Below are 56805 nucleotides of genomic sequence, written 5' to 3'. Positions count from 1 at the left end.
ACCTCACGACGATGCTGCAAGAAGTACTCAAGCATTTGCTTCAGGTTCAACAGGCGCGGCTGGTTATCTACCAGAGCCACCATATTCATACCGAAGTTATCTTGAAGTTGTGTGCTCTTGTACAAATTGTTTAGAACAACTTCAGGCACTTCACCACGCTTCAATTCAATGACTACGCGCATACCTGACTTGTCAGATTCATCACGCAGATCAGAGATGCCCTCTACTTTTTTCTCATTGACTAGCTCAGCAATCCGCTCAAGCAAGTTCTTTTTATTGACTTGATATGGCAATTCATCAACGATGATGGCTTGACGGGCGCCCTTATCAAGGTCCTCGAAGTGGGTCTTGGCACGCATCACCACACGGCCACGGCCAGTGCGATAGCCCTCACGGACCCCTTGAACGCCATAGATAATGCCGGCCGTTGGGAAATCTGGCGCAGGAATGATCTCAATGAGCTCGTCAATGGTGCATTCTGGGTTGTGGAGCACATGTAAGCAGGCTGTAACCACTTCATCCAGGTTGTGCGGAGGGATGTTGGTTGCCATACCCACAGCAATGCCTGAACTGCCATTGATCAGCAAATTAGGCACTTTTGCAGGAAGAATTAAGGGTTCTTTCTCGCTACCGTCGTAATTTGGCCCGAAATCCACTGTTTCCTTGTCCAAATCAGCCAAAAGCTCATGGGCGATCTTGCGAAGGCGGATCTCGGTGTAACGCATTGCGGCAGCATTATCACCGTCTACGGAACCAAAGTTACCCTGCCCGTCAACCAGCATATAGCGCAGTGAGAAGTCCTGGGCCATGCGAACAATGGTGTCATACACCGCAGAATCGCCATGTGGATGGTATTTACCAATCACATCGCCAACTATACGGGCAGATTTTTTGTAAGCACGGTTCCAATCGTTGTTTAATTCATACATCGCAAATAAGACCCGACGATGAACCGGTTTAAGACCGTCACGCACGTCTGGCAGGGCTCTGCCAACGATGACGCTCATTGCGTAGTCCAAATAGGACCGCCGCATTTCGTCTTCTAGGGATATTGGTAGTGTTTCTTTAGCGGCTTGTTCCATTTAGAAATAATATCATTTTGATGACTGATAGCCCCTATGCTAAGATTCTGTCAGTTTGTACGAAATTGAGATGTGTCGCTTTGCGGTTTTTTGCTTCAAAGTAGGGCGAATTACATTTAAGTTTGACTTTAATTAAAAAAGAGATTTTTGAGGACTAAAAATGAACAAAACCCTAAAACTGGTACTTGCTGGCGTAATTACTGTTGCTGCAACTGCAACTTCCGCTCAAAACGTTGACAATTGGGTCAACTCAAATGGTTTAGCCTGGAAAAATGGCGACGGCACATTGTGCTGGCGTGATAGCAACTGGACTCCTGCAACTGCCGCTAAGGATTGTGACGGCTGGTTAGCCCCTAAACCTGCAGCTGCTGCTAAAAAACCTGCTGCTCCTGCTGCTGGTGTAAGCCAAAGCAAGATCACTTTGCAAGCTGACACACTCTATGACTTCGACAAAGCAACATTGAAGCCAGAAGGTAAAGCTACTCTAGACAAAATCGCTAGAGACTTAGGCAAGATCAAATTAGAAGTCATTATTGCTGTTGGTAATACTGATAGCGTTGGTAGTGATGCTTACAACATGGCTCTCGGTCAGCGTCGTGCTCAGTCCGTTAAAGCTTACTTGGTAAGCAAAGGTGTTGACGGTAGCCGTGTTTATACAGAGTCAAAAGGCAAGAGCAATCCAGTTGCAAGCAATGCAACTGCTGAAGGCCGCGCTAAAAACCGTCGTACAGACATCGAAGTTGTCGGTACAACTGCTAAGTAATTCTCTTTACTTGTAAAAAAGCCCGGTTCTGCCGGGCTTTTTTATTTCCGCTATATTCGTAGTTCATTTATCTCAACGTGCCTTTTGTGCACTTATTACCATGAACGTCGATCAATCTGAAATCGCTAAATTTAGCGCCCTAGCCCATCGCTGGTGGGATCCCCACAGCGAATTCAAGCCTTTGCATGCCATCAACCCTTTACGCCTTAATTGGATCAAGTCGTTTGTTGATCTCCAAGGCAAGAAAGTGGTGGATATAGGGTGTGGCGGCGGCATTTTGGCGGAGTCCATTGCCCAGTCTGGTGCTGATACCTGTGGCATCGATTTATCTGAAAAAGCCCTAAAAGTCGCTGAATTACACGCCCTCGAAGTGGGGGTCAAGCTCAAATACCGCTCCATATCGGCTGAAGCGCTAGCCGAAGAAGAGCCTGGTCAATACGATGTTGTAACCTGCATGGAGATGTTAGAGCATGTCCCAGACCCCTCTTCTGTAGTCCTGGCCTGTGCAAAACTCTGTAAACCAGGCGGTACACTCTTTTTCAGTACTTTGAATCGTAATCCCAAGTCCTACTTATTTGCCATTATTGGCGCTGAATATATCTTGCGACTACTTCCTAAAGGTACGCACGAATATGCAAAATTCATCAAACCATCTGAATTAGTGGCATATACACGCCAAGCCGGCCTAGAAATGCTTGGTATGAAGGGGATGAGCTACAACCCCATCACTCAGGTCTATAGCCTTGGTGATGATGTCGATGTGAATTACATGATTGCCGTACGTAAATGACTAACCGGTTAGTAAGCCCCTATAAGGGCGTCTTTTTTGATCTAGATGGCACCCTTGCTGATACAGCTCCAGACCTTGTAGCGGCCGCTAATCAACTACTGATCGCTAGAAATCTCTTGCCGAAGCATTACGAAATCTTGCGACCTCGCGCCTCTGCCGGAGCTCGTGGACTGATTGCTGGTGCATTTGGAATCAATACCGATCACCCAGACTTTATTCCTCTACGAGATGAATTCTTCGAAAACTATGAAAAAGCCTTACTAGTTGACAGCGTACTTTTTGAGGGCATCGATCACGTCCTGAATCAATTGGATGCTGCAAAGCTTCCCTGGGGCATTGTGACCAATAAAAGTGAACGCTTCACTAAACCTCTTACTGATTTAATGGGATTGCGCCAACGAGCAGTCTCCACAGTCTCAGGTGATACCACTCCTCACGCTAAACCACATCCAGAGCCCATCTTGCATGCCGCCAGACTTGCCAATATTGATCCAAGCAGTTCGGTATACGTTGGCGATGACCTTAGGGACATCGTTGCAGGTAAAGCAGCCGGCATGAAGACGATTGCGGCAGCTTATGGTTACTGTGGGTGTGAAGAGCCTCCTGAAGCCTGGGGGGCAGACTATCTAGTGCGTCACCCAAAAGAATTATTAGAAATCATCTTCCCGCAGTAGGGTATAAAAAGATAACAAGCAATTTAGGGGTAAGAGCCTTAAAATAGAACTTCCAATGCATGAACTCCGGGGTCGACATGGTTTCGACGTGGATTACAAAGCATCAAGGGCATACCGAGGACCCGTTATCTCGTAAATCAATGGGAATGTAATAACTGCAAACGACGAACGTTTCGCACTAGCCGCTTAATTGCGGTTGCCCCTGAACTGATTCTCTCTTGGGTCAGCTAGCGCAAGCTAGATCAGGGTCATTTACAAGAGATAAGATCATTTCATGTCACGGGGAATGGTTCGAAAACCTAGTGAATCGCCAGCGTGGAACATGTCAGTCTGTGACTAGCTAGCTAAATTAAATGATATGACTAAGTATGTAGAACTTGTTGTAGAGGATTTGCGGACGCGGGTTCGATTCCCGCCGACTCCACCATTTTGTAGTACGTAACAGTCTAACGCCACCCACCAGGGTGGCGTTTCGCTTTGTGGGTAAAGAGTTAATTACCGCCATTGATCAGAAGGAATCTTGAAGCTATCATGCTTTACAGACAAAGGCCGTACTGGCAGTAACAACAGATTGGAGTAAGACGATGTCCACGCAGTATGCTGATACAAATAAATCCTTTCGCGTCGAAGAGGCAACCATCGATGATCTACATAATGCGATACGCGAAGGCCGCACTACCTGCGTCGATGTAGTCAAACAATATATTGCTCGCTCGCGTGCCTACAATGGTCCCTCGAGTCTGCTCGTTACTCGGGATGGTGCGCCGGTTGCGCAAGCCAACGGTGCTGTGCGCGCACAGGCACCACTTGGCTTTCCAACTGAAACGGTGAAGGCTGCAACATTGCTGCCCGACCTCGACCAATACCAAGGCCCACCGCTTGAATTTGGCCGCATGGAAGCAACCGCTTCTGATCCATCCGTACAACAGCAATACGGCATGATTGTTGGTAAACCCAATGCAGGACAACTCAACAGCCTCTCCACACTCAATATTCGTGGAGAGCGTTCAGTAGTTTGCCGTGGCGATTATGATCGCCATCCCGATGATGGACCGCTGCCGGCAGATGCACCCACAGTCTGCGAAATTTTCCGTCGCCAGCCAGATGCGCTCGAACAGGCCGCTGCACTCGATAAGCAATATGGCAATAATCCCGATCTAGAGAAAATGCCACTCTATGGTGTGGTGTTTTCATTTAAGGATGCGTTCGACACCAAAGACATGCGCTCAACTGGCGGGGGCGATGCGCGCTACGACATCGATTTCCCTGCGCGTGATCACATCCTCGTCGATCAATTACGTAAAAAAGGTGCCATCATCTTTGCTAAAGCACTGATGACTGAATACAACGGCCGTGCCGGCGATCCGGGCGGACAAAACTATCCAGATAAAGTGCTACCCTCAGTACTCGGTTACCAGCGCTCAAGCTGGGCAGGCAATCCATCAAATGTCTACGACACAACGCGCGCCGCCTCGCTGGGCTCAAGCTCTGGCTCAGGTGTCTCGGTCAGTGCCAATCTAGTCATGGCAAGCCTAGGTGAAGAGACACGCGCCTCTACACGTGGCCCAGCAAATCACAATGCAGTGGCACTGATCCTGCCGCACAAGGCAATGCTCGGTTTTGATGGTGGCGCTATCGGTGCCGATATTTACTGCGACCGTACTGGTATTTTGTGCCGCACCATTACCGACTGCGCCAAAATACTGGATGCACTGAAAGACCCAGAGGGCGGTTATTACGATCCGCGTGATCCATACACAACTGTACCGCGCTCATCAGTACTGACTAGCGGTTATGCAGTACATACTCAATCGCTCGGTACAAAAAATAGCCTTCGCGGTATGCGTATCGGTATCGTACGCGAATCCATGCTAGCCGCTGGTAGTAAAGCGGCTGGTCCGATCACCACCGCCGCGGCAAAAGAAATCAAAAGCATGCTCAGCGACCACCTCGGTGCAACCCTGGTTGAATCATCTGATCCGCTGTGGCAAGCTGACCCTGATATTGAAGCGATGAAAATCGACTTTCGTAAAGCGCTAGCGCGGCTAGTTCCAGTGTTCATGCCCGACCTACTCTTTCGCCTCAAGGATGACGGCACACCTGTGTTCCCAGACTTCGCCGCTGCCATTGTGCCGACTGAGTTTGCACCGGGTAAAGTATTCGGTAGTGGCACGCTACAACCGATTGACTATCTAGTTGAGTTAGCTGATCTTCGCATCACACCGCCATCGAATCTGAATATTTCAACCGTACAAAATCAGATCCTCTCCAATTCCTTCCGATACCACATCCGGCAATATCTATCGCGCCGTGCCGATGACTGGCAGGCACGTGGCTTTACTGAAACCCTAGTTGATTGGCCGGCGCTCAACGCGCGCTCAAAATATTGGGGCGATGACCAGCGCTCTGCTTACAAAAACTGGGAAGAAATTAATGACCCGCGCAATCCACTGGGCGGCCGACAGGGTGTCGATGAACGCATCATGCTGCGAGAACTACTTCGCCGGGTCGACATGATGGTAATTCTCGAAAACAAACTCGATGCTCTCGTGCGTCTACATACACCGCTACCGCCAGGAAAAATCGGTGGGCCAGACGAACCTGGCCCAATTGCTGGTCTGCGCAATGAATCACAATATGGCCCAAATGCGGGCTTGACCGAGGTGCTGGTTCCAGCTGGTTACGTCACGGTTGCCTACGATGCCAAGTTTGCCTTGAGTGCCGATCGCAAAAAATATATTGCCGTTGCAAATGATCAAGCAACACAACTCGCGGCGCCTGGTCTGCCATTCTCACTGGTTTTCCGTGCCGAGCCAGGCAAGGAAGATATTGTTCTAAAAATTGCATCAGCATATGAAACAGCATCGAAACGCCGAGTACCACCGCCAGCGTTTGGACCACTACCGATAGATTGATCACACCATCTCACTGAGCAATAGATGGCGTATTTTTATCAATAGTCACTGTTTCTACTGCAATACGATCTAACATGTCCTCATCCAAGGTCACCCCAAGGCCAGGCTCCTCACCAAGATGAATATGGCCATCAACCACCTTGGGGTAGACGCCTTTGACGATATTAATCAACGGTGAATCGTCTTCCCAGTATTCGGCAACCGTTCTCTCGGGGGCAGCTGCAGCAAGATGAAGAGCGGCCATGCCATTCACCACTGAGGAAGCGCCTACATGAGCCGAGAATAAAATTCCATGGGGTAAAGCTGCATGTTGCATATAACGCACCCCTGTTGGACCACCAACGCGCCCTGCATTGGGCTGAAAAAAATCAATCAAACCCTCAGATAGCGCTGGCTGCACACCAAATGGTGTAAATTCAGACTGACCCGCCGCGAGCGCCATTGGAGTTGCTTCTCGAATACGGCGATAACCACGAAGGTTATCAGGAGCAACTGGCTCTTCAAAAAATAATAGATTAAATTCTGCTGCACTAACAGCAAAACGGACAGCTGCTGTGGTTTCGAAGCTTGAATTAGCATCTACACAAAGATCAATATCGTCACCAAAGTGTTTTCTTAGGCCTCTAAGTACAGCAAGATCATAAGACAACCCCCTTCCAGCCACCATGACTTTTATAGTTCTGTGGCCAGAATCAACAAACTCTTTACCTTTATCGATCGCTTCTTCGACCGTTTTAAATACACGAACCGCTGAGGCATAGACGGGAACCTTAGGTTTCCCAACCCCTTTTAATGCGCGCCATAATGGTTGCTTTTCCATGCAGGCATTCATATCCCACAATGCCATATCAATACCGCTCATCGCTTTTAAATAAAAGCCGCGAGTATGCCCACGTGGCCGGCCTCGCATAAACATATTCCACCAAATTCCCTCAATATCACGAGGATCAGCGCCGATAACATGCTTTGCTAAATGGTCTCGAATAATTGCAAGGCCTGCACGAGGAGCGGTTCTCAGATTAGTCTCCCCTATGCCGATCTGCCCATCATCACTTGTGATGCGAACAATCACCGTATTAATTCTGCTCCAGGTTTGCCCAGAAATTTGCCAGGCACTACTCAACTCTTCCGAGAGCGCCCAGCATTTGATTTCGGATATTTTCATAATTTAACTCACCTTAAATTTAAGTAATAAAGCATCTTTACAAGACGAGAGTCCTTATTGAGCTTTTCGATATGTTTTATAAACCTGAACGATGATCATTACAGCAGTAATGAGCAGCAATACCAAAGAGATCGGACGATCAAAAAATGCCATAAAACTGCCATCCGAAGAAATTAATGTGCGGCGAATGCCACGTTCCAGCATCGGCCCCAGAACCATTCCTAAAATCAAAGGAACCATAGGGTAATCCAACTTCATAAATAGATAACCAACCAAGCCAAAAAATAATGCGACACCAATATCAAAGGGCGATAAATTAATTGAATAGACGCCATAAATAATGATGGCAAAAATAATTGGGTACAAAATTCGCATTTTGACGAGCATCATGCTTGCTAGAGCAGGAACTGCCAAGATGGTGATGAAGACCAGCATTAAGTTGCCAATATAAAAACTACCAAAAACAGTCCAAACAAAATCTGGATTGTTAATAAATAGCATGGGTCCTGGCTGTAAGCCAATCATTAAAAGACCGCCTAACATGACTGCGGTAGTTGCAGAGCCCGGAATTCCTAAGGTGAACAAGGGGATCATAGATGAGTATGAAGCGCTATTGTTAGCCGCCTCCGGAGAAGCAACACCATCAATCGCACCTTTTCCGAACTCATCCGAATTCTTAGAAAACTTCTTTGCAGCAGCGTAAGACATGATGGTTGCGGTAGTTGCACCTACACCCGGCAAGATTCCAACAAAACATCCAATGAGGCTACCCGACAACTGAGACCATTTAGTTGCCATGAAATCACTGAATCGCGGCATGAGGGATTTCAATGAAGGGCGCATATCCGGCGACTCTAGATCAGAGTTCTTATTGAGCATCGTGTTGAAGATTTCACTAAACCCAAATAAGCCAATGGCAACCACGGCAAAATTCAAACCGTCAATCAAGTCATAAATACCAAAGTTAATTCGAGACGGGCCTGCAATCGGATCCAATCCCACCATGCCAAGAATGAGGCCAATACATAGGGTTGCAAAGCCCTTAACAATATTGCGTCCACCGAGAACGGCGACAAATGAAAGTGATAAAAGCATGAGAGAGGCCATTTCGGCGGTGCCAAAATGAAGTGCCGCTTGTGAAATGTAAGGCGCTAAAAATGTCAGAAAAAGAAGGCCAATCAAACCTCCAGTAAATGAAGCGAATACGGTAATACCCAAAGCACGCCCTGCCTCACCCCTCTTAGCCATAGCATGGCCATCAATCACAGTCATGATGGATGGCGCATCACCTGGAATACCTAACAATATTGAAGTCACGGCACCCCCATACATTGCGCCGTAATAAACCCCAGCCAAGGCTGCAATCGCTGCAGTCCCCCCAAGACTTACCGCAAAGGGGAGCAGGATCGCAACACCCGCTGATGGACCCAATCCAGGCAGAACACCAATCACCAAACCTACCAAAACACCTATCAAAGTTGCAGTTAAAACTTTAAAGGTAAGCGCCGCCTGTATCCCGCCAAGTAGAAGTTCAAATGAGTCCATTACTAACTCCAATATTTAACTAAGGCGGGATTAAAATCCAAAAATACCTATCAGCGGCTGTATCCGAAGAACCTTGATAAATAATGCGTGCAAAACCAAGGTGCTCACCACTGCAATGACAGTGATCTGAATAACAAAACGCTTATCAATAGCACCCCATGCGATCATCAGTCCAGTGAACAGAATTGAAAAAATCGTACTTAGCATGATTCCAAAAAAACTCATGAGACTAATGATTAATCCGTTACCAAGCAAAATGACTAGCGTTCGCTTAGTCACTAATAAGCTAAATTCTTCTTTAATGCTTAGATAATCAATGCGGCTACGAAGCAGATTAATAGCGCTGAAAAAAATTAATGCAAAGCCAACGATGATCGGGAAGAGACCCGATCCAGGCTGACCATCGGCTGCTGTAAAACCATAAGAAAAGCCCTCTACAACAACATAAATACCTAGAATGAATGTAAGAAGGGCAAAGCCAAAATCAATTTTTTTCAGCATGAATCACTCACTTTAAAAATCATCGCAAAGCAATTACTTGATCATTCCAAGCTCTTTCATAACCGACTCGTAGCGAGCATTGGTTGCATCAAGAACGCCTGCAAATTCTTTGGCTGGAATAAAGGCTGGCTCCTCATTAAAGCGCTCAATATACTGCTTACGCCAGTTTTCGCTTTCAGCCACTTTCCTTAGCACGCCTTCCCAATAGGCCACTGAGCTTTGTGAAACTCCTTGAGGCATAACGACCCCACGAACCTGCACATAGTCAATATCAAATCCCTGCTCTTTAAAGGTAGGCACAGTTGAAAACTTGGGCAAACGTTTAGATGTGCTCACTGCAATGGGTCGAACCGTTCCAGCCTGAATCATCCCCAGGACCTCGCCTGGATTGAATAGTGCAAAATCAATTCGACCGCCCAGCAACTCAGTCATGATCTCGCCCTCACCATCAAAAGGCACCACTCGGATATTGGTATTTAAGGATTTCTTAATAATATTTGAGAGGATGGCTGCATCAGATGCCGCGCCAGTGGCGCCAGTAGTCAGGCTCGGCGCATTCTTAAAATCACTGACTGTCTTGTATTTAGACTTTGAGCTCACAACCATAATATATGGCGAAGTGGCGATACCAGCGATTGGCGTAAAGCTCTTATAGTTATAAGAGGTACCGCCGCGTAATGGTGTAGTAAAAAAACTGACGCTGACGGTAGCCAATGTGTAATCGTCACCCTTACGAGATGCGACCATTCCATAACCTTTAGCAGATTGTGATCCAGGTTGATTTTCAACCAATATTTTGACTGGTAGTAAATTCAGTTCTGCAATCACATTACCCAGTGTGCGCGCCATGACATCACTTCCACCACCTGGCCCAAATGGAACAATCATAGTGAAGTTTTGATTTGGATAAGTCTGTGCTTTTGTAGAAACAGAAAACAAAGAAGATAAAACTACCGTATAAAAAAGCACAGATTTAATGACGCATTGATACATATTATTTTTCAACATGGACTGCTCCTATTCTGAAAATATTTGTACAGCTACTTTGCCAAAAAATTATCTTAAAAGGTAACCGTGCGCATCGCGCCCCTCAAACTGGCTATCTTTAGCCTCGGTAATACGAGCATCTTTCAAGGCATCATAGTTTGGAGTGAAACCCAACCCAGGCTCTTTAGGTAGATGGACTTTCCCATCCTTAGGATCAGGAGTGCCATTGAAGAATTGTTTGCCTGCAAGCCACATACCGTAATGGAACTCAACCGGGCCACCATTCATCAGGCCGCATAGTAAATGCATATTAAAGATAGGCCAACCGCCGCCATTAGCCATTGGCATATTAAATGCTTGCGCCATATGAGCAACCTTAAGTGACTCAGTAAATCCGCCGTTATAGCAAACGTTCGGCTGAATGACATCCACAGATTGGTTAACGATTAATTCTCGATAGCGCCAACGATTTCCTTCCATTTGACCAGCAGCAACAGGAATACCTGTAATCCTGCGTAAATCAGCTAAAGCACGCGCATCATTCTGATACAGCGGCTCCTCAAACCACACGACACCGCAATCTTGAATGTGGTCAGCCAATAAACGCGCATCATGCGGATTAAACCAGCAATTTGCATCAATCATTAAATCAATATTAGGTCCAATAGCTTCGCGAGCAGCATGAACTCGCCTAACATCATCGCGCCATGTTCGGGATGGTTCGCCACCAACAACCATCTTGAGCATACGGTGACCATCGGCTACAAACTTTTTCCCCCACTCTGCAAGTTGCGCCTCATCAAAAAATGGGTACCCAAAAGTAGCATAGGTATTTTGCCAATCCTGATAACCGCCAAGCAGTTCAGCGACGGTTCTTCCCTCAGACTTTCCACGAATATCCCAAAGCGCAATATCAATCGCAGATAAGGCATTCGATATCACACCGGTATAAGCTCGAATATTCATTTTCTTCCAAACTGCTGAATGAATTGCCTCCGTATTTCGAATATCCATTCCCTTCAACACCGGAAGAAAATGATTTTCAATTGCCGCTATAGTCGCCCATGGCAAGAACTGCCCTGTTACACCAAATCCAGTCAAACCGGACTCAGTCTCAACTTCAACAAATACGAACATACGACTTTCAACGGACTCATTAATACCAGGTAGCTTAATTTCCGTTCTGTGAAGCGTTGCCTTGATATTTGCAATTTTCATTCTGTCTCCTTTATTGCTGATTTTGATCAGCTTATTTATAAAATTGAATTACCTACTAACACTTAACTCTAGATTAGTTTCCCTTAAATGCTGGAGTTCTTTTTTCGATAAATGCTTTTCTACCCTCTTTGTAATCATTGCTTGCAAAACAATCTTTCACCATTTGGGTTGCCTGCGCAAAATCACGCTCATCCGGAGTAGCTAAGCATTGCTTGATAGCAAACTTAGTGGCTGCCATTGTCATGGGTGCATTTTCAGAAAGCATCTTGACATAAGAATCTGTCGCTTCAGCCAATTGATCATTGGGATGTACTTGTGAAACATAGCCCATATGTAAGGCATCGGCAGCATCAAAGCGCCTTGCAGAATAGAAAATATCTGCCGTATTTGCAGAACCAATGATATTAATAAAACGGTTAATGCCATCTGGCGCATATCCAAGCCCTAGACGAGCTGCCGGCATTCTAAATTGAGCGTCTTCAGAGCAGATGCGAATATCACATGCAGCAGCAAAACCAAGACCGCCACCGAAACAATATCCCTGAATACTGGCAATAACCGGCTTAGTGCACTTCCCTGGGGCTGCATAGGCCAAAGAAACTGCATGGTTGTAGAGCTCTTGAGCATCGGCAGTACTTCTCAACTTTTCGAACTGGCTAATATCTGCCCCTGAAATGAAAGCTTTTTCTCCGTCACCACGGATGACGATGACACGTACTTCGGGATCAGCATCAAAATCTTCCAATGCTTTTGGAATGCCGCTCCACATATCCATGGTCATTGCATTCATTTTCTCAATATTCGAAATTAGAATATTTCCAACGGGGCCATTCTTTGTAACAATTAACTGTGCCATCTGATTCTCTTATTAGAAAGTAAAAAATTAACTAAAACTATGGAGCTAAGCAATACATCATTTCATCTTTGCGGGCGATCAATAGATCTCTCTGGGAGATACATTTACATACTAGTAAATCCCTTTGGCCTTTAGACTGACTAACTCTTCAGAATTGATCCCAATTTCCTTCAAGATCTCTTCGCTATGCTCTCCCCGCTTTGGAGCAGCACGTGCAATAGTGCCTGGAGTACGCTCCAATTGAACGGGCTGACCAACTAAGCGTTGAGGTCCGTGATGGGCGGATACAACCTCTTTGACCATGCCGAGATGTTGGATCTGCGGTTCTTCAAATACGCCTTTGACATCATTAATCAAGCCGCAAGCTACACCACCGTCATTAAAGCACTTTACCCAGTAAGCACAATCCTGAGAAGCTAGGCGACGATTGATTTCAGCATTTAGCGTATCTCGATGAATCGAGCGTGCCATCTTGTCCTTATATCGGTCATCTGTCACCCACTCTGGTGCGCCCAAGATGTTGCAAAAACGCTCCCAAATCTTGGAACCAAAGACGGCTATATTCATATAACCATCCCGAGCCCGGTATACCCCAGTTGGAATACTGGTAGGGTGGTAGTTCCCAGCCTGAGTAGGAATTTCCCCCTCGATTAACCAACGAGAATTTTGAAAGTCCATCATATACACCATGGACTCCAATAAAGATGTATGGAGCCATTGCCCCTTGCCAGATGCTTCACGCTCCAGAAGGGCTACCAATATGCCTTGAGCGGCAAAGATTCCCGAGCATAAATCAGCAATTGGAATACCAACCCGCATCGGACCATCCCCTAGATTGCCAGTGACCGACATCAGGCCGCCCATTCCTTGGGCAATTTGATCAAATCCGGGACGCTGAGCCATTGGACCAGTTTGACCAAAACCAGAAATACTTGCGTAAACCAATTTTGGATAATCTTTACTCAGCGTTTCGTAATCAATTCCTAGTCTGAATTTCACATCAGGTCGGAAATTTTCCACTACAACATCAGCATTAGCGATCAGGCGCTTAAGGATACTAATACCCTCAGGAAGTTTGAGATTAAGCGTAATTGAACGCTTATTACGATGGGTATGCTGATAATCAGATCCGTCTTGACCACCCAAGGTATCGTCACCGCGCATATGCTCTGGCATCTGCACCTGAATGACATCAGCACCCCAATCTGCCAATTGACGGCATGCTGTAGGGCCTGCACGTACCTGAGTTAAATCAATGATTCGAAAACGAGATAGGGCGGAAGATGCGGGAATATGTGGCATAAATTATTTATTTTTCAATTAGAAGCTACGAATAAGTGTTATCTAGATCAATATAAGTGTCAACACTTTTTTAAAATCTCAGGCGCATAAAAGCCTTTTCATGCACTCACATCACGCTAGCCATGCTGCAGGTTGATTGGCAAGGGCTGTAATGCCCCATGGAGGGGATTTTTACTTTTGCACTAAGTTGATTTAATGAATAAAAAAACGCCACCTGGTTCAGGTGGCGTTTTGCTGGATAACTCCATTCACATGCCGTGCAAAGCCATCACTCTACTTTGCCAATCTTCTTCACTACATTGACCATCTGGGCAGATTCTTTATCCCAGTACACCTTAAATTCGGGAGCATCTAGATACAAAATAGGGCTACCGGCACCATTGATAACGGTCTTCACACGCTCATCATTGGCTGCTTGCTTAGCTGCTTCACGCAACTTATTCGTAATGGCGTCTGGCGTGGCGCTTGGTACAAATAACCCAGCCCATTGCGCAAACTCAATTTTGACACCTAACTCTTTAAAGCTAGGAACATCAGGCATGCTTGCCAAGCGACCGTCACCCCAGTGAGCTAATGCACGAACCTTGCCAGCCTTAATTTGCTGAACGATAGATGATGGGCCTGTAGCAATTGCATCAACTTGACCCCCAAGCAAACCAATAATTGCTGGTCCAGCCCCGGTATATGGAATATGAACCATGTAAAACTTCTCTGACGACTTTAGCATTTCCATTGGAACGTGCATCGTTCCATAGTTGCCAGATGACCCAAAATTATATTTACCTGGATTAGCTTTCATGTCTGCAATAAATGACTTGTAATCCTTCCATGGGCTATCGGCCCTAACCACCAGAACTGTTGGGTCTGCAGTAAATCGAGCAATTGGCTTTAATTGATTTAACTGGAACGATGGCTCTTTACCAACCACCTTATCTGCTTCTGGAATAATCGAAATAGAGGATAGAGCCATCAGAATGGTGTAGCCGTCAGGCTTAGATTTGGCGACTGCAGCCATACCAACTGCACCACCGGCACCCGGCTTGTTTTCAACAACAACTGGTTGACCTAAAATTCTAGTCAGCGCCTCAGCTACCGGTCTACCCACTGTATCTGCAACACCACCCGGAGGAAATGGCACCACCATCGTTACCGGCTTAGTAGGCCAGGGATCAGAAGATTGCGCATAACTTAGACTGGTCATAGCACTTAAAAATACACATGCCACATAAGATAGCAAAGTAGTAAATTTCAATTGTTGTCTCATATCGGTGATATCCATTACTGAATGATTGTTAATAATTTTCATACTACTACATGGGTCATCAAGGGGTGCGAATCTAAATAAAAAAACCTTCAACATTTCTGTTGAAGGTTTAATAGTCGCTTCTGAATGTATAGCATTACTGCACAGTGATATTGGCATCCTTAATCACCTTACCCCAGCGCTCATATTCTTTGCCCATGTAGGCTGTCATTGCTTCAGGAGTAGCATATGCACTCTCAACACCAGCATCAAAAAGTGCTTTTTTCGTATCAGGACTAGCCAAAACCTTGACAATTTCCCTGTTGAGTTTAGTAACGATATCTGATGGGGTGTTAGCAGGCGCCAGCAAAGCTAACCAAACTGAAGCCTCATACCCTGGCACGCCAGCCTCTGCCAATGTAGGAACATCTGGCAGCTGTGGGATACGCTTAGAAGTAGTTACTGCTAAAGCACGCAACTTACCCTGCTGAATATGAGGAAGGACATTAGGTACTGCAGCAAAAGTACTCTCGACAATACCTGCCAGAAGATCATTGGTGGCACCAGAACTGCCTTTGTAAGGAACGTGCTGGATCTTGGTATCAGTCATGGTGGCAAAGAGGCCGCCCATCAAGTGCTGGTTGCCACCGTTACCAGATGATGCGTAGCGAATGGAATCTGGATTAGCCTTAGCCAAGGCAATAAACTCTTTCACATTCTTGGCAGGTACCTTTGGGTTAACAGTCAGCACATATGCTGAATCCACTAGCTTACTCACTACTGTGAAGTCTTTTAACGCATCGTATGGCACTTTTTTGTATACCCAGGGTCCTAGAACGTGGGCAGTTGACACCATTACCAGGGTGTAACCGTCAGCCGGAGCTTTAGCAACAAAATCTGTACCAATGGTTGATCCTGCGCCTGGTTTATTTTCAATAACAAATTGCTGACCCATAGCGACAGATAATTTTTGCCCCAAGATACGAGCAACTACGTCGGTAAATCCACCAGGTCCAAAGGGAACAATTAACTTCACCGGACGATCAGGATAGTTAGATTGAGCCGCTACTGGAGCAGCAAACCCAATAATTGCTAGGGCACTCATTAGATATTTAGAAATTTTTCTCATCTTAACCTCTATAAGCCGGAGCAGGCATTGTGAAATAACTATAAAGAATTTGGTACACCATCATGTAGTTTTTTTGCTGGAAACTAGCATGAGAGATACCCGCCATGACGCTGAATTGCTTATCTGAATTTGGCAGCAACTTATAAAAATCAATCAAGTCATCCATGCCCGCAATGCCGTCGTATTCACCTCGCAAAATAATAGTTGGCACTGGAATTTTTACAGGGTCTACCAAGGGCAGCCTTGAACACATATCTACATAAGTTCCAGTTGGCATTGAGTCATCCAGAGTCAGAATAGCGTCAGCAAAGGCTTCGATGGTAGGCTCATCTGCAGTACCAGGATGATCGCGATCAAAAATGCTGTGTACAAAAGCACGATCAATTGGACGGCGATTCTTAGCAATGAACTCAGGTAATTTCTTCTTACGTTGCTCCAGAGTATGGCTACCCTCACCTGTCCACACAAATGCATCTAAAGCTAATTTAGCAACACGCTCAGGCTTGCGCTCTGTGAATAAAGCGGCTTTCAAAGCGCCAGAGGAAATTCCATACATCAATAGAGATTTAGAAGTAGTGTGATCTAGGATATATTCACTACCAGCAACCAAATCATCAGCGCCATTGCTAATATCAAAATTGATGTCACGATTTTTATCCGAGCGTCCGTAACCTTCGTTATCCATCGTCCAAGTTTCAAAACCTTGCTCAGCAAACCAATCCATAGCGGATGAGAATGGGCGGCCAGGCACGCTTAAATCAAAGGTTGGCTGTGAAGCCATGGATGATCCATGAACGAAGAAAATAGTTCCTAAAAATGGCTTATTCGGATTCGCCTTTTTTTGCCATAGGAATAAATTAATATCCCCACGCTTAATCCAATGCTCGGTACCACCAGTCCAAGTTACAGCAGCCATCAACTTCTCCTAAATTATTGTTGCAATACTTAAATTATTCGCCCAAAACCATTGTGTTCTCAAGGACACCAACCCCATCCACCTCAAGTCGCACCACATCGCCAGCCTTGAGATACTTCGGCGGCTTGAAGCCTAAGCCAACTCCGGCAGGAGTGCCAGTCGCAATGATGTCTCCCGGATATAGCGTAATACCCGCTGAGATTGTTTCAATTAATTTGGGGATATTGAAAATCAGATCTTTAGAGTTAGAGCTTTGTCTTAACTCGCCATTCACAAAACACTTCACTGGAATATCTTCAGGATTTAACTCATCCGCAGTAACAACCCATGGACCCATTGGGCAGAATGTGTCAAAACTCTTTCCTAAGAACCACTGCTTATGTCTTTGTTGCCAATCACGAGCGGTGACATCATTGATAATAGTATAGGCCCAGACATGCCTCATTGCATCAGCCTGAGAGATGCCTTTGCCGCCCTTGCCGATAATAATGGTGAGTTCAACTTCGTAATCAATATCTACTGAAACTTTTTGTGGAATAACAATTTTTTCATTAGTCCCAATAACTGTTTCTGGTGGCTTGGTGAAGATGATTGGATCTTTGGGGATTTCATCGCCAGGCTTTGAAGTGCTGCTGTCATAACCGCTAGTACCAAATTCTTTAGCGTGATCAAAATAATTCTTTCCAACGCAGAAAATATTTCTTCTGGGCCTAGGAATAGGCGCTACCAGCTGGATAGCTGACATAGGATGCGTAGCGGAGGCCTGACTTGGTAACTTCCCTGCAAGCTCTAGGCGCAAAATTTCTACAACCCCACTCTCGGAAAGATCCACACCAAGTTCATATTCATTTATGCTCTTGCCATCGGCAGAAATCGACCCAACGCGGGTTTTGCTGGGCTCACCGATTAATTTAAAAGCAGCATATTTCATAGAAACTCTCTCCAATTGGTTGTAATTATTCTCTAGCCTCGCCAATAAGTTGATTCAACTACTGCGATCAGATTTAAAGCGAAAAAAGAACTTTACACCAAAACAGAGCGCTCCACCGGCTTATCTTGTCCGGATAAGGGCAAGTTCAGCGAAGCGTATCGATATGGCCTGGAGATCAGGATTTTGGGGTCTTTCCGACAATTTTGACGGCCCGTAAGAAATCAAAATCAACACCCTTGTCCGCCTGAGTGACAGTATCTAAAAACAACTTTAAATAGCCTCTTTCGGCAGTGGGCTCTATCACTGGATTTTCTTGAGCACGCCGAGCTAATTCTTCACTGGAAATGAGCAAACTAATCTCTCGCCGCTTCACACTAAGACGTATACGATCACCATTTCTGACATAGGCTAATGGACCACCAATAGCAGCTTCTGGAGTGACATGGAGCACAATTGTCCCAAAAGCAGTACCACTCATGCGGCCATCTGAAATACGCACGATGTCTTTCACGCCAGCACGAGCCAGCTTCATCGGAATGGGAATGTATCCCGCCTCAGGCATGCCAGGCGCACCCTTAGGGCCAATATTTTTCAATACCAAAATATCATCCGCAGTAACATCTAGATCCGAACTATCAATGCGATTAGCTAAATCCTCGCTATTCTCAAAAACAACAGCCCTACCCTCATGCTCCATTAACTTTTCATTCGCTGCAGATTGTTTGATGATGGCGCCGCCAGGAGCTAAGTTACCGTGCAAGACTGCAATACTGCCGCGCGGATAAATTGGATTATTCAACTGACGCACGACATCCTGCTTAAAGCTTGGTGGGGCTAAATCAATCTCCTCACCCAAGGTGCGGCCGGTTACCGTCATTGCATCTAGCTTTAATAAAGGCTTTAGCTCACGCAAGAGCGTAGTCATACCCCCAGCATCATGGAAATTTTCCATGTAATGATCACCCGAAGGCTTCAGATCCAATAGCACCGGAGTCTCATCACCCATCCTATCTAGAGCATCTAAATCAATTTCTAGACCCATACGCCCAGCAATAGCGGCTAAATGAACAATGCCATTAGTGGAGCCGCCAATAGCCAATAAAACACGCATGGCATTTTCAAATGCATCGGCCGTCAATACTTTATCAATGGTCAGACCATCCTTGGCCATTTGTACAGCACGAGCACCCGTCTCCTCTGCTATCCGAATACGATCTGCCGTAACTGCTGGCGGAGTAGCGCCACCCGGCACAGTCATGCCCAATGCTTCAGATATACAAGCCATCGTGCTAGCCGTGCCCATGACCGAGCAAGTACCTACACTAGCCACCAATTGATCATTGACTTCATCTTTTTCTACTTCATCAATTTCACCAGCTCGGAATTTTCCCCAGTAACGACGACAGTCAGTACATGCGCCAACACGCTCACTCCGATGTGAACCAGTCAACATTGAGCCAGTAATTAACTGAATCGCAGGAAGACCTGCTGAGGCTGCACCCATCATTTGTGCTGGCACTGTTTTATCGCAACCACCAATCATGACTACCGCATCCATCGGCTGGGCTCGCAACATTTCTTCAGTATCCATCGACATCAAGTTGCGCAAATACATGCTGGTTGGAGCAGCAAAACTCTCATGTATGGAAATTGTCGGAAAATCCATCGGGAGACCGCCAGATAGCATGACTCCTCGCTTCACAGCTTCAATCAACTGCGGCATATTCCCATGGCAAGGGTTATATGAGCTGCCAGTGTTAATAATGCCAATAACCGGGCGATCTAAAGCACTGTTGGTATACCCAGCGCCCTTAATAAATGCCTTGCGCAGGAATAAAGAGAAACCTTTATCGCCGTAACTAGTTAACCCTTTTCTCAAGCCACTCTCGGAGGCTGTTTTTTTATTCTTTTCTGGACCACTACTCATAGCTCACCTAATCGATTTCTCAACATAACCATCTCCGCAAGATATTCATATTTTTATCACTTCAATATACTAAACTTTGTTAAGTTCCCGTAAAACATTTTGGAGTGGTATTAACAATGCCAGGTTGGCATGTATTGGCAGACAGCCTAATTAGCAGCAGCATGAAATTCATCATTGAGCCACAGATTCGATTTAAGGAACAATTAAGAGAGTGGGCCACCATGTTTTTCCTTGGCCCTGCTGCAAATGCTTGGGAGATCAAAGCTTTGGAAGATCCAAGTCAATTATTTGCAAAATGATTACCTTGGATCTTATATTGGAACATTAAAAGAACTGGTAACTCATGCCAGCCTGAAAATTCAAAGGCGCTCCAGCAAAAATGCCGTCAGGGCTTCTACTCGAGATGTAACGTTTATTAAACAGGTTATTAACCACCCCGAAGATCTTTAGACTTTTACTAATTGAGTAATTTGCACTCCAATTCACAGTGGTAATTGACGGTATTTCGCCTAATGTGCCAGTTGAGTTTGAATTGACTGTATTTGCTGAATCAGCAAATTGATGTGATAAGTAGTTCAGGCTTACTAAAGAATTAAAGCCATTTTTTTGATAGTTCACACCGAAATTCGATACCAGGTCAGGCGTATAAGGGATTCGATTACCATCATTGCCCATTGAGGAGCTTCCTACAAATTTTGCTACTGGGATATAGGTCATGTTGCCACTAAGACTCCAGCCATGAACTAATTCAAATCCCAATGCTAATTCGATACCTTGATGCAAGCTCTTGCCGCCATTAGCTTTAGTAATTCCAGCTGAAAGACTTTGATTCACAATTTGATTGCTAAAGTTCATGCTAAACAAGGCAGCATCATAGGTAAACCCTAAATTTTTTCCCCTTAGTCCAAGCTCGATATTGGTAGAGCGCTCGGGAGCTAATTGCTGATCAATCCCTTTTTCATTAATTGCAGTTGCTAGTTGCGCAGGTGCAAAACCTTTATACACACTTGAGTAAATCTGTAACTCTGGAATCACCTGCCATGTCGCACCGAATTGTGGAATAGTTTCTAAATTTTTTGCGCTACCACTTTTATCAGTGAGTATATTGTTACGAGTTTGCTGATAACTTTCTAGGCGCAAACCAGGAATAAGGGCAAAGTCCTTAGTAATCAAAAATCGGTTTTGAGCAAAGACTGCCATCGAATTGGCTTTATTTTCTTCATGACCAGAAACCCTACCTGATTTTGCATAACTAGTAGATGCCACCATTTGATTAATTTGCGACTCGGTATGTAGCCGCACTCCAAATTCAAACGCATTCTGAATACCTAAAGCCCTGTATTCATGAGAAACGCGGGAGTCAATACCGAGCATCTGAAACTCACGATTACGGCCAAACATACAATTAGTGATCCCATCACAAGCTTTAAAGACCGTCCCATCAGCATTGCGAGCACTAATACTTTGACGCCAATAGTCTCGGTCCAACTTACTCCAATAAAGCAAAGTATTGAGCTTAGTAAGTGGACTTATCTCCCAGGAATGATTGATGTCCACAGCATTTCTTTGTGTCACAAAATAATCATTAGGAGCTGGATTTGAGCTTAGCTTACTACTATATTGATTAGGCCTTAATCCCACATAAGAGGTATTAATATTATTGTCATAGTGAGTGTATTTAATACTCAACCATTGATCTGGATTAATACTGACACCCGCCTTGAATAGGATGTCATTCATTTGGTAGCCATTGTCCTGATAGCCATTCGATTCTGATTTAATAATATTTACACCAGCGATAGCTCCGTTAGAGTCTGACTTGCCACCAGCCTCAATTTGAGCCAGTTGATAGCCATAGTTACCAGCTTTAGCAGAAAGTTTAAATCCCTGCTCTGGGGTTTTGCTTAGGTAATTCACCACTCCACCAATATTTGATGGGCCATATTGCAACCCCGAGGCACCCTTCAAGACTTCAATCCCACTCATGCGATCAACTGGTGGACTGTAATAGGATGCATTAGAAATAAACAAACTAGGGTGAATAGGTGCGCCGTCTTCTAATAACAAAACCTTTTGACTACGATTCGGATTAAGGCCACGAATTCCAATATTGGGAATAGATCCTAGACCACCCTCATCACCACGAATGTTGACACCAGGAACAGTCTTTAAGGCGTCTTGAAGTGATAAAGGCTGCAGTATTTCTAACTGTTTCTGATTAATTACATCTACAGTCCCAGGAATTTTAGAGCGCGCATTATCTTCGCGACCCACAATATCAATCCTCGGCAAATCAATTTCTTGAGCATGAATGTCTATGGCAAGCGACCATCCAAACGTTAGGGCAATACTTGAGGCCAGCGCGACCCGTTGATGTTTCATATGCAATCTCCAGAGATATAAATAAAAAATCGCTGGCTATTTGCATATCAAGATACTTTTGCTGGCTAATGAGTTAATAAAAAGATTATTTGGTCAAGATTAATTTTCTCAACTTAGTGATACTTAAAATATATCTTTCCCCACCGTGCAGAATGACGATAGATTTGTCTTCCCCCAACAAGGCAGCACTTGAAACTACCCTTTCTAATCCTTTCGCTATGCAATAGGATTCCTGGTTCAGTACTTGGAAATCAAGATTCACTTTAGGCTTCCAATCTAAAATGTATGGGTAAACGATAGCAATCAGATAATGGCTCGGTCACTATTTCTAGCGCTGAAAATTTCCAGGTTTTAATAGTTTCTACAGCTGACTGATCTAACCGCCTATAGCCAGAGCTCTTCATTACTGCAACGCTTTCAACATGGCCCTGCTGATTCAGACAAAGCTGCAGATCGACAGCCCCCTGTTCCCCCATGCGCCTGCTCGCCAGAGGATATGGTGGCCTTGGATTTGAAAACTGCTCTCGCGATTTAATATCTTTACCCATTAAAGATGATGAGGGTAATGTGGAATCAGCATGATCAGCAGTCAACATTGAGAGGGCCGCTACTGTTGCGTCTTTAGAGCTAAGACTAAGACCTAGCGTTTTTTTAGGTGGTGTGTATACATGCCGTTCACTTGAATCCACCAGAAGATTTAGGGTCATGATTTCTCTCGACAATAAAACTGAATGGGTTTGTGTATAAAGACTCGCAGCAAGCAAAATCATTAAATGTATAGAGAGAACTACAAGGATTGTGAGCACATCCTTATGAAATACCATCCTTAAACTTCTCAGCAAATCTATCTCCCCCAGCCACTACATTTATGTATTACAAATGAAAATCATTCTCATTTATTTTATGGAAAATAGTTTGCGCACACAACCCTTCAACCTAAGGGCATTAGTACACTAGGGGTATTCGTATGGCTTAGAAAACTGATGCTTAGTGTTTGATTCCCAAGCGCCACAAAGAAGTAATTTCAGCTGCTCTTGCGAAATACAACATATCGGAATCATCAAATACTTTTGGATGTTTGGGTTTAGTATCCGCCCTACCTAAGACCGCTAAACCAGCTTGCTCAATCCATCTAAGTAATTCTTGACGGGTTCTCAACTCAAGATGCTCTGCTAAATCAGAGAGAATTAACCAGCCCTCACCCTGAGGCGATAAATGGTCTTTCAACCTAGCTAAAAATCCCTTGAGCATTTGGCTTTCTGGATCATAAACAGCGTGCTCTAAAGTAGAACTGGGTCTGGCAGGTATCCAAGGCGGGTTACAAACAATTAAGGAAGCCTTTCCTGCGGGAAATAAATTGGCTTTCACAATTTCGATTCGTGAGTCTAAATTTAATAATGCAATATTTTCTTTAGCACAAGCAAGCGCACGATCATCCTGATCGGTAGCGATAATTTTTTCAACCTCGCGCATTGCCAAAATAATAGATAGCACACCAGTGCCAACACCAATATCAAAGGCGATATTGTTTGTATCTAGCGCCTTAGGCAACGTAGCGTTACACACTAACTCTATGTACTCACCTCGTACTGGAGAGAAAACGCCGTAATGGGGGTACACATAAACAGGTTCGCCATCGCCATCAGCCAAAATAGGAAGGCCATTCTTGCGCCATTCATGAGCACTAATTACACCTAGCAGCTCTCGCAAAGACACTACATAAGATTGGGTCGCAGCACCATACGCCTCATGACAAGCTACTGAGATATCAGGCGCCCTGCGCAAAGAAATAGTGTGATCAGGATTACATTGAATCAGGAGCATGCCTAGTATTCGAGCCCTTTGCGACTGAATGAGGCGATGCTGATTAAAAATATCTTTTACAGATTTTTGAGAGGCGATCTCTCCTGTCTTTCCAAACCTTTTGCTTGCACGCTGAGATTTTTTTGAAGGTTTATCAACTCGTCGAACTAGGGCCTGCAATAGCTGGCGGGCATTCTGAAAATCACCCCTCCAAAGTATCGCAGTCCCTTCACAAGCTAAATGGTAAGCATCATCCGCAGTCAGAGTGTCATCAGCAGTGACTACTTTTTTGTGAGCCGCTATACCGTTTTCAGAATGCCAAACCGCCGAACAATCCTGACCATCCTCAATCCAGTCTATAGTGGAGTTCTGGATCATGAATTACTCAGGAGGATGCTCCTCTGGATTGACATCCAATGCAATTAAAAATCGCGAGACCATGTTATAGGCTGCAACCACAGTCACAAGCTCAACGGCATCGGTATTACCCAAAGCGACCTGTAAGCGTTTCATCAAAGCACCATCAACCTGAATATTGCGGGTCATCTGAAATGTGAGATCTACCGCATCATTCTCCAGAGAAGAGAAAATGGCACGCGGAAAACTTGGTTGACCAATCAAACGCAATGCCTCGACTTGCTCCTCGGTTCCACCTGCTTTAATAAATGGAGGAGCGTGATGAAAAAATTCATATTCAGCGCCATTGAGAACAGCTACCCCGCACATGCCGAGCTCGCGCAATTTTGGATCCAATGAAAGGTTGTTGCGAATCTCACCAATAAAGTGATTCCACCCCTTAGCGATCGGAGTGCTGTGCAATAACATGCGGTCCAAATTAATAAACTGGCCACCCCGACGCTGGCGTATTGCAGCCACTAGCTCGGCAGGCTCTGCCAAATCCATTGGCTGATAAGGAATTAGACGTTCAGACATAGTCGCCCCTATAGATATTCATTAGTTAGGTATACAAAGTGCTTAGATTATCACTCTAATGCAGTCTTAATCGATAATACGTCTATCACCACAGAAGATTAGTCATGAAACCGATTCTGAACATAGCCGCCTACTTATTTGTCAGCCTAGACAATCTAGTCGAGTTACGCGCCAAAATTCTGGATGAATGCAATGCTCGACATCTCAAAGGGACTATTTTATTAACTGGCGAAGGCATCAATATGTTCTTAGCTGGTAATGAGCCTGAATTACGTAGCTTTTTAGACTGGTTGCGACTGGATGCTCGCTTCAAATCACTGGAATCTAAAGATAGCTGGTCTGAAACGCAGCCATTTAAAAAAATGCTCATCAAAATAAAGAATGAAATTATCCGGATGAATCACCCCATGATTCGCCCAGAGCAAGGTCGTGCAAACTTTATTACGCCAAAGAAATTACAGGAGTGGCTTGACCGTGGTACTGATGACTTAGGTCGGCCCGTGGTCATGGTGGATACCCGAAATGCATTCGAAGTAGAGTACGGGACTTTCGAAAATGCGCTGCACTTTAATATCGATAAATTCACAGAATTTCCTGAGGCAATTTCAGCACATAAGGATGAGCTCATGGATAAAACTTTGGTCAGCTTTTGCACTGGAGGTATACGCTGCGAAAAATCTGGCCTTTACATGCGTGAGATTGGGATGCAACATAGCTACCAATTAGAAGGTGGCATTCTCAAATACTTTGAGGAGGTAGGATCTGCCCACTACACCGGCACTTGCTTTGTATTTGATGAGCGTGAGGCACTTGAGCCAAGCCTAGAGTCAATACCCTTAGAGGCGTCTATTCGGAAGAAGCAAAAGCTAAACTAGCGTTGTCAATATTGCAATATGTAAAACTTCAGAATAATGCAAAAATCTCGACCACTAATCGACATTAGGAGAATTTCAATGATTAATATCCGTAAAACCCTCGTTTTGAGCGGGCTGTGCATCACAACCCTATTCTCAGGTTCTGCATTTGCGCAAGCCTATCCCACCAAAACCGTCACCATTATTGTGCCTACAGCGCCTGGTGGCGCGAATGATGCAATGGCTCGAATTGTTGCCCAAGGCCTTAGTCAAAAATTGGGACAACCAGTCATTGTTGACAATAAGCCAGGGGCAAATGGCGCCATCGCTACTGAATTTGTCGCACGTGCGGTACCAGACGGTCACACCATCTTATGGGGCTATATTGCTACGCATGGCATCAACCCAGCACTTCAACGCTTGAAGTATGATCCTATTGCCGACTTTGAGCCGATTGGCATGGTTGCCAGCTCACCTACCCTGCTAGTTAGCACTAACAGTCTGCCGGTAACTAATGCCAAAGAATTAGTGGCGCTACTCAAGTCCAAACCTGATTCAATTAGCTACGCTTCTGCTGGTATCGGAACTGCACCGCATCTCACTGCAGAGCTGTTTCAAATTAATACCGGCACACAAATGCTGCACGTTCCCTATAAAGGATCAGCACCAGCACTGGTCGATACGATTGGCGGCACAACCCAAGTCATGTTTCCAAGCTTATTTAGCGCCTTTCCATTTGTGACTGGTGGAAAATTAAGGGCATTGGGTATTGCAGGTGAAAAACGCTCCAGCGTACTCCCTAATGTTCCCACCCTCAGAGAACAAGGCATACCAAATATGAGTGTCACTCAGTGGTATGCACTGTTTGCACCAGCAAAGACGCCTACTGCAATTATTAATCGTCTCAATAAAGAATTAAACTTGACTCTGAACGATAAGGCTAACGAGAAAAAAATTGAGGATCAAGGCGCCGAAGTCGAAACTGGCACCCCTGAGCAATTGAAAAATCTTGTACAAAAAGAAGTAGCTCGCTGGAAAAAGGTAGTGGAGAGCGCAAAGATTACTGTAGATTAAATTAATGACCAAAGATATCGGCACATCTTCATTGGGACCCCTGCAAGTCATTACTTCAGGGGCATTTGCAGCAGCCCTAAAAGATCTCGTGCCTCTTTATGAGAGTCAATATCAAGTCAAGGTTGATCTGGCCTTTGGATCATCGATTGGCGCGGCTCATGACTCTATACCTACCAGAATCAGCCAAGGGCAACAGTTTGATGTCTTTATTTTGGCGGGCTCAGCTCTAGATAACTTCATCCTGAAGGGTCAAATTAAAAAAGGTACTAGGGTTGATTTAGTCTCTTCCCAAATTGCAGCAGCTGTCCGCAAGGGCGATCCAGAGCCCGATATTAGTACGCTTGAAGCACTTAAACACACCCTGCTCACTTTTGGCAGAGTGGCCTACTCCGCTAGCGCTAGTGGCACCTATCTTTCCACCGAGTTATTTCCACAACTGGGAATTGCCGATGAAATGGCAGTGAAAGCCAAAAAAATATTGAGCGAGCGAGTGGGCACAATTTTGATGAGAAACGAGGCTGATCTTGGATTTCAGCAGATGAGTGAATTATTGCCAATTGAGGGAATCAAAATCTTGGGCGACCTTCCGCCCGAGGCGCAGCGATCCTTCTTCTTTTCTGCAGGGATCGGAAGCGGCACTCAAAAAGAGGAACAGGCACGACATTTAGTTGAATTTTTGGCCTCAGAAGAGGTGGCGGACAGAATTCAAAAAACGGGTTTGAAGCCAGTATTAGCAAAAGCGCCTTGGCTGACTTAACTAGGATTTAATAGGGCTCAAGGGGAAGGTGAAGTCTGAAGCCATTTAAAGACTTCATCACCCTGCTTTACCCTCAGACTCAAATATGGTTAGTATTACTAACGTACTACTTTTATTTGAAAAAAAATGTCCATACTCTCTAGTCTTGCCAAACAAATTCTCCTGCTGGCTTTTTGCCTATTTGCTCATGCAAGCCATGCGCAATCATTCCCTACCCAACCTATCAAAATTATCGTAGGCTTTTCTCCAGGCGGAGTTCCTGATATTGCTGCTAGGGTCATTGGGCAGCAGATGAGTGAGAATTGGAAGCAACCCGTAGTAGTAGAAAACAAATTGGGTGCTGGCAGTAATATTGCCGCGCAATTCGTTGCGAATGCACCCTCTGACGGATACACACTTCTCTCCATCTCTTCCGCATTTGCAATTTCACCAGCTATTTATTCGACACTAGCCTTTGACCCAATCAAAGACTTTTCTGGAGTAACGCTCACTGCCACAGGCCCTGCTTTGGTATTAGTTTCACCAAACATCAAAGTCAACACCATGAAAGAGTTGATTGATTACGCAGCCAAAAATCCTGGCAAGGTCACTTATAGTTCAGCAGGTATTGGTAGTGGCTCGCACTTTGCGGCTGAGCTCATACAAGCTAAAACCAACACTGAGTTGTTACATATTCCTACTAAGGGAATTCCGGATGCGATTACTGAAGTCATGTCTGGGAGGGTAGATTTCTTTATCAGCCCCTATGCAAGCGCGATCAATCTCGTGAAAGCTGGAAAAGTACGGGCAATTGCCATCACCAGCACAAAGCGATTTAAAGATCTGCCAACATTACCAACAGTAGCTGAGTCAGGAGTTCCAGGATATAAATGGGAGTTTTGGTACGGCTTAATGGCCCCCGCTAAAACTCCTAAGGCCATTCTTCAAAAAATTGCGCTGGAGGTCAAACGCATTCTTGAGCTTCCAAACATAAAAGATCGCTTTGATGAACTGGGTACGACTGCCGTTTCGAGTACTCCCGAACAATTCGACAAGTTCATAGCTGCCGAGATTATTGATTTTGCGCGCTTAGCAAAGCAATCCGGAATTAAGCCAGAATAAATACATGCCGATAGAGAAAGTTGTTACCAGGCACGGTAACGAGATCGCCTATGCAATTGAGGGTGAGGGTCCATGGCTAACCCTCTCCCACTCTTTAGCCAGCAATATGAGTGCATGGGATCCACAGCTTTCATTACTAACATCTCATTTCAAGGTATTGCGTTTTGACACTCGCGGTCACGGCTTAAGTTCAGCCCCGACTGATCCTTACAATTTAGAAGATTTAGCACTAGATGTATGTGACCTATTTACATCTTTAGGGATAGAGAAAACCCATTGGATTGGCCTATCGATGGGTGGCATGATAGGTCAAACTTTAATTCTCCAATATCCCGATTTATTTCACTCGCTAGTCTTAGCAGACACAACCAGCAAGAGACCAGAGAATGCCAAGCAAATGTGGGGTGATCGCATTGCTAAGGCGAAAGCTGAAGGCATGACTGAGATGGTAGATAGCACCTTAAGTCGCTGGTTTTCAGATGACTTTAGAAAATCCAATCCAGAAACCATTCGAAAGATTGCCGAGGGAATTGCATCCACCTCTGTCAACGGCTTCTCTGGGTGTTGCCAAGCAATATCTGAAATTAATACGTTCGAACGCTTAAAAGAAATCCAATGTCCAGTATTAATTTTGGTGGGAGAGCATGATCATGGTGCCCCACCAGAAATGTCACACGCCATGAAGCAGCAGATGCCAAAGGCTGTCTTTTCAGAAATACCCAATGCAGGTCACATTTCCAATGTGGAGCAACCTATAGTATTTAATCAAAATCTCGTTGATTTTTATAAGAGCAACGGGTTTATGTAAAAACTAATCCGCGGTATATGCTTTACTTAGATTTATCCACTAGGGTCATATGCTCGACCACAGGCGGATTCGTGAAAAATGGTCCCACGATGGCACGCCAATCGCCAAAAGCATCTGAACCTCGAAAATCAACCGTATGATTCTCCAATGTATCCCAATAGATAAGCAATAAATAGCGTGATGGGGTCTCCAAACTGTGGTTGACCTTATAACCCTGAAAACCTTTTGCTTTTGAGATCACCGTCTCAACCCCACGCACAATAGCCTCCTCAAACGCTGACTGCTTAGAGGGGTCAATCTGAATGTCACAGTGCTCCAAAATCATGGCGTTTTCCTAAAAAAAATATATAAATCTATCAATAGTAGAATTCTATATAAATTCAGCACTTATTCAAACAATTCCAAGGATTTACCACGTGAAACTGATACAAAATAAAGCTACCAAATACGCATTATGTGCATTAATTACTTCTTCATTAGGGCTACTGGCTGCGCCTATGGCTTCAGCACAAAGCTACCCCAACAAGCCAATTAAGCTTATTGCACCAGTTGCGGCTGGTGGTGGCTTGGATAATTTGGCGCGCAAGGTAGCTGATAGGCTCTCCAAGAACCTTGGTCAAACTATCGTCATTGAAAATATGGGTGGTGGTGGTGGCACTATCGCATCTCAATACGTAGCTAAGGCAGCGCCCGATGGTTACACACTTCTGGTCTCTTATGTTGCTACTCATGGAACTAACCCTGCCGTTCGTAAGCTACCTTACGATGCTATCAAAGACTTCACTGCAATTGGCATGATTGGAGCAACCCCTAACGTGCTCGTTATCAATCCGGATGTACCGGCTAAAAATTTAAAAGAGTTTGTTGCATATGCCAAGAAAAATCCCGCAAAACTGAGTTATGGCTCTGCCGGCCCTGGTTCACTAACCCATCTTGGAGTCGAGCAATTCAAACTTGGGGCCGATATTTTTATGGTACACATTCCCTACAGGGGTATTGCGCCTGCTTTCACTGATCTACTGGCTGGGCAAACTCAAGCAATGCTCCCATCTCTATTTGCAGCAGTGCCCTACCTTAAATCCAATCGAGTAAGAGCACTGGCAGTGACAGGTCTGAAACGCAGCCCAGCTGAACCTAATATTCCAACCTTTAAAGAACTTGGCTATAACGGCTTTGATGGTCAGCAGTGGTATGGAATTACAGGACCAGCCAATATGCCTGAAGCTATTGTCAGAAAGTTGAATACGGAGCTCAATAAGGTATTAGCTTCTCCTGATCTTGCTGAGCAAATGGCCAGCGAAGCAATGACACTCATGCCGATGTCGCCAGAGCAATTCACTACATACGTGAAAGAAGATATTGCTCGCTGGACAAAAGTGGCAAAAGACCGAAAAATTGAAATCGAAAATTAATACCTTAAAGACCTAATAACTCAATTTAAAAAATATCTAGGAAATCACATGTCTCAGGCTATTGCTGCAGCAGCAGATCTCAATGCTCCACCGGTCACAAAAATTTTGGCTGAATTTGTTACTTCACACCCAAGTCAGGGCTGGAGTCCTGAGGTCGATCACGAGGCTCATCGCACATTTTTAAACTGGTTAGGTTGCGCAATCGGCGCAGCAAATCATGAAAGCGTTGAATCTTCATTAGCTGCTATCCGTGAATTTCAGCCAGCACAGCAGGCGAGTATTCTGGGTCGCAAGGATAAAGTTGATATGGGTGGAGCCGCATTAATTAACGGCATTAGCTCGCACACCTTTGACTTTGATGACACTCATCTAAAGACGGTAATTCATCCGGCTGGCCCAGTGGCTTCAGCGATTTTGGCGCTTGGTGAGCACACCCATGTGAATGGACGTCAAATTATTGACGCACTTGTTTTAGGGGTTGATGTGGCCTGTCGCGTTGGCAATGCTATGTATCCGGATCACTACCATCGTGGCTGGCACATTACCGGCTCCACTGGCATGCTGGGTTCTGCAGCAGCCTGCTCACGTCTTTTAGGTCTTGATCTTCAAAAAACGACTATGGCTCTAGGTATTGCAGCCTCTCAGCCAGTTGGTATGCGCGAGCAATTTGGCACCATGACCAAACCCTTCCACCCAGGTGGTGCAGCACGAGCAGGTCAACTTTCCGCACTGCTGGCTAAGCATGGCTTCACCTCCAGCCCTAAAGCGCTAGAGGCAGGTCGCGGCTACATGCAAACTGTATCCACTAAGTGCGATTGGTCAGAAATTGATCGTGAGCTCGGCAAGTCTTTTGAAATCTCCCTAAATACCTACAAACCTTTCGCATGCGGCATTGTTATTCACCCAGCGATTGATGCCTGCGCACAATTGCGTGCCAAAGGCGTAAAAGCGGAAGATATTGAGCGTATTGAATTACGTGCCCACCCGCTTGTATTGGAATTGACCGGTAAGAAAACACCGAAAGATGGTCTAGAGGGTAAATTTAGTGTTTACCACGGCTGTGCAGTTGGATTGATCTTTGGTCAAGCTGGCGAAGGCGAATATGCTGACGATATCGTTAACCGAGCAGATGTCGTTGCATTACGCGCAAAAGTAAATGCGACTACTGACACTTCTATTAGTGAAGCTTCTGTAGATATCAAAGCCTTCCTCAAGAATGGTGAAGAAGTTCATATCTTCATTAAGAATGCCATCGGCTCAGTTGAAAACCCAATGAGCGATGCCCAACTTGAGCAAAAGTTTACTAGCCTGGCAGAACCCATCATAGGTAAAGAAAAGACGCGTCAACTGATTTCAGAGCTATGGCAATTAGGTAAAGCAACTGATCTGAAAAAGATCTTAAATCTTTGCACTCCAGACTAAACCTATCGAGGCGCCTTAAAAGATGAGCTCAAAACCAAACATTGTGATTCTTGGAGACTATGAGCGTTCTTTGCGGCGCTTCTCCAATTGGGATAGCCTGGATAAGCTAGCCAATATCAATATCCATCATCAGCCACTGCTAAATGAGGAGTTATATGAGGCAATCAAAGATGCTGATGCCATCGTCATAGTTCGAGATCGTACCCCGCTCCATGAGGCAATGATCGCGAGGCTTAGCAAGCTCAAATTTTTAATGTTCACTGGTGCGCGGAATGGCACTCTCGAGGTAGCTGCCCTTACATCCCGCAATATTCCCATCGCCTGTAGTCCAGGGGGGCCTTCCAAAGAAAGCACTGCAGAATTAACATGGGCGCTAATACTTGGAGCATCCAAGCGATTAGTTGAGGAAAACAAGCTCATCTCTTCAGGTGGTTGGCGAGATGAGTTCTCAGTACTCCCGCTGCTTGCAGGCGAACGTCTCGGAATTATGGGTTTGGGGTCGATTGGTAGTCGAGTAGCGAAGGTTGGAGCAGCTCTAGGCATGGAGATTGTTACCTGGAGTCCGCGAATGACCCCAGAACGTGCTGCAGCTGAAAACGCAAAGTCTGTCAGCCTCGAGGAATTACTAAAGACATCCAAAGTAGTAACAATGCACTTAGTTGCCGGAGCTGGCACTAAAGACTTAATTGGTAAAAATGAATTGGCCATAATGAGGCCAGACTCCATTCTGATCAATACCTCCCGGTCAACCTTAATCAATATGTCAGATCTTCTCAAGGCGCTTGAATCTGGCAGACCAAGGCAAGCAGCAATCGATGTGTTTGACGTTGAGCCACTCCCACTAGATAGCGCACTGCGTAACACCCCAAATCTACTTGCCACTCCACACCTTGGTTTTGTAGCAGAGCCAATCATGGAGAGTTTTGCAAATAAGGTGACTGAAACTCTAGAGTCATGGATTGCCGGCAAACCGATCCCTCATCCATTTATACCTTAATTGACTGTCAATAGCATCGGTTTATCCTTGAAAAAAATCACCCCTTTTCAACTCTTCATTTGCTTTAGCAAAATTGGTTTATCTGGTTTTGGAGGCGTGCTTCCTTGGGCGCGACGCGGTCTTGTTGAAAAAGACAAGCTGTTGAGCTCTGAAGAATTTAGCGCAATTCTCGGTGTATGCCAAATCATGCCCGGTCCCAATGTGATCAATGTGGCAGTCTGCGTTGGCTCTAGATTTGGTGGAGCTCGCGGCTCACTTGCGGCAGTAGGAGGCCTCACTCTCGGTCCTATATTCATAGTCATCTTACTCGCTGTTCTGTATGAACACTTTAGCTATTTAGAGTACGTAAAGGGTGCATTAAAAGGGATTGCTGCGGTAGGGGTAGGACTCATTGCCGGCACTGGATTAAAAATGCTCAAAGATGAGTTTTGCTACCCTCCCATGCTCATAGTGATTGCACTCACTATTGTTGCCGGCGCGTATTTCAATTTAGCACTCGGTTGGGTGGTCCTCATTGTTGCTCCGGCTGCATTCTATTTCGCAAGAAAAAAGGTTAGAAAACAATGACCTTACTCTTGACCTTATTTATTAAACTTTCTCTTTTATCTGCAGTTGCTTTTGGTGGAATTATTGCAGTACTACCCACCTTTTTTGACCTTGTAGTCATTCAAGAAAAATGGATTAGCGCTCAAACTTTTGCCGATTATTTCGCAATTGCGCAGGCAGCTCCAGGCCCTAATTTCATGGCCATTACACTAATTGGGTGGGATATCTATGGAGTACTAGGGGCCTTAGTGGCATCGATTGCAATTTGCTGGCCATCTTCTATTATGGTTTTTTTTCTTGAGCGTTATATCACTGGCATTCAAGACCCTGAAAAGAAACAAACGATTCAATATGCTGCTGCTGCTCTCGCAGTAGGCTTAGTGCTAGCATCATCATGGGAATTAGCTAGGAGTTTTAATAACCACTGGACGGCAACTCTTCTGACAATTATCGTCATCATTGTTACCGTATTATCTAAAAAAATTCACCCTCTCTACCTCATTGCGCTGGGAGCAATTATTGGTGGAGCAGGTTTCATCTAAGCCGAAACCTTACGGCTCCTAATGAAGCGGAGCACATTTGGAATAAGCAATAATGCAATCGCCACCACCATCAAAGTGCCAGAGATTGGGCGAACGAAAAAGGTACTCCAACTACCCTGACTGATCGTCAGCGCTTGGCGCATAGATTGCTCGGCCATCGGCCCTAAGATAAGGCCGATAATCATCGGCGCAGCAGGAAAGTCAAAGCGACGCATTCCGAACCCGAGAATGCCGAAGAAAAATAACAGGCCTACATCAAAAACGGAGTTTGACGAACCGTAGACACCAGCGACTGAGATAACCACAATTCCTGCATAAAGCCATTGCGGCGGAATCTTCAGCAGCTTGACCCACAAGCCAACCAAAGGCAAATTAAGCACCAGCAAAATCACGTTACCAATGTAGAGGCTAGCAATTAAAGTCCAGACTAAGCCACTTTGTTGAGCGAATAAGGTTGGGCCAACTTGGATGCCATAAGACTCAAAGGCAGACAAGATGATAGCTGCAGTAGCAGAAGTTGGGATACCCAATGTTAACAAGGGCATTAACACGCCAGCGGCGGAAGCATTATTTGCAGCCTCCGGTCCAGCAACGCCTTCAATAGCGCCATGACCAAATTCTTCTGGTTTTTTGGAGAGCTTCTTTTCAGCAAAATAGGAAAGCAAGGTTGGCAACTCTGCGCCACCAGCAGGCATAGCGCCAATTGGGAAGCCCAATAAACTACCCCTAATCCAGGCCTTCCAGGACCTTGAAAAATCTTCTCTAGATAGCCACAAACTTCCGGATACAGCGAGAACCTCAGTCTTTTTATTTTCTTTACCCTGCCAGGCTAAATACAAGGCCTCGCCGATTGCAAATAAGCCGACCGCGACGATTGTGACTTCAATTCCATCCAAAAACTCCGGCTGGCCAAAGGTAAAACGAGGTTGCCCTGTTTGCAAGTCAATCCCAATCAAACCAAATAACAAGCCTGCAACCAAACTAATCAGCCCACGCAGTGCTGAGCTACCCAATACAGCAGAGACTGTTACCAAGGCGAGCATCATCAAGCTAAAGTATTCGGCTGGACCAAATGCGAGAGCCGCACTCACCACCCAAGGTGCAAAAAAAGTTAATGCAATTGTGCCAATTGTGCCGGCCACAAAACTTCCAATCGCTGCTGTAGCCAGTGCTGGGCCAGCTCTTCCGCGACGCGCCATCTTGTTACCTTCAAGTGAGGTCACAATAGTTGCGGACTCACCTGGAGTATTCAGCAGAATCGATGTAGTTGATCCCCCGTACATGGCGCCATAGTAGATGCCGGCGAATAAAACAAAAATTGCAGTCGCAGGAACCTTGAATGTTAAGGGTAGCAATAAGGCGATTGTGAGTGCCGGGCCAATACCAGGAAGTACGCCTACCAGAGTCCCTACCAAGCAACCAAGAAAACCGTACATCAATGTCATAGGCTGCAAAGCAACTGCAAATCCCTGCATTAGAGAATCAAATGAACTCATAGCGATCTTTAATTAAAAACTAAAGTTAACGAGCGGGCCTAAGTCAACACCAAGAATCGCAGAGAATAAGGTCCAAAAAGCACCGGCAATAGCCAAGACCATCAAGATCGTTCTGATATTAAACTTGGCATCAAAGGCCATGGAGACCCCAAGACCACAAAGCGTTGCTGGTATTAAAAAGCCAATTAATTTGGTAAGCAAAATAAAGGCAAAACCGCCGCCCAGCAAGTACAAAACCCGTCTTGAACCACCGGGTAATGGTCGCTCTTCTTCCTGATGAACGCAATCAGGAGCCTTGCTGCCGATTGCTGAAAGCAAGTAAAAAACACCCAGCAAGGAGAGTAAGCCAACCAGTATTGAGGGGGCCAATACTGGACCCACCTCAGAGTACATAGTTGACTCAGGAATACTCAAGACCTGCCAAACTGCTACCCCGCAAAACACCAGCAAGAAACTGGCGACTAAGCGGGTATTCATGCAAGACCTAATTCTTTTAAAACGGTCTCGGTTTCAGCAATATACTTTTTGATCTGCGCTTCAAATGCAGCACCGGCAACAAATGCATCGGCCCACTTTCTCTTCTCCAAAGTTTCAGCCCAGCCCTTGGTATCGTGCATTTTGGTTACTAAATCTACTAGAGCGGCTTTCTGGGCTGCATTAATGCCAGGAGCTCCGAAAACACCGCGCCAATTTGCTGCAGTTACATTCACACCCAATTCTTTTAAAGTTGGTACGTCAACACCAGGAATACGTTTATTACCTGACACTGCAAGTGCCTTCATCTTGCCAGCTTTAATCTGCTCTGCAAACTCAGAATAGCCAGAGATACCTGCAACCACTTGGCCACCCAAAATAGCTGCATTAGCTGGACCGCCGCCAGCAAAAGCTACGTAGGCTGCATCTCTTGGATTCTTACCAAGCGCCTTAATAACTAAACCGAGTAACTGATGATCAGTTCCACCAGCGCTACCTCCAGCTACAGAAACAGCTTTAGGGTTAGCTTTAATTGCCTCCTCAAACTCTTTCCAAGTCTTAATTTTTCCATCAACCGGAACCACAATAATTCCAGCCTCTTCAGTTAAGCAAGCGATTGGAGTGACATCAGCCATTGTCACTGGACTCTTATTGGTTATTGCCGCTCCAACCATTACAGAGCCACCAACCATAAGTGCATTACCTTGACCTTTACGTTGATTTACAAAACGAGGTAAACCCACCATACCACCAGCACCGCCTACATTCTCAAACTGAAAGGAACCAACTAGTCCAGCATCTTTAGCTGCCACCTCAATCGCTCTTCCAGTGCTATCCCAACCGCCACCAGGAGCCGCTGGAATGAACATGTTGATAGATTCAAATAAGGGCTTGCTTTGAGCGAATACAAGCGAAGGCATGCTGCTTGCTAATGCAAAAGCAGAGCTGTAATTTAAAAATTCTCTACGAGATGTCTTCATTTTTTATCCTTATTTAACTTGGTGAAATACTGCAAACATTGAACAAACTATACCTAAAAATTTATCGAAAAGAGTGAAAAGTCCAGATCCCAAGGAAAGTTAGCGCCAGAGAGCCTAAGACATGCAGCAGTGCTGTAACCAGGGCCCAAGCTAACTCCCCACGCTCAATAAATGCCACAACCTCTACAGAGAAGCTGGAGAAGGTGGTCAAACCACCCAGAAAACCCGTTATTACAAATAACCTCCACTCCGGCGAGAGGTTTGGGTTGCTGCTAAAAAAAGCAAGGGCGATGCCAACGAAGTATCCCCCAACCATGTTCGAGATAAAGGTTCCCAAAGGAAATGTCGAGGCAATGCCTACGGTAAGAACATTAAAAACTGCTCTCAGCAATGCACCAAGACCAGCGCCACAGAAAATTGCAAGAGTAGATGGCCACATATACAGTGTTATTGGATTGAAAAAGTGAGCATACTAATAGAGCTCATCTCGATGCCGTCTACCAGCACCTTAGGTGTCTCACCCTGCTCTTGAAGGCCAAGCACATACAGGGCGGGCCAATAATGCTCTGGGGTTGGAATGGACAAATGGGCTGCATCTCCCAATTGCTCCCAATCAATTAATGTCTGATGGTGACTTGCCTTCATCTCTGAGATAAAAAAATCATTGAACTTTTTAGCCCAGGGATAGGGAGTTGCATCCTCATCCCAGTGAATAGTGCGTAAGTTATGCACCACATTGCCGCTGGCCAGAATCAAAATGTTCTCATCCCGCAAAGGACGTAATTTTGCAGCAAGCTCAAAGTGCTCCCGCGCAGACAGGGAGCCATCCAAACTCAACTGCACTACGGGAATATCAGCATCGGGATAAAGGTATCTCAGAACAGACCAAGCTCCATGATCAATACCCCATTCATTTTCTTCAAGCACAACAGGAATGCCCAATAATGCTTTTACGCGATCCGCTAGCGCGGGACTACCGGGCGCTGGATACTGAATATCATACAAAGCCTGCGGAAATCCGCCAAAGTCATGAATTGTTTTAGGTTTTGGCATTGCGGTAACCCACACTCCACGGGTTACCCAATGGGCCGAGATGACTAAGATGGCATCTGGACGTTTAAGCGATTTACCAAGCGTGGCCCAACTTGCTGTGTAACGGTTGGGCTCGATGGCATACATCGGACTGCCATGGCCAGCAAATACTGCAGGTTGGCGATGGCTAGTCATTAATTCAGATTAGCCGAATACGTAACCAGTATGAGCTGCAACCAACGCAAACAAAATAGCCAAGCTAGTAGCTGCCGCTAACATCACGATCAAGGTGATAATTTTCTTATTGACTTCGTCTTTCGACTCTTTATGCCATTCGTTCATGCTAAATCCTCATTAGACACATTAATTGATAGTGTGATTATCCACTATCGGCCGCGGCCAGCCTTACGCATCATGGCTTTTCCGCCACCAAAGCCTGCCTGAGGCCGGCCGCCAGGACCAGATGGACCTTTTGGGGCTGGTGGACGGGCTACGGGCTTGGCTGCTACGGGCTTAGCCGGAGTTTTTGATTCAGGTTTTTTATCGTCAGTCACTTTTTGCTCCTATGGATATCATATTGCCATGATTACCGACTATTCTATCCAAGCCATCGCAATTAATGCGATTCCCTTGATTTTTGCCATTACTATCCACGAGGCTGCCCATGGCTACGCAGCTCGTCATTTTGGTGACAATACTGCCTATATGCTTGGTAGGGTCAGCCTCAACCCTATTAAACATATAGATCCGGTGGGGACCATCCTCATTCCTCTCCTATTAATTCTGAGTGGATCCCCCTTTTTAGTGGGGTATGCCAAGCCCGTGCCAGTCAATTTTGGGCGTTTACGGAACCCGCGCATTGACTCCATTTGGGTGGCCTTGGCAGGACCAGGCTCCAATTTCATTCAAGCCCTCGTTTGGGCCATTCTCCTGATCATCCTCTTTGGTTTTGGCGTGAATGAGCGATTTCTCCTGTCAGTGGCTCAAGCGGGGATCACCTGGAACTTAGTCTTGCTGGTATTTAACCTCTTCCCACTCCCCCCATTAGATGGTGGCCGCATTCTTGCCAGCCTATTACCAGCTCGACAGTCCATCGCATTTGGAAAACTAGAGCCCTACGGTTTCTTTATTGTGCTGGCCCTCATCTTTACAGGTGTCATTGGCAGCTTATGGATGGAGCCTTTGACAGCATTTTTTAAGGGTGTTGTTTACTTTGTCACACTTCCCCTGCAAATGCTTTTCTGAAGTATTCTAAAAGTCCAAACTTATCAACAGTAACCCACTGACCTCACTGGAGCTTAACCATGAAACTCAAACATTTAATTTTGGCCGCTATCGTACCCACACTAGTCGCTGGAACTGGCATTGCTTATGCGCAGTTTAAAAAACCAGAAGACGCCATTAAATATCGTCAGAACGTATTTAATGTCATGGCCACTTCTTTTGGAAGGATTGGCGCAGTAGTTAAAGGTGAAGCGCCATTTAACAAAGATGAGGTTGCCAAAAATGCAGCTGTTGTTGCAATGCTGTCCACTTTGCCATGGCAAGCATTTGGCCCGGGTACTGAAGGTGGTAATGCGCTTCCAGCAGTATGGTCTGATAACGCCAAATTCAAATCTGCTGGAGAAAAAATGCAAGTTGCAGTAGCCAATCTCAATACTGCAGCACAGTCAGGCGATCAAGAGGCAATTAAAAAGGCTTTTGGTGCAGCTGGCGCGACCTGCAAGGGTTGCCATGACGACTTTAAGAAAAAGTGATCAGCCAGTAATGAAGTAACCCAGAACCACTGCAATCAAACTTAGCAGCAATAAAGCAAAGCCACGTTGTAGCCCTCCATCTTTGGAGGCTTGACCCAAGTCAGCAGGTAGATATTTTGCCTCCTCGCTTGGGTCAATTTCCTTATCGCCTAACAACATCGGCTTGATTAAATTTTCACTTTTAAATTTTTGGTAATACAAAATTGCGCAAAGATGAAGCGCAATTAGAGCAATTAAAACCCATTCATTTGCATGATGAATCGAGGTCATCAGTCCAACCACGCCATTCGAAACATACTTTGCAAATGGTCCCTCAAAAGCAATATCGTCATTTGCAAAAAGGCCTGTCACTGCTTGCACGCCAACTGACAATAAAAGAGCTAAGACAGATAAAGCGCCCAAGGGATTATGGCCAAGACCTGCTTTAGTTTTACCAGATAGATAGCCAAATAATCCTGTTGGGCTTGGCATGAAATTAGTGAACCGAGCATGGTAAGAACCGACAAAGCCCCAACAGATTCTAAAGACAATCAAAGTCAGGACGCAGTAGCCGACACGCCCATGAAGCTCCATCGCATTACCACCAATCTTGACAGTAATAAAGCTAAGAACAATAGCGATCAACAAAAGCCAATGAAACAGGCGAATGGGCAAGTCCCAGACACGAATGATTTTCTTCATATCTGAAGAATAAATCACAACTGGCTTTAGAATGGGCAAAATTTATGAAAACCAGCCAGGCCTTTAAAACTCTTCTGATTTATCGCATAGGCACGACTTTAAGCTATCAAATTATGATGGTTGCAGTTGGCTGGCATTTATATGAAATTACCAATAGCGTAATCTCACTCGGCCTAGTAGGCCTAGCAGAGCTGGTTCCTTATTTTGCATTGGCACTTTACGCTGGGCATGCGGTAGATCGCCACTCCCGCAAAATCATTGCTGCAATCTCCTGCCTGCTTCATGTTGCAGTTGGAATATTTTTAGCCCTGATTGCATTAGATTGGCTTACTCCACCGGTTCCGTTGGTTTACACAGCAGTAGCATTTTTAGGTGTAGCTCGCGCCCTATTGAGACCCTCCTACCAAGCCATCTTTGGGCAAATTATTCCCAGAGATCAAATGGCTAGATATACGGCCTACGCGTCATCAGCATTTCAAATTTGTGTTGTGGCTGGACCGGGCCTAGGTGGACTGATGATTGGATTTGCTGGTCTTGAGTGGACTTATGGTTTAGCTGCACTAAGCGGCGCTATTGGACTTTATGGGATCACTTTTATACGCATCACACATGAAAAACCTGAAGGCGTAAATGCAAGCTTCTTGCAAAGTTTATTTGAGGGTTTTAGTTATGTCAGAAAACATGATCTGATTGTAGGAATCATGCTCTTAGATATGTTTGCCGTTCTATTGGGCGGAGCTGTATCTATTCTTCCAGCCTTTGTTAAAGAGGTGCTTAACGCTGGCCCAGAAACACTTGGAATTCTGAGAGCAGCGCCAGCAGCCGGAGCAGTCCTCACAGGTCTTTACTTGGCACGTCGACCTCTACTCGAGGATTCTGGTAGGCACCTATTTTTATCCGTAGGTGGCTTTGGCCTTGCCATTATTGCTTTTGGTCTCTCGAGCAACCTTTGGCTCTGCGCACTTTTTTTATTCATCTCCGGTTGCTGCGACTCCATTTCGGTGGTGATTCGTAGCAGCATTATGCAATTAACCACTCCAGATCATATGCGCGGTAGGATCAGCGCAATCAATGGCATCTTTATTGGCTCATCAAATGAATTAGGTGCACTTGAATCAGGAATTGCAGCTAGCTTAATGGGACTTGTTCCATCGATCGTATTTGGTGGAGTCGCAACTATAGTTGTGGTGTTACTTACCTATCAACTTGCGCCCCAACTGAGAAAACTCAATCTCAAAGATCTGGCATAGATTCTCATTACTTGATCTCAGGCAGATCCTTTTGAATAATCTTCAAGCCCTCACGTAATGCCTCTTGGTAGCGCTCCCGCTCGGCTTTCATTGTCTCCGCTGTCCAAGAATAAAATCCTTCGCCTGTTTTCATACCCAACTTGCCACTCGCAATACGATCACTTAAGCACTTGGCAATCTCAGGAGAATTATTCAGAGAGGGGTAAATTGTTGTACCACCTGCACCATGCACATCCAAACCTGCATGGTCACGTTGCATTGCAGGTCCCGCGGCGATATAGCGAAAGCCAAAACCAAAGCGCACGGCCTTATCAATATCCTCTAAGCTAGCAATACCAGCATCAACCATGGCAAAGGCCTCTCGAGATAATGCGTGCTGCAAGCGATTCGCTAAAAAGCCCGGTAAATCTTTTTTAACTGAAACTGGCACCATGCCGCAAGCTGTCATCAAGCGCGATAGGCTATCACCAACCATAGGGGAGGTCTTTTCTCCATAAACCACCTCAACGCAAGGCACTAAATGTGCAGGCATAAAAAAGTGCAGGCCAATCATTCGCGCTGCCGTTTTCAAGCCCCTTGAAATATCGCTAATTGGGAAGCTAGTGCTATTACTAGCTAAGACTGCCTCAGGTTTTGCATATTGTTCTAGCTTTGCAAACAACTCTTGCTTAATATCCAAACGCTCTGGAACGCACTCAATGACCAAATCTATTTCCGACCAATCCACCTCCTCCAAGGAGCCAGCTGTAGAAAGCAAATGGAGGCGATGCTCATAACCTAAATCAATCATGGTGTTTGCAAAGTAATCCGGCAGAAGTGCACGACGCTCGGTGGTGGGCTCCACTACCTGAACCGCGCACCCTCCACGTGCACAAACAGCAGCGACATCGGCACCCATGGTACCGCCACCGACGATGACTACTTTAGTTTCTGCGGGCGTAAACAACATTTCAATCTCTCCTTCAGTGGCAAAATAAGGATTACAAATCCTTTTACAATACTTTCATTATTCCAATAAAAAAGTAAGCGAGACATGATCCCAGTCAATTCAGTGCTGCAGGTCGGGCAATTTCCAGAAATCATGCAACTGGAGATCGATCAGCGGCTGATTACAAGCAAAATGCTCGACCCTCAGGGCAAAATTCCAGATGGAAGTTTTACCGCAATTCTGACTCGTTCAAATACACCACTTCCAAAAGAGCTATTTGAACAAATGCCGAGCGTAAAAATGGTTGCTACCTGCGGCGTGGGTTATGACAACCTTCCTCTAGACTTTCTCAGCACCAGGGGAATCAAGGCCAGCAACACCCCGGGAGTGCTAAATGATGCAGTATGCGAACTCGCTATTGGCATGCTGTTTGGCTTACTACGCCGCATTCCCGAAGCGCAGGAATTTGTAAAGAGTACCGCTTGGTCTCAGGGCCCCTTCATTATCACTAGCACCCTGGCAGGCAAGTGCGTTGGGATTGCAGGAATGGGTCGTATTGGGCAAGATCTGGCAAAGCGCCTAGAGCCATTTAAGGTCAAACTAGCCTATACAGGACCCAGAAAAAAAGACTTGCCCTACGAGTACCACAGCAATATCCAGTCTCTGGCAAAAGCATGTGACATTCTGATTCTTGCTTGCCCGGCTAGCCCGGAAACAGAAAAAATGATTGACGAGGTAGTCTTGGAGGCCTTAGGCCCTTTGGGCTACCTCATTAATATTGCACGGGGTAGCATAGTCGATGAGGCTGCCCTTTTAGTTGCACTGCAGCAAAAAAAGATTGCTGGCGCAGCGCTTGATGTGTTTGAAAATGAACCAAATCCGAACCTAAAGTTCTTAAATCTTGATAATGTCTTACTAACGCCTCATATTGGAAGCGCAACTGCTGAGACGCGACAATTAATGACAAATTTAGCAATAGATAATTTAGAAGCTTTTTACAATCAACAGCCACTTCTCACCGAAGTAATCAATTAAACCGGAGCAAGCATGACAATTTCCCTTCACCCTTCCACGCTACCTGCAGTGCTCTCGCCTGTATTGACTCCATTCAAAGAAGATGGCAATCCAGATGCACAGAAGTTGCTCAAACAATGCCAATGGCTTGAGTCTAATGGTGTTGGTCAAGCCATCTTCGGCACGAACTCTGAAGCTAATTCAATGTCTGCTCAGCAGAAAATGAATACGCTTAACGCATTGATTGAAGGTGGTTTAAATCCTGCCCACATGATGCCTGGCACGGGTGCTTCATCTATTGATGCGACAGTCAGCATGACTCGACATGCAGTTCAGCACCAATGTGCCGGCGTTTTGATGCTGCCGCCGTTCTATTACAAAGATGTTACCGATGATGGTCTCTTTGCTTACTTCTCCGAAGTGATTCAAAAAGTTGGCAATGAAAGATTGCAAGTTTATATTTACAACATCCCACCAGTCACCAAAATTAACTTAAGCCTTTCCTTATTGGAGCGCTTAACTAAAGAGTATCCAAAAACTATTGTTGGCATGAAAGATAGCTCTGGTGATTGGGCTTATACAGAGTCCGTAATCAAGCTCTTGGCACCATCAGGTTTCCGCGTATATGCTGGTAGCGAAGTCTTTCTCATGCGAGCCCTTCGTGCCGGCGGAGTTGGATGCATCTCTGCTACAGCTAACGTAAACCCTAGGGCGATTGCTGAATTAGCTGCTCATTGGAGGGAATCTGATGCAGATCAACGTCAAGCAAACTTAGATCAAGTACGCTCAATTTTTGCTCAGTATCAAATGATTGCTGGGATGAAAACTGCAGTTGCACACTATAGTAAGGATTCTGAGTGGCTAAGAGTACGCCCACCACTGATGCAGCTGAGTGCAGAGCAGCAAGCCAAGTTGCTGAGTGAGCTACAAAAGATGAATTTCAGTATGCCGGGCCTTTAATTTAATAGATACAAAACAGGAGACAAAAATGAAGCTTATAAAAGTAATTGCCGCATCAATCACTATGTTGTTCGGTGCTGCGCAGGCACAAAACCTTTCTATCGCAACTGGTGGTACTGGTGGCGTTTACTACCCAATGGGTGGAGGCCTAGCCTCAGTATTATCTAAGCATGTACCAGGAATGTCAGCAACTGCTGAAGTGACAGGCGGCTCAGTTGATAATTTAAAGCTCGTTGGTACCGGTAAACCTTATGTTGGTTTCTCAATGGCTGATGCTGCTAAAGATGCTAAAGATGGTGAGGATAAGTTCAAGGGCAAGCCAGTAGATTTACGTAACTTACTGATACTGTATCCAAACCTCATGCACGTTGCTACCGTGGAATCTACTGGCATTAAGACTATGAAAGATCTCAAAGGTAAGCGTGTCAGTACAGGCTCACCGGGAAGCGCTACTGAAGTAATGGCTTTTCGCTTGTTAGAGGCTGCAGGGCTGGATAAAGACAAAGATGTCAAGCGTGAGCGTTTGAGCGTCGCAGAATCTGTTAATGCTGTAAAAGACCGCAAGATTGATGCCTTCTTTTGGGTGGGTGGCTTACCAACTGCCGCTGTTACCGATTTAGCAAACAGTCCTGGCATGAAAATTGTCATGGTAGACACTAATGCTGAAGTTCCTGCTATGAATAAAAAATATGGCAATCTTTATTTCCCATCCGAGATTACAAAGCAAACTTATAGCGGCATGGAAAAAGATAACAAAGTTGCAGCGGTTGCCAATCTTTTAGTTGTTAACGCTTCCATGTCTGATGCAGAGGCATACAAAATTGTTAAAGCTATTTTTGATAATCAGCTTGAACTTGTCCGCTCACATGCTGAGTATAGAAATATCAAGTTGGAGAACCAAAAAGCAAATGCCTCACCGATTGCTTATCATCCAGGCGCTTTAAAGTACTTCAAAGAAAAAGGTATCAAAGTTAACTAAGCCATATTGGGGTGAGTTAATCTCACCCCTTCTGCGTTAGCGCTGTATATAAATATAAAAATAGACTGGTTAAGACATGAACCAAAATGTGATTGACAACGAAACCCAAGAAAAATTAGATGCCTTCATTAAGCAAGAAGAGGGCGACTCTAATGACTACAAAGGTCTGCTGGCTATATTCATTACGCTGGTAGCAATAGGCATGTCTTTGTTTCATTTATATGCAGCCTACTCAATCGTTCCAACGCATCAACTCAGAGTCATCCACGTTGCCCTAGTCTTGTTTTTAGTGTTCTTAAGCTTTCCTATTGCCGCTCGCTTTAAAAATAAGTTGAAGTTTTGGGATGTTTTATTCGCCATAGGCTCAGTTGTCATCGCCTATTACATTCTGGTTGGCGGCGATGAACTCATGGACAGAAATACTGCCCCAAACTCTACTGATGTCATGGTTGGCATTGCTCTCATCCTACTCATCCTAGAGGGCGTGAGAAGAACCAATGGCATGGTACTCGTTACCGTTACAGTGCTTTTCTTGCTATATGCCTTCTTTGGCAACTACCTTCCTGCCCCATGGACCCACAAAGGTTATGACTTAGATCGACTCGTGGGTTATATGTACATGAGCCTTGAGGGCATCTATGGCACCGCAGTCGACGTCTCTGCAACCTTGATTATTCTTTTCACTATTTTTGGTGCCTTTTTGCAATTTACGGGCGCTGGAAAATTCTTCATCGACTTCTCTTTTGCGGCAATGGGTGGCAAATCATCTGGAGTGGGTAGAACGATTGTCTTGTCCTCATTCCTCATGGGTGGCCCATCAGGTTCAGGTGTTGCAACTACCGTAACAGTCGGCTCTGTTGCAGCTCCTATGCTTGAAAAGGTGGGTTACGAAAAAAATGCTGCGGGCGGACTTCTGGCTGCGGGCGGACTGGGTGCGATCATCTCACCACCAGTATTGGGGGCAGCTGCCTTTCTGATTGCTGACTTCCTTAAAATCTCCTACTTAGATGTGTTGCTGATGGCAACCATACCCACGATTCTGTTCTACCTCGGCTTGTTTGTCATGGTTGAAATCGACGTACGTAAGTACGGCATGAAAAATATTCATTTTTCATCAGCAGAAAGCGCCTGGCAGTTAACGAAAAAATATTGGTTCCATTTTTTCTCTCTAATCTCTATTGTAGTTTTTATGATGTTTGGCTTCTCGCCAGTGATGTCAGTCTTTTGGGCTACCGTTGTTTCTGCGCTGTCTAGTATGTTGCGAGAAGATACCGCAATCATTCCATGGGCCTGGTTTAAGGGCAAAGAACCTATACTCTCTGGTCTTTATAAATCCAGCTTATCGAAGGCACTCTCGTCTGGTTCTACAGGCGTATTAGCGATTGCAGCCACGTGTGCGGGTGCAGGTCTAATTGTTGGTACTGTTACTCTAACTGGCCTGGGTCTTAAATTTAGCTCCATCGTAATTCAATATGCGGGAGGCTCATTACTGCTAACGGCCATCTTTACGGCATTGATTGTTTGGATCGTTGGCCTCGCGGTACCGGTAACTGCTTCCTACATTATTTGTGCCGTGATAGCTGCGCCGGCACTCATCAACTTAGGTGTGCCTGCATTTGCAGCACACATGTTCATTTTCTATTACGCCGTGCTATCAGAGGTATCGCCTCCAACAGCCTTATCTCCATTCGCTGCAGCTGCAATTTGTAAAGGCAATCCTTATAGAACTACTCTACAAACCTGGAAATACGTTGCCCCAGCAATTTTGGTGCCATTTATGTTTGTCCTTGATAAATCAGGTGTGAGCTTACTGTTGATGGGATCAACCAGTGCTCTTGAGCAAGCAGATTGGATACAGATTGGATGGATTTCATTTACTGCAGTGGTAGGTATCATTTGTTTAGCTGGCGGCTTGCAAGGTTGGTTTATTGAGAAAACCAAAGTATTTGAGCGTGTCATCATGGTGATCTCCGGGGTGGCATTAGCCTACCCCTCCACGGAAGCTGATCTCATTGGTTTTATTGGATTTGCTTTGGTACTCATCACCCAACTTATTGCTCACTACAAACTCAATCCCAAATCCACCTGAACATATTGAAGTAGTTTAAGATCGTAAAAAATCCCGCCTCTTGTGCGGGATTTTTTATTGTCGAGAATTGCAACTCCATTAGATAATCTTTGTCCAAGCAGACTTACCAGCGTATTTTTTGATAGCAGTTTCATCAAACTCAAATCCCAAGCCTGGTGTCTTATGCAAGATCAAATCACCATTCTTGAAGGTGAGCTGCTTATTTATTAATCTACGGAAGTTTAAGACCTGATCATCTAAGAAAAACTCTACAAACCGTGCATTAGGGGTTGCAGCCACCAAAGGTGCATGCAAATCATGCATCCAGTGTGGGCAAACAATCACCCCTTTTAAATCGGCATACGCAGAGATACGGCGCCACTCAGTGATGCCGCCGCACACCGCTGCATCAGACTGCAAAATAGTGGTGCCGCCAGCATCAATTAACTCCCTAAAACGCCAGCGACCAGCTTCCATCTCACCAGTGGCTACATTAATCTTGGTTTGGCGTACCAGAGCGGCGTGCAAATCAATTGCATCAGGAGAAAACGGCTCCTCAATCCAGTAAGGGTTATATGCCTCAAATCGACGAATGTACTCTAAGGCAGTCGGCAAATCACGCCAAGCATTATTCGCATCTAGTGTCAGTAACACATCCTCACCTACAGCCTTACGAGCAGCCTTAACACGCGCTTCCTCTTCACTTGGGGAGAGGCGCCCTACTTTCATTTTGACAGCCTTAAAGCCTTGTTTAACGTAGGACTCCATCTCCTTACCCAGCTTAGCAGGCGTCTTACCATCGAGATAATAGCCCCCGCTGGCATAAGCCGGAACTCGGTCATCCACGACTGATCCTAGGTATTGGTGAAGAGGTAACTTTGCAGCACGGGCATTTAAATCCCAAAGCGCAGTATCTAGAATCGAGATCCCACGCATCACCGCACCAGCGCGCCCTTGCAAAATTGACTCGTTGTACATTTCCATCCAAAGCCCTTCGCTACGATGACTATTTTGACTAATGAGCTTTGGGGCTAATAATTGCTCCACGGCAATCTTGGCAATATCTCCGCCAGCACTACCAACGTAGCAAAAGCCAATACCCTCGTTACCATCCTTGCCCCGCACCTTGACCAAGCAATAGTGACGCTCTGACACCGTCCTGGTGGAAAAGGAGGTGACCTTGTCTAAAGGGACCGCAACTGCTGCAACAGATACTGACTCAATAATGGGCATGAGAATTCCTTTGATCAAAAAATTATTGTATCTACAACTTTTGCCACTTTCATTGACCCACTTCAATAGATAAATGCTGCACTACAGCATAAAAAACTATGTAGGGAGGAACAATATTGGATAATTGGATAGTGAAAAAAATAGTGAGCCGCTTGCCCTACTTATTGAAAGTCGCAACCCAAATTCTTGGGCTCTCTCTGATCGTATGCATTTCCTGCGCTCAAGCTCAACAAGTAAATCAAAATAATAAAACCAGTAAATCCAGTAAAACTCCTCAAGTAAAACAAAAGGTCGTAATTTCAAATAACAAACAGTCTGGCATCAGGCTTCAGGAAAATTCGCTCAATCAGTCATCCAAAGGCATGAGCTTAAATCCTGAACAGTTTAAGCGAACTGAAGATGAATATAGCAATGATGCTGGTCCGAACTTAGACTACCGTGTTCAGCGTGGCTGTATACGGCGCAGCTTAAACGAGGGAAATCTTCCGAGTAATTTAGGCCTGAGCGATAGTAATTTCAATGATTTTTTTAAATCCCAAACTAAAGGGTTTTTTGAGCGAATGCGAGGCGATTGCATACCTTACGCCCTAGCCTTAGGAAATCGCAATCGCTTTCAATCTCTCAGCATCATGAACGGACCCTTGCAAGATGCCAAAACAGAGATTTGGACTTTTACACCATCGGCAGTAGGTAGCTTTTTAATACAGCAAGATTATCTAAAGGATGAGTCCAAGCGTTTTACTGAAATTCAACTACCGCTAAGCGATGTTTTATATGACCCCAAAAAGGTGGGCGATAAATTACCCGTTGAGCTAGTTTGGGAATTGAATTCTGTAATCAAGCAAATTTATCCAGAAGAAAATAATGCCCTAGAAAATACAAATAGTCTTGTTCGATTGATTGTGGATTTTGGCGATAAAGAACGCTGGGCACAAATTTGGGCCGCAGAAATTATCGATCCAGCATCTGGCGAAATTTTTTCAAGTGCATTTTGGGTTGATAGAAGCGATATACCAGGCGGCTTCTATACAGCAGATGGTGAGTCTATTGAACGCACCTTCTGGACAAACCCCCTAAGCTATCGACGTATATCGCGAGGGGTAGGCAGCGTGAGAGCATCGAGTAAGAAACCTGTACCAGCGAAGAGCGGCGCTGCGCCTACCCCGGCTCCAAAGCAACGGTATCGCACTCACATGGGAATTGATTATTCAGCACCAACCGGCACACCTGTCTTTAGCGTGGCCACCGGCAAGGTTGTCCACTTGGGCTACAGCGGAGCATTTGGCAACCTTATCATCCTAGAACATCCAGGCAACTACCGCACTTACTATGCCCATTTAAGTAACTATAACGTCGAGCTAAAAGTTGGTAATGAGGTACGGCGTGGCCTAGAAATTGGTTATGTTGGATCAACTGGACGATCTACTGGTCCTCACCTGCATTTTGAGTTGAGAAAAGATGGCGTCTACGTTGACCCCTATGCCCAAAAAACTCAACTAGATTTATGGAATATGCGAGATAGCGATAGCGGATTGCTCACTAGAGAAATTCTATTGCTAGGCACACCCATCAAGAATTAAAGCTGAAAAAATAAAAAGGGTCCAAAGGGACCCCTTTTAATTACCGGATTAATTCAGCATCAACCAAGGACTAATACAGGCAACTTGGAATGCACAATCACCTCATGTGTCTCGCTACCTAAGAGCATGCCCTTGATACCAGTAAGCTTATGTGAAGCCATCACAATCACATCTGCCTTCGCTTTCTTGGCGCCCTCTAGAATGCCTTCAGATAAATTGCTATCGGAAATATGCAGGGAGTTTACTTTAATGCCTGCACCCAATGCGCTGGCAGATTTTTTAAAGACATCAGCAGCATAAGCAGCGCATACCTTCTGATGATCTTTTTGGGTGACGCCATAACCCATACTGCTATCAGAATAGACCATTGGAGGCATTGGATCGGAAACATATACTAAAGTTACTGCAGCTTTATCAGCCTTAGCTAGCGCAGCCACTTTCTTTAAGGACTTTTTACTTACATCTGAACCATCAACCGGTACTAATAAGTGCTTAAACATATTGACTCCTGTTAAATTAAACCGAAATACTTCTCGTTCCATCATAATCCTAATTATTCACCTATAAAAGCTTATAAAAGGAAACTAAATTGCTCAAGTACTTCGCGGTGTATTGTTCATTTCTACTGTCATTGCTTGTGATCGATTTAATTTGGCTTCTTGGCATTGCTAAGAATATGTACCGCGATGAAATGGGCTCACTCATGGCGAGTGAGCCTAAATTACTGGCAGGCTTAGCCTTTTATCTTCTGTATGCACTTGGGGCAACTATTTTTGTCATTCTTCCGGCGCTCTCCAAACAGTCCTGGATATACGCAGCGCAATATGGGGCTCTATTTGGTTTCTTTTGCTATATGACTTACGATTTAACTAATCTTGCAGTCATTCGCGACTTCCCTGTTCGTCTTGCATTTGTGGATATTGCCTGGGGCTCAGCAGTGACAGCATTTTCAGCCACCTTAGCCTACTGGGTTGGTAATCGAATAAGCTAAATATCTATATTGCAATGTATTTCTTTCACCCAAAACTACTCGATTCTTTTAAGGGTTATAACAGCGCCCTTTTTAGCAAGGATGTATTAGCAGGAATTACAGTTGGAGTTGTAGCACTGCCTTTAGCCATGGCATTTGCGATCGCTAGCGGACTAAAGCCTGAGGCCGGTATCTTTACAGCAATCATTGCTGGTGGACTGATCTCCTTATTGGGCGGCAGCCGTGTGCAAATTGGCGGCCCAGCAGGAGCCTTCATTGTGATTGTTTACGGAATTGTTGAGCATTATGGAGTTGCCAATTTACTCTTAGCAACGGCTATGTCAGGAGTATTTTTATTTTTGATGGGACTCTTTCGACTTGGTACATTAATTCGCTTTATTCCGGTAGCAGTCATTATTGGTTTTACCAATGGTATTGCCGTGCTCATTGGACTGTCTCAAGTTAAAGAATTTTTTGGCCTACAAGTTACTAAGGTACCTGCTGAATTTTTTCAAGCTGTCCAAGCTTTATATGCTGCTGCCGATACGGTTAATCCTATCGCCCTAATACTATCCCTGGGAAGCCTTGCCACCCTCATTGCCTGGCGAATATTTAATAAACATCTTGGCTATCTTAGTCACTTACCGGGAACCGTGATCGCAATGGCTCTAGCCACCATCATCACTAGTATATTTAATCTTCCCGTGGACACTATAGGCAGTCGTTTCGGGGGGATTCCCTCAGGCTTACCAAGCTTTGAATGGATTCCAATCAGCTGGGGCACAGCTCAATTTGTGATTGCGCCAGCGATTACACTCGCATTGCTTGGTGCAATTGAGTCGCTACTGTGCGCACGGATTGCTGATGGACTTATTCATGATCGGCATGAGTCGAATCAGGAGCTGATGGCACAAGGTGTTGCTAATCTAGTCACCCCATTCTTTGGTGGCATGCCAGCGACAGGCACAATCGCTAGAACAGTGACAAATGTACAGAGCGGTGGTCGAACTCCAATTGCCGGCATCGTTCACTCGGCTACATTACTAGTGATTATTTTATTTGGGGCACCACTAGCTAAAAATATTCCTCTCGCGAGTTTGGCAGCTATTCTGATGTTTGTTGCTTGGAATATGGGTGAGTGGAGAAAGTTTGCAGATCTGAAGCAATTTCGTCTGCCTTATCGCTTTACCATGCTCAGCGTCTTTTTTCTGACTATTATCTTAGACCTCACTGTCGCAATACAAGTAGGCCTATTGCTGGCGTTCCTCACCTTTATCTACCGGATCTCAAGCCTATCGCGCTATGAATTGGCAAGTCCCACTGACTTTCCAGAGCTACAACAATTCCAAGGAAAGATTGGAGCCTTTAGGATCTATGGGGCTATCTTTTTTGGCGCTGTCAAACTTCTAGAGAATATCGAAAATGAATTGCCATCAAAGGTATTAATCCTAGATCTAAAGAATGTAATCTATATCGACGTATCTGGTATTGACGCCTTACTTGAGCTTGAGGAGGTTTGCGAGGGCCGCGGTATTAAACTCATCGTATGTGGACTGGCGCATCAGCCATATGAAATGGCAGAGCGTGGAGGTCTATTGATGCGACTACCTTCTCATAGAATCTATCCAGACTTGCAACAGGGCATTGCTGCTGCGATTAGCTCGCAACACTAACTGATACAAAACCCACCTTTTAGTAAAGCTTCTGGCAAATACCAGGCACGATATAAACCAAAGATCCCTGCAGAAAATAGAAGGCTAGCAGCGATATATCTTACCCAAATATATTGGCCAAACTGAGTGAGAGCTGCTGAGAATTTAGATATCAACATTAAATTGGGTAAGGTACCCAAGCCAAATGCCAGCATTAGTGCCGCCCCCGTCAACATATTGCCTGACAAAAAAGCGAGCGGCAAAACGCTATAAACCAAGCCACAAGGAACTAATCCCCATACCATTCCGCTAAACCAGCGGGATGATCGGCCGGTGAAGCTGCCCAAGTATTTAGCCCAGTACGTTGCTACATGTACGCCTAGCCACTTTCCAAGCAGTGGACGGCTATTCGAGTTTTGACGCAATAGACGCAAGCCCATCACCAATAAAATCAAAGAGGTCAAGGCAAATAAGGGGCGCTGAATAGGCACTACATTTTGTTGCCACAGAACAGCACCAGCCCAAGCAGCCATAGCACCGAGCAAAACATAAGTAGTCAGGCGCCCTAAGTGCATGATTAACTGAAGATAAAATAGCTGTGACTTGCTTTGTAAAGGGGCATAAGTCACCCCTCGAACTCCTTTTTTCTGCTCAATCGCCGCTGCAATTCCACCGCACATGAGGGCACAGTGCCACCCGCTGACAAGAGCCCCTAAAAAGACGGCTAGCAATAGACTGGTAGTGAGCATCTAGAGGGATATCACTAGAAGGAAATATTAAAATTGCACATTATCCGAGTAGAATAAACTGATCTGATTACTAGATACAATATGAATTACACCAACTCAGATGCCCCTAGTAGCAAATGCTCGGTCTGCGTACTGGGCCAGTTTTGTTTGCCAGTGGGAATCACCTTGAGTGATATTGCCAAGATTGATACTCTCGTAAAAGAGCGGGTTCACCTACAAAAAGGGGAAACTCTATACCGCCATGGCGATCCACTTTCTGCGGTTTATAGTGTTCGTTTCGGTACTCTGAAGACGGAATATGGCCTAGAGGATGGGCGCCAACAAGTGATTGGCTTTCATCTACCCGGTGAAATCTTAGGACTTGATGGTATTGGTGATGGTAGTTATCAATCAGAAGCAATTGCACTAGAAGAAAGTGAAGTCTGCATCATTCGCTACGAAGCATTTGAGGATTTGGCACGTCAAATTCCAGCACTACAAAAACGGTTTCACCGCATCCTCAGTCGCGAAATCACGCAAGATCAACGCCACTTACTATCGCTCGGTAGTCTGCGTGCAGAAGAGCGTTTAGCCGCCTTCTTGTTGAATCTTTCACAGCGCCTGGCCGCCCGGGGTTACCTAAATAATGAATTTGATTTACGCATGAGCCGCGTAGAAATTGGTAGTTACTTAGGTATTCAGATTGAAACTGTTAGTCGCATGCTCTCACGCTTTGCAGAATCAGGGCTTATCCAAATCAAACAGCGTCATATCAAGTTGATTGATATGGATGGACTCTATGAATTAGCTGGCATACCGAACCCAGATCGCGTACTTCAAATAAGGCCAATCAGCGCCTAAGTAATACCACTTTAAATCAACCCGCGATCTGATGCTTTATCGCTATCAGTATGTATGCCAGGCAAAATATAGGCAGTCAGGGCGCTGGAGAACGAGCAAAAAATCCAGATAATAAAAAATCCGATAGTGTAAATACCTTCATCAGAAATATTGGGATGATGCCCAAAAAATAATAGGTCAGCAGGATGGATGACACTAAAAAGTAAACCTTCGGCCAAGATAGAGACCAAAAACGATGGCCACATAATCCAAATGAATAGGCGGTACTTCATTTGCGATCCTGATCTACTTTAATTTGCTCAACCTTAAGCCCGCGTTTCACTACGCCATCGCGAACCGGTTTATCTGAATAGAGATTGATAGCCAAGTAAATAGTAATGATGCAACCAATTGCAGCAACTGCTGGACCACTAATCAGCAACCATGGCCAAAGCTGCTTAAACCAAGGCTTATTTATTTCATGTTGTGACATATTCATCCTCTCCATCTTTTACCATCGAACTTAGCGGGGAATAATAAAGCTAGATTTTTCATTGCGGGCTCTGTTGATTAACTCAGTTCCAGACTGCTCTTGACCAATTACATCAAAATGAATTGGGTAATTACCTGGCTCATATGCTCCAACAGTAGTGCTTACCTTTACCGGAATTAATAGATTGCTAGCTGGACCCACTTCAACATCAGTGACCACCTGCCCCTGTGAATTCAGTATCTTCAAGTCAGACAAACCGCTAGCCTTGAGCTGTACATTCATTTTATGTTCAGAGGCATTCATAATCTGTATACGGTAGATATTTTCAATCCGGACGCCATCTACTTCGCGAGCAAGAGCACCACGGTCGCGCATCACATCAACCCGTAATGGATTTCGAGTAACTAAAGAAATCAGGAATGCGCTCGTTAGAACCGTAATAAATGCCATATAAATTAACACGCGTGGTCGCAGAATATGGCGAATCGCACTTTGATTGGTTTCCTTTTCCTCAATTGCTCGCTCGGTCGTATACCGAATCAATCCTTTTGGATAATCCATCTTCTCCATCACTTGATCGCAAGCATCAATACAGGCACCACAACCGATACACATATATTGCAGGCCATCGCGAATATCAATACCAGTTGGACAAACTTGTACACAAATACTGCAATCTACACAATCCCCTAATCCATGGGTTATATAGTCAGTGGACTTGCTACGGCTACCTCTTGGCTCGCCACGTACCTTATCGTAGGTAACTAAGAAGGTATCTTTATCTACCATGACGCTTTGAAAACGGGCGTATGGGCACATGTATTTGCATACCTGCTCACGCATAAAGCCGGCATTACCCCAGGTTGCAAAGCTATAGAAACATAACCAGAAAGTTTGCCATGGGCCAAGTGATAAATGCAGGATTGCTGTTGCGAGCGTTTCAATTGGAGTGAAATAGCCAATGAAAGTAAAGCCCGTCCAAAAGGCAATCAATAGCCACAAGACATGCTTGGTGATTTTGAGACGCCACTTACGAATACTCCATGGCCACTCTTCACCGTCGAGGCGAATGCGCGCAAATCGATCACCCTCGACCTTACGCTCGATCCACATAA

The 56805-nt window shown here is 45.2% G+C and carries 60 protein-coding genes and 1 other RNA gene (2 of these 61 cut by a window edge); 27 read left to right on the top strand and 34 right to left on the bottom strand.

Annotation, left to right across the window (positions count from 1 at the left end):
* Window positions 1-1082, bottom strand: partial view of a DNA gyrase subunit A gene (gyrA, locus tag ICN43_RS04685; RefSeq protein ID WP_216197441.1) — the 5' end (the start) only. Its footprint begins 1633 nt before the window's first position; only the first 1082 of its 2715 coding nucleotides appear in the window; the start codon lies at window positions 1080-1082; its stop codon lies beyond the left edge, outside the window.
* A gap of 160 nt (window positions 1083-1242) precedes the next feature.
* Here gyrA and ompA point away from each other — a divergent pair, with 160 nt between their 5' ends.
* The 5 genes from ompA (at window position 1243) to ICN43_RS04660 (ending at window position 6224) form a co-directional block, all read left to right on the top strand.
* A complete protein-coding gene (gene ompA, locus ICN43_RS04680; protein ID WP_216197440.1) occupies window positions 1243-1845 on the top strand; it encodes an outer membrane protein OmpA in 603 nt (200 codons plus the stop codon).
* Between the two features lie 100 nt (window positions 1846-1945).
* Entirely contained in the window at window positions 1946-2635 is a 690-nt protein-coding gene (gene ubiG, locus ICN43_RS04675) for a bifunctional 2-polyprenyl-6-hydroxyphenol methylase/3-demethylubiquinol 3-O-methyltransferase UbiG (RefSeq protein WP_216197439.1), read from the top strand.
* Window positions 2632-3309 (top strand): HAD family hydrolase, encoded by a 678-nt coding sequence (locus ICN43_RS04670; protein ID WP_216197438.1) that lies wholly within the window; start codon window positions 2632-2634, stop codon window positions 3307-3309. Before ubiG ends, ICN43_RS04670 begins: the two co-directional genes overlap by 4 nt.
* A 68-nt stretch (window positions 3310-3377) precedes the next feature.
* Window positions 3378-3736, top strand: a transfer-messenger RNA (tmRNA) gene (ssrA, locus tag ICN43_RS04665).
* Between the two features lie 157 nt (window positions 3737-3893).
* Window positions 3894-6224 carry an amidase family protein gene (locus ICN43_RS04660; RefSeq protein WP_216197437.1) on the top strand — a complete coding sequence of 777 codons (2331 nt, stop codon included), beginning with the start codon at window positions 3894-3896 and terminating at the stop codon, window positions 6222-6224.
* A gap of 10 nt (window positions 6225-6234) precedes the next feature.
* Here the strand turns inward: ICN43_RS04660 and ICN43_RS04655 are convergent, their stop codons facing one another.
* From ICN43_RS04655 to ICN43_RS04600, 12 genes are all read right to left on the bottom strand, one after another.
* On the bottom strand, window positions 6235-7389 hold the full coding sequence (locus ICN43_RS04655; RefSeq protein WP_216197436.1) for a mandelate racemase/muconate lactonizing enzyme family protein: 1155 nt from the start codon (window positions 7387-7389) through the stop codon (window positions 6235-6237).
* Window positions 7390-7443: 54 nt separating this feature from the next.
* Complete coding sequence (locus ICN43_RS04650; protein WP_216197435.1) at window positions 7444-8934, bottom strand: tripartite tricarboxylate transporter permease; 1491 nt, start codon at window positions 8932-8934, stop codon at window positions 7444-7446.
* Window positions 8935-8964: 30 nt separating this feature from the next.
* A complete protein-coding gene (locus tag ICN43_RS04645; RefSeq protein ID WP_216197434.1) occupies window positions 8965-9435 on the bottom strand; it encodes a tripartite tricarboxylate transporter TctB family protein in 471 nt (156 codons plus the stop codon).
* Between the two features lie 33 nt (window positions 9436-9468).
* The gene (locus ICN43_RS04640) at window positions 9469-10443 is read right to left on the bottom strand and encodes a tripartite tricarboxylate transporter substrate binding protein (protein WP_216197433.1); all 975 of its coding nucleotides are present in this window, start codon (window positions 10441-10443) and stop codon (window positions 9469-9471) included.
* Between the two features lie 48 nt (window positions 10444-10491).
* A complete protein-coding gene (locus ICN43_RS04635) occupies window positions 10492-11640 on the bottom strand; it encodes a mandelate racemase/muconate lactonizing enzyme family protein (RefSeq protein ID WP_216197432.1) in 1149 nt (382 codons plus the stop codon).
* Window positions 11641-11713: 73 nt separating this feature from the next.
* Window positions 11714-12496 carry an enoyl-CoA hydratase gene (locus tag ICN43_RS04630; RefSeq protein WP_216197431.1) on the bottom strand — a complete coding sequence of 261 codons (783 nt, stop codon included), beginning with the start codon at window positions 12494-12496 and terminating at the stop codon, window positions 11714-11716.
* A 111-nt stretch (window positions 12497-12607) separates the two neighbouring features.
* Window positions 12608-13798 (bottom strand): CaiB/BaiF CoA-transferase family protein, encoded by a 1191-nt coding sequence (locus tag ICN43_RS04625; protein WP_216197430.1) that lies wholly within the window; start codon window positions 13796-13798, stop codon window positions 12608-12610.
* 268 nt (window positions 13799-14066) lie between these two features.
* Entirely contained in the window at window positions 14067-15062 is a 996-nt protein-coding gene (locus tag ICN43_RS04620) for a tripartite tricarboxylate transporter substrate binding protein (protein ID WP_216197429.1), read from the bottom strand.
* Between the two features lie 136 nt (window positions 15063-15198).
* Window positions 15199-16170: a tripartite tricarboxylate transporter substrate binding protein gene (locus ICN43_RS04615; RefSeq protein WP_216197428.1), complete on the bottom strand. Its 972-nt coding sequence runs from the start codon at window positions 16168-16170 to the stop codon at window positions 15199-15201.
* Window position 16171: 1 nt separating this feature from the next.
* Window positions 16172-17086 carry an alpha/beta fold hydrolase gene (locus ICN43_RS04610; RefSeq protein WP_216197427.1) on the bottom strand — a complete coding sequence of 305 codons (915 nt, stop codon included), beginning with the start codon at window positions 17084-17086 and terminating at the stop codon, window positions 16172-16174.
* Window positions 17087-17120: 34 nt separating this feature from the next.
* A complete protein-coding gene (locus ICN43_RS04605; protein WP_216197426.1) occupies window positions 17121-18017 on the bottom strand; it encodes a fumarylacetoacetate hydrolase family protein in 897 nt (298 codons plus the stop codon).
* Between the two features lie 175 nt (window positions 18018-18192).
* Window positions 18193-19944 carry an IlvD/Edd family dehydratase gene (locus tag ICN43_RS04600; protein WP_216197425.1) on the bottom strand — a complete coding sequence of 584 codons (1752 nt, stop codon included), beginning with the start codon at window positions 19942-19944 and terminating at the stop codon, window positions 18193-18195.
* A gap of 161 nt (window positions 19945-20105) precedes the next feature.
* On the opposite strand from ICN43_RS04600, the gene ICN43_RS11260 reads away from it, so the two are divergent.
* Window positions 20106-20243: a hypothetical protein gene (locus tag ICN43_RS11260; protein WP_216197424.1), complete on the top strand. Its 138-nt coding sequence runs from the start codon at window positions 20106-20108 to the stop codon at window positions 20241-20243.
* 25 nt (window positions 20244-20268) lie between these two features.
* On the opposite strand, the gene ICN43_RS04590 is transcribed toward ICN43_RS11260, so the two are convergent.
* The 5 genes from ICN43_RS04590 to ICN43_RS04570 all read right to left on the bottom strand — a co-directional run bounded on the left by ICN43_RS04590 (window position 20269) and on the right by ICN43_RS04570 (window position 25062).
* Complete coding sequence (locus tag ICN43_RS04590; RefSeq protein WP_216197423.1) at window positions 20269-22326, bottom strand: TonB-dependent receptor domain-containing protein; 2058 nt, start codon at window positions 22324-22326, stop codon at window positions 20269-20271.
* Between the two features lie 85 nt (window positions 22327-22411).
* Window positions 22412-22588, bottom strand: a complete 177-nt coding sequence (gene hemP, locus ICN43_RS04585) for a hemin uptake protein HemP (protein ID WP_370623153.1) — start codon at window positions 22586-22588, stop codon at window positions 22412-22414.
* 1 nt (window position 22589) lies between these two features.
* Window positions 22590-23033 carry an energy transducer TonB gene (locus ICN43_RS04580; protein WP_216197422.1) on the bottom strand — a complete coding sequence of 148 codons (444 nt, stop codon included), beginning with the start codon at window positions 23031-23033 and terminating at the stop codon, window positions 22590-22592.
* 280 nt (window positions 23034-23313) lie between these two features.
* Complete coding sequence (locus tag ICN43_RS04575; RefSeq protein ID WP_216197421.1) at window positions 23314-24507, bottom strand: class I SAM-dependent methyltransferase; 1194 nt, start codon at window positions 24505-24507, stop codon at window positions 23314-23316.
* A gap of 3 nt (window positions 24508-24510) precedes the next feature.
* Entirely contained in the window at window positions 24511-25062 is a 552-nt protein-coding gene (locus ICN43_RS04570; RefSeq protein WP_216197420.1) for a carboxymuconolactone decarboxylase family protein, read from the bottom strand.
* 104 nt (window positions 25063-25166) lie between these two features.
* On the opposite strand from ICN43_RS04570, the gene ICN43_RS04565 reads away from it, so the two are divergent.
* From ICN43_RS04565 to ICN43_RS04545, 5 genes are all read left to right on the top strand, one after another.
* Entirely contained in the window at window positions 25167-25937 is a 771-nt protein-coding gene (locus ICN43_RS04565) for a sulfurtransferase (protein ID WP_216197419.1), read from the top strand.
* A gap of 78 nt (window positions 25938-26015) precedes the next feature.
* On the top strand, window positions 26016-26990 hold the full coding sequence (locus ICN43_RS04560; RefSeq protein ID WP_216197418.1) for a tripartite tricarboxylate transporter substrate binding protein: 975 nt from the start codon (window positions 26016-26018) through the stop codon (window positions 26988-26990).
* 4 nt (window positions 26991-26994) lie between these two features.
* The gene (locus ICN43_RS04555; protein ID WP_216197417.1) at window positions 26995-27747 is read left to right on the top strand and encodes a substrate-binding domain-containing protein; all 753 of its coding nucleotides are present in this window, start codon (window positions 26995-26997) and stop codon (window positions 27745-27747) included.
* Between the two features lie 126 nt (window positions 27748-27873).
* A complete protein-coding gene (locus tag ICN43_RS04550) occupies window positions 27874-28848 on the top strand; it encodes a tripartite tricarboxylate transporter substrate binding protein (protein WP_216197416.1) in 975 nt (324 codons plus the stop codon).
* A 4-nt stretch (window positions 28849-28852) separates the two neighbouring features.
* Window positions 28853-29656, top strand: coding sequence for an alpha/beta fold hydrolase (locus ICN43_RS04545; RefSeq protein ID WP_216197415.1), 804 nt, complete (start codon window positions 28853-28855; stop codon window positions 29654-29656).
* 22 nt (window positions 29657-29678) lie between these two features.
* Here the strand turns inward: ICN43_RS04545 and ICN43_RS04540 are convergent, their stop codons facing one another.
* Window positions 29679-29981 (bottom strand): antibiotic biosynthesis monooxygenase, encoded by a 303-nt coding sequence (locus ICN43_RS04540; protein WP_216197414.1) that lies wholly within the window; start codon window positions 29979-29981, stop codon window positions 29679-29681.
* A gap of 172 nt (window positions 29982-30153) precedes the next feature.
* Here ICN43_RS04540 and ICN43_RS04535 point away from each other — a divergent pair, with 172 nt between their 5' ends.
* From ICN43_RS04535 to ICN43_RS04515, 5 genes are read left to right on the top strand one after another with little or no spacing between them, the layout of a single operon-like run.
* Window positions 30154-31068 carry a tripartite tricarboxylate transporter substrate binding protein gene (locus ICN43_RS04535; RefSeq protein WP_216199901.1) on the top strand — a complete coding sequence of 305 codons (915 nt, stop codon included), beginning with the start codon at window positions 30154-30156 and terminating at the stop codon, window positions 31066-31068.
* A gap of 48 nt (window positions 31069-31116) precedes the next feature.
* Window positions 31117-32490 carry an MmgE/PrpD family protein gene (locus ICN43_RS04530; protein ID WP_216197413.1) on the top strand — a complete coding sequence of 458 codons (1374 nt, stop codon included), beginning with the start codon at window positions 31117-31119 and terminating at the stop codon, window positions 32488-32490.
* 22 nt (window positions 32491-32512) lie between these two features.
* Complete coding sequence (locus ICN43_RS04525) at window positions 32513-33487, top strand: D-2-hydroxyacid dehydrogenase family protein (protein WP_216197412.1); 975 nt, start codon at window positions 32513-32515, stop codon at window positions 33485-33487.
* 27 nt (window positions 33488-33514) lie between these two features.
* Entirely contained in the window at window positions 33515-34054 is a 540-nt protein-coding gene (locus ICN43_RS04520) for a chromate transporter (RefSeq protein ID WP_216197411.1), read from the top strand.
* Entirely contained in the window at window positions 34051-34575 is a 525-nt protein-coding gene (locus ICN43_RS04515; protein WP_216197410.1) for a chromate transporter, read from the top strand. Before ICN43_RS04520 ends, ICN43_RS04515 begins: the two co-directional genes overlap by 4 nt.
* Here ICN43_RS04515 and ICN43_RS04510 read toward each other — a convergent pair.
* From ICN43_RS04510 to ICN43_RS04480, 7 genes are all read right to left on the bottom strand, one after another.
* Window positions 34572-36071, bottom strand: a complete 1500-nt coding sequence (locus ICN43_RS04510; protein ID WP_216197409.1) for a tripartite tricarboxylate transporter permease — start codon at window positions 36069-36071, stop codon at window positions 34572-34574. The genes ICN43_RS04515 and ICN43_RS04510 overlap by 4 nt on opposite strands.
* 12 nt (window positions 36072-36083) lie before the next feature.
* Complete coding sequence (locus tag ICN43_RS04505) at window positions 36084-36548, bottom strand: tripartite tricarboxylate transporter TctB family protein (protein WP_216197408.1); 465 nt, start codon at window positions 36546-36548, stop codon at window positions 36084-36086.
* The gene (locus ICN43_RS04500) at window positions 36545-37525 is read right to left on the bottom strand and encodes a tripartite tricarboxylate transporter substrate binding protein (protein WP_216197407.1); all 981 of its coding nucleotides are present in this window, start codon (window positions 37523-37525) and stop codon (window positions 36545-36547) included. Before ICN43_RS04500 ends, ICN43_RS04505 begins: the two co-directional genes overlap by 4 nt.
* Before the next feature lie 61 nt (window positions 37526-37586).
* Window positions 37587-37964 carry a fluoride efflux transporter CrcB gene (gene crcB, locus ICN43_RS04495; protein WP_216197406.1) on the bottom strand — a complete coding sequence of 126 codons (378 nt, stop codon included), beginning with the start codon at window positions 37962-37964 and terminating at the stop codon, window positions 37587-37589.
* 8 nt (window positions 37965-37972) lie between these two features.
* Window positions 37973-38752 carry a 4,5-DOPA dioxygenase extradiol gene (gene ygiD, locus ICN43_RS04490; RefSeq protein ID WP_216197405.1) on the bottom strand — a complete coding sequence of 260 codons (780 nt, stop codon included), beginning with the start codon at window positions 38750-38752 and terminating at the stop codon, window positions 37973-37975.
* Between the two features lie 9 nt (window positions 38753-38761).
* Window positions 38762-38899 (bottom strand): hypothetical protein, encoded by a 138-nt coding sequence (locus tag ICN43_RS04485; protein ID WP_174221123.1) that lies wholly within the window; start codon window positions 38897-38899, stop codon window positions 38762-38764.
* Between the two features lie 44 nt (window positions 38900-38943).
* Window positions 38944-39111, bottom strand: coding sequence for a hypothetical protein (locus tag ICN43_RS04480; RefSeq protein WP_015421675.1), 168 nt, complete (start codon window positions 39109-39111; stop codon window positions 38944-38946).
* Window positions 39112-39139: 28 nt separating this feature from the next.
* On the opposite strand from ICN43_RS04480, the gene ICN43_RS04475 reads away from it, so the two are divergent.
* Window positions 39140-39802: a site-2 protease family protein gene (locus ICN43_RS04475; RefSeq protein ID WP_216197404.1), complete on the top strand. Its 663-nt coding sequence runs from the start codon at window positions 39140-39142 to the stop codon at window positions 39800-39802.
* A 59-nt stretch (window positions 39803-39861) separates the two neighbouring features.
* Window positions 39862-40314, top strand: a complete 453-nt coding sequence (locus ICN43_RS04470) for a cytochrome c (RefSeq protein ID WP_216197403.1) — start codon at window positions 39862-39864, stop codon at window positions 40312-40314.
* On the opposite strand, the gene ICN43_RS04465 is transcribed toward ICN43_RS04470, so the two are convergent.
* Window positions 40315-40995 carry a cytochrome b/b6 domain-containing protein gene (locus ICN43_RS04465; RefSeq protein WP_216197402.1) on the bottom strand — a complete coding sequence of 227 codons (681 nt, stop codon included), beginning with the start codon at window positions 40993-40995 and terminating at the stop codon, window positions 40315-40317.
* Between the two features lie 44 nt (window positions 40996-41039).
* Here ICN43_RS04465 and ICN43_RS04460 point away from each other — a divergent pair, with 44 nt between their 5' ends.
* On the top strand, window positions 41040-42245 hold the full coding sequence (locus ICN43_RS04460; protein WP_216197401.1) for an MFS transporter: 1206 nt from the start codon (window positions 41040-41042) through the stop codon (window positions 42243-42245).
* 7 nt (window positions 42246-42252) lie between these two features.
* Here ICN43_RS04460 and ICN43_RS04455 read toward each other — a convergent pair whose 3' ends face one another.
* On the bottom strand, window positions 42253-43194 hold the full coding sequence (locus ICN43_RS04455; protein WP_216197400.1) for a 3-hydroxyacyl-CoA dehydrogenase family protein: 942 nt from the start codon (window positions 43192-43194) through the stop codon (window positions 42253-42255).
* Between the two features lie 84 nt (window positions 43195-43278).
* Between ICN43_RS04455 and ICN43_RS04450 the strand changes: the two genes are divergently transcribed.
* The 4 genes from ICN43_RS04450 to ICN43_RS04435 all read left to right on the top strand — a co-directional run bounded on the left by ICN43_RS04450 (window position 43279) and on the right by ICN43_RS04435 (window position 48215).
* On the top strand, window positions 43279-44208 hold the full coding sequence (locus tag ICN43_RS04450) for a 2-hydroxyacid dehydrogenase (RefSeq protein ID WP_216197399.1): 930 nt from the start codon (window positions 43279-43281) through the stop codon (window positions 44206-44208).
* A 12-nt stretch (window positions 44209-44220) separates the two neighbouring features.
* Entirely contained in the window at window positions 44221-45147 is a 927-nt protein-coding gene (locus ICN43_RS04445; RefSeq protein ID WP_216197398.1) for a dihydrodipicolinate synthase family protein, read from the top strand.
* A 28-nt stretch (window positions 45148-45175) separates the two neighbouring features.
* The gene (locus ICN43_RS04440; RefSeq protein WP_216197397.1) at window positions 45176-46126 is read left to right on the top strand and encodes a TAXI family TRAP transporter solute-binding subunit; all 951 of its coding nucleotides are present in this window, start codon (window positions 45176-45178) and stop codon (window positions 46124-46126) included.
* Between the two features lie 76 nt (window positions 46127-46202).
* Entirely contained in the window at window positions 46203-48215 is a 2013-nt protein-coding gene (locus ICN43_RS04435; RefSeq protein ID WP_216197396.1) for a TRAP transporter fused permease subunit, read from the top strand.
* A 78-nt stretch (window positions 48216-48293) separates the two neighbouring features.
* Here the strand turns inward: ICN43_RS04435 and ICN43_RS04430 are convergent, their stop codons facing one another.
* Window positions 48294-49427 carry a mandelate racemase/muconate lactonizing enzyme family protein gene (locus ICN43_RS04430; RefSeq protein WP_216197395.1) on the bottom strand — a complete coding sequence of 378 codons (1134 nt, stop codon included), beginning with the start codon at window positions 49425-49427 and terminating at the stop codon, window positions 48294-48296.
* A gap of 362 nt (window positions 49428-49789) precedes the next feature.
* Here ICN43_RS04430 and ICN43_RS04425 point away from each other — a divergent pair, with 362 nt between their 5' ends.
* Window positions 49790-51007: a M23 family metallopeptidase gene (locus ICN43_RS04425; RefSeq protein ID WP_216197394.1), complete on the top strand. Its 1218-nt coding sequence runs from the start codon at window positions 49790-49792 to the stop codon at window positions 51005-51007.
* A gap of 59 nt (window positions 51008-51066) precedes the next feature.
* On the opposite strand, the gene ICN43_RS04420 is transcribed toward ICN43_RS04425, so the two are convergent.
* On the bottom strand, window positions 51067-51507 hold the full coding sequence (locus tag ICN43_RS04420) for a universal stress protein (RefSeq protein ID WP_216197393.1): 441 nt from the start codon (window positions 51505-51507) through the stop codon (window positions 51067-51069).
* 89 nt (window positions 51508-51596) lie between these two features.
* On the opposite strand from ICN43_RS04420, the gene ICN43_RS04415 reads away from it, so the two are divergent.
* Both ICN43_RS04415 and ICN43_RS04410 read left to right on the top strand, forming a co-directional pair.
* Window positions 51597-51998, top strand: coding sequence for a DUF2177 family protein (locus ICN43_RS04415; RefSeq protein ID WP_216197392.1), 402 nt, complete (start codon window positions 51597-51599; stop codon window positions 51996-51998).
* 14 nt (window positions 51999-52012) lie between these two features.
* Window positions 52013-53650 carry a SulP family inorganic anion transporter gene (locus ICN43_RS04410; RefSeq protein WP_216197391.1) on the top strand — a complete coding sequence of 546 codons (1638 nt, stop codon included), beginning with the start codon at window positions 52013-52015 and terminating at the stop codon, window positions 53648-53650.
* On the opposite strand, the gene ICN43_RS04405 is transcribed toward ICN43_RS04410, so the two are convergent.
* Window positions 53647-54378, bottom strand: a complete 732-nt coding sequence (locus ICN43_RS04405) for a sulfite exporter TauE/SafE family protein (protein ID WP_216197390.1) — start codon at window positions 54376-54378, stop codon at window positions 53647-53649. The genes ICN43_RS04410 and ICN43_RS04405 overlap by 4 nt on opposite strands.
* Before the next feature lie 81 nt (window positions 54379-54459).
* Between ICN43_RS04405 and ICN43_RS04400 the strand changes: the two genes are divergently transcribed.
* Entirely contained in the window at window positions 54460-55218 is a 759-nt protein-coding gene (locus ICN43_RS04400) for a helix-turn-helix domain-containing protein (RefSeq protein WP_216197389.1), read from the top strand.
* A gap of 11 nt (window positions 55219-55229) precedes the next feature.
* Here the strand turns inward: ICN43_RS04400 and ICN43_RS04395 are convergent, their stop codons facing one another.
* The 3 genes in view from ICN43_RS04395 to ccoG are tightly spaced (at most 30 nt apart) and all read right to left on the bottom strand, a layout consistent with a single transcriptional unit that may run on beyond the window.
* Entirely contained in the window at window positions 55230-55490 is a 261-nt protein-coding gene (locus ICN43_RS04395) for a hypothetical protein (RefSeq protein WP_216197388.1), read from the bottom strand.
* Window positions 55487-55690: a FixH family protein gene (locus tag ICN43_RS04390; protein ID WP_216197387.1), complete on the bottom strand. Its 204-nt coding sequence runs from the start codon at window positions 55688-55690 to the stop codon at window positions 55487-55489. The genes ICN43_RS04395 and ICN43_RS04390 overlap by 4 nt, the downstream gene beginning before the upstream one ends.
* A 30-nt stretch (window positions 55691-55720) precedes the next feature.
* Window positions 55721-56805 carry the 3' portion of a cytochrome c oxidase accessory protein CcoG gene (ccoG, locus tag ICN43_RS04385; protein WP_216197386.1) on the bottom strand. Its footprint extends 373 nt past the window's final position, so 1085 of the gene's 1458 nt are visible here — the last part of the coding sequence; the start codon falls outside the window, past its right edge — the gene reads right to left on this strand; it ends in the stop codon at window positions 55721-55723.

It is taken from the genome of Polynucleobacter sp. UK-Mo-2m-Kol15 (assembly GCF_018881505.1).
Lineage (GTDB): Bacteria > Pseudomonadota > Gammaproteobacteria > Burkholderiales > Burkholderiaceae > Polynucleobacter.
Note: the sequence above shows the minus strand (reverse complement) of the source record. Positions and strands in the feature narration are given on the sequence as shown.

What these genes read in the sequence shown, in the direction of transcription:
- ICN43_RS04660 (WP_216197437.1), top strand. Translation starts at nt 3,894, where the DNA reads ATGTCCACGCAGTATGCTGATACAAATAAATCCTTTCGCGTCGAAGAG.
- ICN43_RS04545 (WP_216197415.1), top strand. Translation starts at nt 28,853, where the DNA reads ATGCCGATAGAGAAAGTTGTTACCAGGCACGGTAACGAGATCGCCTAT.
- ICN43_RS04440 (WP_216197397.1), top strand. Translation starts at nt 45,176, where the DNA reads ATGAAGCTTATAAAAGTAATTGCCGCATCAATCACTATGTTGTTCGGT.
- ygiD (WP_216197405.1), bottom strand. Translation starts at nt 38,752, where the DNA reads ATGACTAGCCATCGCCAACCTGCAGTATTTGCTGGCCATGGCAGTCCG.
- ICN43_RS04555 (WP_216197417.1), top strand. Translation starts at nt 26,995, where the DNA reads ATGACCAAAGATATCGGCACATCTTCATTGGGACCCCTGCAAGTCATT.
- ICN43_RS04455 (WP_216197400.1), bottom strand. Translation starts at nt 43,194, where the DNA reads ATGTTGTTTACGCCCGCAGAAACTAAAGTAGTCATCGTCGGTGGCGGT.
- ICN43_RS04400 (WP_216197389.1), top strand. Translation starts at nt 54,460, where the DNA reads ATGAATTACACCAACTCAGATGCCCCTAGTAGCAAATGCTCGGTCTGC.
- crcB (WP_216197406.1), bottom strand. Translation starts at nt 37,964, where the DNA reads ATGTGGCCATCTACTCTTGCAATTTTCTGTGGCGCTGGTCTTGGTGCA.
- ICN43_RS04540 (WP_216197414.1), bottom strand. Translation starts at nt 29,981, where the DNA reads ATGATTTTGGAGCACTGTGACATTCAGATTGACCCCTCTAAGCAGTCA.
- ICN43_RS04510 (WP_216197409.1), bottom strand. Translation starts at nt 36,071, where the DNA reads ATGAGTTCATTTGATTCTCTAATGCAGGGATTTGCAGTTGCTTTGCAG.
- ICN43_RS04655 (WP_216197436.1), bottom strand. Translation starts at nt 7,389, where the DNA reads ATGAAAATATCCGAAATCAAATGCTGGGCGCTCTCGGAAGAGTTGAGT.
- ICN43_RS04605 (WP_216197426.1), bottom strand. Translation starts at nt 18,017, where the DNA reads ATGAAATATGCTGCTTTTAAATTAATCGGTGAGCCCAGCAAAACCCGC.
- ICN43_RS04410 (WP_216197391.1), top strand. Translation starts at nt 52,013, where the DNA reads ATGTATTTCTTTCACCCAAAACTACTCGATTCTTTTAAGGGTTATAAC.
- ICN43_RS04525 (WP_216197412.1), top strand. Translation starts at nt 32,513, where the DNA reads ATGAGCTCAAAACCAAACATTGTGATTCTTGGAGACTATGAGCGTTCT.
- ICN43_RS04670 (WP_216197438.1), top strand. Translation starts at nt 2,632, where the DNA reads ATGACTAACCGGTTAGTAAGCCCCTATAAGGGCGTCTTTTTTGATCTA.
- ICN43_RS04635 (WP_216197432.1), bottom strand. Translation starts at nt 11,640, where the DNA reads ATGAAAATTGCAAATATCAAGGCAACGCTTCACAGAACGGAAATTAAG.
- ICN43_RS04535 (WP_216199901.1), top strand. Translation starts at nt 30,154, where the DNA reads ATGGCTTCAGCACAAAGCTACCCCAACAAGCCAATTAAGCTTATTGCA.
- ICN43_RS04470 (WP_216197403.1), top strand. Translation starts at nt 39,862, where the DNA reads ATGAAACTCAAACATTTAATTTTGGCCGCTATCGTACCCACACTAGTC.
- ICN43_RS04390 (WP_216197387.1), bottom strand. Translation starts at nt 55,690, where the DNA reads ATGTCACAACATGAAATAAATAAGCCTTGGTTTAAGCAGCTTTGGCCA.
- ICN43_RS04515 (WP_216197410.1), top strand. Translation starts at nt 34,051, where the DNA reads ATGACCTTACTCTTGACCTTATTTATTAAACTTTCTCTTTTATCTGCA.
- ICN43_RS04500 (WP_216197407.1), bottom strand. Translation starts at nt 37,525, where the DNA reads ATGAAGACATCTCGTAGAGAATTTTTAAATTACAGCTCTGCTTTTGCA.
- ICN43_RS04650 (WP_216197435.1), bottom strand. Translation starts at nt 8,934, where the DNA reads ATGGACTCATTTGAACTTCTACTTGGCGGGATACAGGCGGCGCTTACC.
- ICN43_RS04475 (WP_216197404.1), top strand. Translation starts at nt 39,140, where the DNA reads ATGATTACCGACTATTCTATCCAAGCCATCGCAATTAATGCGATTCCC.
- ICN43_RS04575 (WP_216197421.1), bottom strand. Translation starts at nt 24,507, where the DNA reads ATGATCCAGAACTCCACTATAGACTGGATTGAGGATGGTCAGGATTGT.
- ICN43_RS04580 (WP_216197422.1), bottom strand. Translation starts at nt 23,033, where the DNA reads ATGACCCTAAATCTTCTGGTGGATTCAAGTGAACGGCATGTATACACA.
- ICN43_RS04630 (WP_216197431.1), bottom strand. Translation starts at nt 12,496, where the DNA reads ATGGCACAGTTAATTGTTACAAAGAATGGCCCCGTTGGAAATATTCTA.
- ICN43_RS04590 (WP_216197423.1), bottom strand. Translation starts at nt 22,326, where the DNA reads ATGAAACATCAACGGGTCGCGCTGGCCTCAAGTATTGCCCTAACGTTT.
- ICN43_RS04550 (WP_216197416.1), top strand. Translation starts at nt 27,874, where the DNA reads ATGTCCATACTCTCTAGTCTTGCCAAACAAATTCTCCTGCTGGCTTTT.
- ICN43_RS04420 (WP_216197393.1), bottom strand. Translation starts at nt 51,507, where the DNA reads ATGTTTAAGCACTTATTAGTACCGGTTGATGGTTCAGATGTAAGTAAA.
- ICN43_RS04610 (WP_216197427.1), bottom strand. Translation starts at nt 17,086, where the DNA reads ATGGCTGCTGTAACTTGGACTGGTGGTACCGAGCATTGGATTAAGCGT.
- ICN43_RS04485 (WP_174221123.1), bottom strand. Translation starts at nt 38,899, where the DNA reads ATGAACGAATGGCATAAAGAGTCGAAAGACGAAGTCAATAAGAAAATT.
- ompA (WP_216197440.1), top strand. Translation starts at nt 1,243, where the DNA reads ATGAACAAAACCCTAAAACTGGTACTTGCTGGCGTAATTACTGTTGCT.
- ICN43_RS04450 (WP_216197399.1), top strand. Translation starts at nt 43,279, where the DNA reads ATGATCCCAGTCAATTCAGTGCTGCAGGTCGGGCAATTTCCAGAAATC.
- ICN43_RS04570 (WP_216197420.1), bottom strand. Translation starts at nt 25,062, where the DNA reads ATGTCTGAACGTCTAATTCCTTATCAGCCAATGGATTTGGCAGAGCCT.
- ICN43_RS04600 (WP_216197425.1), bottom strand. Translation starts at nt 19,944, where the DNA reads ATGAGTAGTGGTCCAGAAAAGAATAAAAAAACAGCCTCCGAGAGTGGC.
- ICN43_RS04430 (WP_216197395.1), bottom strand. Translation starts at nt 49,427, where the DNA reads ATGCCCATTATTGAGTCAGTATCTGTTGCAGCAGTTGCGGTCCCTTTA.
- ICN43_RS04530 (WP_216197413.1), top strand. Translation starts at nt 31,117, where the DNA reads ATGTCTCAGGCTATTGCTGCAGCAGCAGATCTCAATGCTCCACCGGTC.
- ICN43_RS04435 (WP_216197396.1), top strand. Translation starts at nt 46,203, where the DNA reads ATGAACCAAAATGTGATTGACAACGAAACCCAAGAAAAATTAGATGCC.
- ICN43_RS04560 (WP_216197418.1), top strand. Translation starts at nt 26,016, where the DNA reads ATGATTAATATCCGTAAAACCCTCGTTTTGAGCGGGCTGTGCATCACA.
- ICN43_RS04615 (WP_216197428.1), bottom strand. Translation starts at nt 16,170, where the DNA reads ATGAGAAAAATTTCTAAATATCTAATGAGTGCCCTAGCAATTATTGGG.
- ICN43_RS04565 (WP_216197419.1), top strand. Translation starts at nt 25,167, where the DNA reads ATGAAACCGATTCTGAACATAGCCGCCTACTTATTTGTCAGCCTAGAC.
- ICN43_RS04465 (WP_216197402.1), bottom strand. Translation starts at nt 40,995, where the DNA reads ATGAAGAAAATCATTCGTGTCTGGGACTTGCCCATTCGCCTGTTTCAT.
- ICN43_RS04405 (WP_216197390.1), bottom strand. Translation starts at nt 54,378, where the DNA reads ATGCTCACTACCAGTCTATTGCTAGCCGTCTTTTTAGGGGCTCTTGTC.
- ICN43_RS04445 (WP_216197398.1), top strand. Translation starts at nt 44,221, where the DNA reads ATGACAATTTCCCTTCACCCTTCCACGCTACCTGCAGTGCTCTCGCCT.
- ICN43_RS04460 (WP_216197401.1), top strand. Translation starts at nt 41,040, where the DNA reads ATGAAAACCAGCCAGGCCTTTAAAACTCTTCTGATTTATCGCATAGGC.
- ICN43_RS04425 (WP_216197394.1), top strand. Translation starts at nt 49,790, where the DNA reads ATGAGCTTAAATCCTGAACAGTTTAAGCGAACTGAAGATGAATATAGC.
- ICN43_RS04625 (WP_216197430.1), bottom strand. Translation starts at nt 13,798, where the DNA reads ATGCCACATATTCCCGCATCTTCCGCCCTATCTCGTTTTCGAATCATT.
- ubiG (WP_216197439.1), top strand. Translation starts at nt 1,946, where the DNA reads ATGAACGTCGATCAATCTGAAATCGCTAAATTTAGCGCCCTAGCCCAT.
- ICN43_RS04640 (WP_216197433.1), bottom strand. Translation starts at nt 10,443, where the DNA reads ATGTTGAAAAATAATATGTATCAATGCGTCATTAAATCTGTGCTTTTT.
- ICN43_RS04620 (WP_216197429.1), bottom strand. Translation starts at nt 15,062, where the DNA reads ATGAGACAACAATTGAAATTTACTACTTTGCTATCTTATGTGGCATGT.
- ICN43_RS04505 (WP_216197408.1), bottom strand. Translation starts at nt 36,548, where the DNA reads ATGAATACCCGCTTAGTCGCCAGTTTCTTGCTGGTGTTTTGCGGGGTA.
- ICN43_RS04645 (WP_216197434.1), bottom strand. Translation starts at nt 9,435, where the DNA reads ATGCTGAAAAAAATTGATTTTGGCTTTGCCCTTCTTACATTCATTCTA.
- ICN43_RS04395 (WP_216197388.1), bottom strand. Translation starts at nt 55,490, where the DNA reads ATGAAGTACCGCCTATTCATTTGGATTATGTGGCCATCGTTTTTGGTC.
- ICN43_RS11260 (WP_216197424.1), top strand. Translation starts at nt 20,106, where the DNA reads ATGAAATTCATCATTGAGCCACAGATTCGATTTAAGGAACAATTAAGA.